The sequence below is a fragment of the Plantactinospora sp. B24E8 genome (assembly GCF_039871735.1).
In the GTDB taxonomy this organism is placed as follows: Bacteria; Actinomycetota; Actinomycetes; order Mycobacteriales; family Micromonosporaceae; genus Plantactinospora.
On the sequence record NZ_JBDPMH010000038.1, the window covers coordinates 1 to 55,009 of the forward strand.

General features: G+C 70.5%; 58 protein-coding genes, 3 tRNA genes and 2 pseudogenes (1 of these 63 cut by a window edge). 34 read left to right on the top strand and 29 right to left on the bottom strand.

Annotated features, from left to right (window positions below; all coding sequences use genetic code 11):
* Window positions 1-96, top strand: a pseudogene (locus ABGB21_RS31730) (IS982 family transposase); the annotation flags it as partial.
* 283 nt (window positions 97-379) lie between these two features.
* Here ABGB21_RS31730 and ABGB21_RS31735 read toward each other — a convergent pair.
* The 3 genes from ABGB21_RS31735 to ABGB21_RS31745 all read right to left on the bottom strand — a co-directional run bounded on the left by ABGB21_RS31735 (window position 380) and on the right by ABGB21_RS31745 (window position 1,335).
* Window positions 380-452: transfer RNA gene (locus ABGB21_RS31735), tRNA-Arg, on the bottom strand.
* A gap of 34 nt (window positions 453-486) precedes the next feature.
* Window positions 487-577, bottom strand: a tRNA-Ser gene (locus ABGB21_RS31740).
* Window positions 578-1,098: 521 nt separating this feature from the next.
* Complete coding sequence (locus tag ABGB21_RS31745; protein ID WP_347654517.1) at window positions 1,099-1,335, bottom strand: hypothetical protein; 237 nt, start codon at window positions 1,333-1,335, stop codon at window positions 1,099-1,101.
* Between the two features lie 97 nt (window positions 1,336-1,432).
* On the opposite strand from ABGB21_RS31745, the gene ABGB21_RS31750 reads away from it, so the two are divergent.
* Entirely contained in the window at window positions 1,433-2,206 is a 774-nt protein-coding gene (locus tag ABGB21_RS31750) for a hypothetical protein (RefSeq protein WP_347680918.1), read from the top strand.
* Here the strand turns inward: ABGB21_RS31750 and ABGB21_RS31755 are convergent.
* The gene (locus ABGB21_RS31755; RefSeq protein WP_347680920.1) at window positions 2,167-3,072 is read right to left on the bottom strand and encodes a CPBP family intramembrane glutamic endopeptidase; all 906 of its coding nucleotides are present in this window, start codon (window positions 3,070-3,072) and stop codon (window positions 2,167-2,169) included. The genes ABGB21_RS31750 and ABGB21_RS31755 overlap by 40 nt on opposite strands.
* Window positions 3,073-3,243: 171 nt before the next feature.
* Here ABGB21_RS31755 and ABGB21_RS31760 point away from each other — a divergent pair, with 171 nt between their 5' ends.
* On the top strand, window positions 3,244-4,359 hold the full coding sequence (locus tag ABGB21_RS31760) for a globin domain-containing protein (RefSeq protein WP_347680922.1): 1,116 nt from the start codon (window positions 3,244-3,246) through the stop codon (window positions 4,357-4,359).
* Between the two features lie 93 nt (window positions 4,360-4,452).
* On the opposite strand, the gene ABGB21_RS31765 is transcribed toward ABGB21_RS31760, so the two are convergent.
* Window positions 4,453-5,979, bottom strand: a complete 1,527-nt coding sequence (locus ABGB21_RS31765) for a peptide deformylase (protein ID WP_347654513.1) — start codon at window positions 5,977-5,979, stop codon at window positions 4,453-4,455.
* A 425-nt stretch (window positions 5,980-6,404) separates the two neighbouring features.
* Here ABGB21_RS31765 and ABGB21_RS31770 point away from each other — a divergent pair, with 425 nt between their 5' ends.
* Both ABGB21_RS31770 and ABGB21_RS31775 read left to right on the top strand, forming a co-directional pair.
* Window positions 6,405-7,184, top strand: a complete 780-nt coding sequence (locus ABGB21_RS31770) for a ferric iron reductase (RefSeq protein ID WP_347654595.1) — start codon at window positions 6,405-6,407, stop codon at window positions 7,182-7,184.
* A gap of 295 nt (window positions 7,185-7,479) precedes the next feature.
* Window positions 7,480-8,190, top strand: coding sequence for a class I SAM-dependent methyltransferase (locus ABGB21_RS31775; RefSeq protein ID WP_347654512.1), 711 nt, complete (start codon window positions 7,480-7,482; stop codon window positions 8,188-8,190).
* 69 nt (window positions 8,191-8,259) lie between these two features.
* Here the strand turns inward: ABGB21_RS31775 and ABGB21_RS31780 are convergent, their stop codons facing one another.
* The 4 genes from ABGB21_RS31780 to ABGB21_RS31795 all read right to left on the bottom strand — a co-directional run bounded on the left by ABGB21_RS31780 (window position 8,260) and on the right by ABGB21_RS31795 (window position 10,506).
* The gene (locus tag ABGB21_RS31780; RefSeq protein ID WP_347654511.1) at window positions 8,260-8,802 is read right to left on the bottom strand and encodes a YbhB/YbcL family Raf kinase inhibitor-like protein; all 543 of its coding nucleotides are present in this window, start codon (window positions 8,800-8,802) and stop codon (window positions 8,260-8,262) included.
* A 116-nt stretch (window positions 8,803-8,918) separates the two neighbouring features.
* Entirely contained in the window at window positions 8,919-9,257 is a 339-nt protein-coding gene (locus ABGB21_RS31785) for a hypothetical protein (RefSeq protein ID WP_347654601.1), read from the bottom strand.
* Window positions 9,258-9,434: 177 nt separating this feature from the next.
* Window positions 9,435-9,851 carry a hypothetical protein gene (locus ABGB21_RS31790; protein WP_347654510.1) on the bottom strand — a complete coding sequence of 139 codons (417 nt, stop codon included), beginning with the start codon at window positions 9,849-9,851 and terminating at the stop codon, window positions 9,435-9,437.
* A 394-nt stretch (window positions 9,852-10,245) separates the two neighbouring features.
* On the bottom strand, window positions 10,246-10,506 hold the full coding sequence (locus ABGB21_RS31795; RefSeq protein WP_347680924.1) for a hypothetical protein: 261 nt from the start codon (window positions 10,504-10,506) through the stop codon (window positions 10,246-10,248).
* A 177-nt stretch (window positions 10,507-10,683) separates the two neighbouring features.
* On the opposite strand from ABGB21_RS31795, the gene ABGB21_RS31800 reads away from it, so the two are divergent.
* A complete protein-coding gene (locus ABGB21_RS31800) occupies window positions 10,684-11,460 on the top strand; it encodes a GntR family transcriptional regulator (RefSeq protein WP_347654508.1) in 777 nt (258 codons plus the stop codon).
* Between the two features lie 196 nt (window positions 11,461-11,656).
* On the opposite strand, the gene ABGB21_RS31805 is transcribed toward ABGB21_RS31800, so the two are convergent.
* Window positions 11,657-11,743 (bottom strand) — tRNA-Ser (locus ABGB21_RS31805).
* 170 nt (window positions 11,744-11,913) lie between these two features.
* On the opposite strand from ABGB21_RS31805, the gene ABGB21_RS31810 reads away from it, so the two are divergent.
* Window positions 11,914-12,891, top strand: a complete 978-nt coding sequence (locus ABGB21_RS31810) for an NAD(P)H-quinone oxidoreductase (RefSeq protein WP_347680926.1) — start codon at window positions 11,914-11,916, stop codon at window positions 12,889-12,891.
* Here the strand turns inward: ABGB21_RS31810 and soxR are convergent.
* Window positions 12,858-13,355 carry a redox-sensitive transcriptional activator SoxR gene (gene soxR / locus ABGB21_RS31815; protein ID WP_347654506.1) on the bottom strand — a complete coding sequence of 166 codons (498 nt, stop codon included), beginning with the start codon at window positions 13,353-13,355 and terminating at the stop codon, window positions 12,858-12,860. The two genes, ABGB21_RS31810 and soxR, sit on opposite strands and share 34 nt — an antisense overlap.
* Before the next feature lie 79 nt (window positions 13,356-13,434).
* On the opposite strand from soxR, the gene ABGB21_RS31820 reads away from it, so the two are divergent.
* Complete coding sequence (locus tag ABGB21_RS31820) at window positions 13,435-14,133, top strand: transketolase (protein WP_347680928.1); 699 nt, start codon at window positions 13,435-13,437, stop codon at window positions 14,131-14,133.
* A gap of 1 nt (window position 14,134) precedes the next feature.
* A complete protein-coding gene (locus ABGB21_RS31825; RefSeq protein WP_347680930.1) occupies window positions 14,135-15,034 on the top strand; it encodes a transketolase in 900 nt (299 codons plus the stop codon).
* A 37-nt stretch (window positions 15,035-15,071) separates the two neighbouring features.
* Here ABGB21_RS31825 and ABGB21_RS31830 read toward each other — a convergent pair whose 3' ends face one another.
* The 3 genes and pseudogenes from ABGB21_RS31830 to ABGB21_RS31840 form a co-directional block, all read right to left on the bottom strand.
* Window positions 15,072-15,776 (bottom strand): glycosyltransferase family 2 protein, encoded by a 705-nt coding sequence (locus ABGB21_RS31830; protein WP_347654503.1) that lies wholly within the window; start codon window positions 15,774-15,776, stop codon window positions 15,072-15,074.
* A 420-nt stretch (window positions 15,777-16,196) separates the two neighbouring features.
* A pseudogene (locus ABGB21_RS31835) lies at window positions 16,197-16,637 on the bottom strand (hypothetical protein); the annotation flags it as partial.
* Window positions 16,638-16,696: 59 nt separating this feature from the next.
* Complete coding sequence (locus tag ABGB21_RS31840) at window positions 16,697-17,893, bottom strand: acetyl-CoA C-acyltransferase (protein ID WP_347680932.1); 1,197 nt, start codon at window positions 17,891-17,893, stop codon at window positions 16,697-16,699.
* A gap of 241 nt (window positions 17,894-18,134) precedes the next feature.
* On the opposite strand from ABGB21_RS31840, the gene ABGB21_RS31845 reads away from it, so the two are divergent.
* Window positions 18,135-18,548 (top strand): PH domain-containing protein, encoded by a 414-nt coding sequence (locus tag ABGB21_RS31845; RefSeq protein WP_347680995.1) that lies wholly within the window; start codon window positions 18,135-18,137, stop codon window positions 18,546-18,548.
* Window positions 18,549-18,616: 68 nt separating this feature from the next.
* On the opposite strand, the gene ABGB21_RS31850 is transcribed toward ABGB21_RS31845, so the two are convergent.
* On the bottom strand, window positions 18,617-19,531 hold the full coding sequence (locus ABGB21_RS31850) for a rhomboid family intramembrane serine protease (protein ID WP_347654500.1): 915 nt from the start codon (window positions 19,529-19,531) through the stop codon (window positions 18,617-18,619).
* Window positions 19,532-19,586: 55 nt separating this feature from the next.
* A complete protein-coding gene (locus ABGB21_RS31855; RefSeq protein ID WP_347654499.1) occupies window positions 19,587-20,117 on the bottom strand; it encodes a peptidylprolyl isomerase in 531 nt (176 codons plus the stop codon).
* A 497-nt stretch (window positions 20,118-20,614) separates the two neighbouring features.
* Here ABGB21_RS31855 and ABGB21_RS31860 point away from each other — a divergent pair, with 497 nt between their 5' ends.
* Window positions 20,615-21,013: a hypothetical protein gene (locus ABGB21_RS31860; RefSeq protein WP_347654498.1), complete on the top strand. Its 399-nt coding sequence runs from the start codon at window positions 20,615-20,617 to the stop codon at window positions 21,011-21,013.
* Between the two features lie 193 nt (window positions 21,014-21,206).
* Here the strand turns inward: ABGB21_RS31860 and corA are convergent, their stop codons facing one another.
* On the bottom strand, window positions 21,207-22,358 hold the full coding sequence (corA, locus tag ABGB21_RS31865) for a magnesium/cobalt transporter CorA (protein ID WP_347680934.1): 1,152 nt from the start codon (window positions 22,356-22,358) through the stop codon (window positions 21,207-21,209).
* Between the two features lie 408 nt (window positions 22,359-22,766).
* Window positions 22,767-23,861: a PLP-dependent aminotransferase family protein gene (locus ABGB21_RS31870; RefSeq protein ID WP_347680936.1), complete on the bottom strand. Its 1,095-nt coding sequence runs from the start codon at window positions 23,859-23,861 to the stop codon at window positions 22,767-22,769.
* 171 nt (window positions 23,862-24,032) lie between these two features.
* Between ABGB21_RS31870 and ABGB21_RS31875 the strand changes: the two genes are divergently transcribed.
* The 5 genes from ABGB21_RS31875 (at window position 24,033) to ABGB21_RS31895 (ending at window position 28,010) form a co-directional block, all read left to right on the top strand.
* Window positions 24,033-24,488, top strand: a complete 456-nt coding sequence (locus ABGB21_RS31875) for an NUDIX domain-containing protein (RefSeq protein WP_347680938.1) — start codon at window positions 24,033-24,035, stop codon at window positions 24,486-24,488.
* 56 nt (window positions 24,489-24,544) lie between these two features.
* A complete protein-coding gene (locus tag ABGB21_RS31880) occupies window positions 24,545-25,369 on the top strand; it encodes a hypothetical protein (protein WP_347680940.1) in 825 nt (274 codons plus the stop codon).
* A gap of 145 nt (window positions 25,370-25,514) precedes the next feature.
* Complete coding sequence (locus ABGB21_RS31885; protein ID WP_347654493.1) at window positions 25,515-26,246, top strand: phosphocholine cytidylyltransferase family protein; 732 nt, start codon at window positions 25,515-25,517, stop codon at window positions 26,244-26,246.
* On the top strand, window positions 26,234-27,301 hold the full coding sequence (locus tag ABGB21_RS31890; RefSeq protein ID WP_347680942.1) for an iron-containing alcohol dehydrogenase family protein: 1,068 nt from the start codon (window positions 26,234-26,236) through the stop codon (window positions 27,299-27,301). The genes ABGB21_RS31885 and ABGB21_RS31890 overlap by 13 nt, the downstream gene beginning before the upstream one ends.
* Window positions 27,285-28,010, top strand: coding sequence for a CDP-alcohol phosphatidyltransferase family protein (locus tag ABGB21_RS31895; protein ID WP_347680997.1), 726 nt, complete (start codon window positions 27,285-27,287; stop codon window positions 28,008-28,010). The genes ABGB21_RS31890 and ABGB21_RS31895 overlap by 17 nt, the downstream gene beginning before the upstream one ends.
* A 33-nt stretch (window positions 28,011-28,043) precedes the next feature.
* Here ABGB21_RS31895 and ABGB21_RS31900 read toward each other — a convergent pair whose 3' ends face one another.
* Entirely contained in the window at window positions 28,044-29,234 is a 1,191-nt protein-coding gene (locus tag ABGB21_RS31900; protein WP_347680944.1) for a glycosyltransferase, read from the bottom strand.
* An 89-nt stretch (window positions 29,235-29,323) separates the two neighbouring features.
* Here ABGB21_RS31900 and ABGB21_RS31905 point away from each other — a divergent pair, with 89 nt between their 5' ends.
* From ABGB21_RS31905 to ABGB21_RS31920, 4 genes are all read left to right on the top strand, one after another.
* On the top strand, window positions 29,324-30,196 hold the full coding sequence (locus ABGB21_RS31905; protein WP_347654490.1) for a DNA-formamidopyrimidine glycosylase family protein: 873 nt from the start codon (window positions 29,324-29,326) through the stop codon (window positions 30,194-30,196).
* 384 nt (window positions 30,197-30,580) lie between these two features.
* Window positions 30,581-32,092, top strand: coding sequence for a sugar transferase (locus ABGB21_RS31910; protein WP_347654593.1), 1,512 nt, complete (start codon window positions 30,581-30,583; stop codon window positions 32,090-32,092).
* 74 nt (window positions 32,093-32,166) lie between these two features.
* Entirely contained in the window at window positions 32,167-33,384 is a 1,218-nt protein-coding gene (locus ABGB21_RS31915) for a histidine kinase (RefSeq protein WP_347654489.1), read from the top strand.
* A 76-nt stretch (window positions 33,385-33,460) separates the two neighbouring features.
* Complete coding sequence (locus ABGB21_RS31920) at window positions 33,461-34,216, top strand: LytTR family DNA-binding domain-containing protein (protein ID WP_347654488.1); 756 nt, start codon at window positions 33,461-33,463, stop codon at window positions 34,214-34,216.
* A gap of 38 nt (window positions 34,217-34,254) precedes the next feature.
* Here the strand turns inward: ABGB21_RS31920 and ABGB21_RS31925 are convergent, their stop codons facing one another.
* Both ABGB21_RS31925 and ABGB21_RS31930 read right to left on the bottom strand, forming a co-directional pair.
* A complete protein-coding gene (locus ABGB21_RS31925; protein WP_347654487.1) occupies window positions 34,255-35,271 on the bottom strand; it encodes a hypothetical protein in 1,017 nt (338 codons plus the stop codon).
* Window positions 35,268-35,636: a GntR family transcriptional regulator gene (locus ABGB21_RS31930; protein ID WP_347680946.1), complete on the bottom strand. Its 369-nt coding sequence runs from the start codon at window positions 35,634-35,636 to the stop codon at window positions 35,268-35,270. The genes ABGB21_RS31925 and ABGB21_RS31930 overlap by 4 nt, the downstream gene beginning before the upstream one ends.
* A gap of 82 nt (window positions 35,637-35,718) precedes the next feature.
* Between ABGB21_RS31930 and ABGB21_RS31935 the strand changes: the two genes are divergently transcribed.
* From ABGB21_RS31935 to ABGB21_RS31960, 6 genes are all read left to right on the top strand, one after another.
* Entirely contained in the window at window positions 35,719-35,913 is a 195-nt protein-coding gene (locus ABGB21_RS31935; RefSeq protein ID WP_347680948.1) for a hypothetical protein, read from the top strand.
* A gap of 24 nt (window positions 35,914-35,937) precedes the next feature.
* Window positions 35,938-36,726: an AAC(3) family N-acetyltransferase gene (locus tag ABGB21_RS31940; protein ID WP_347654485.1), complete on the top strand. Its 789-nt coding sequence runs from the start codon at window positions 35,938-35,940 to the stop codon at window positions 36,724-36,726.
* Between the two features lie 269 nt (window positions 36,727-36,995).
* The gene (locus ABGB21_RS31945; protein ID WP_347654484.1) at window positions 36,996-37,688 is read left to right on the top strand and encodes a YbaB/EbfC family nucleoid-associated protein; all 693 of its coding nucleotides are present in this window, start codon (window positions 36,996-36,998) and stop codon (window positions 37,686-37,688) included.
* A 1-nt stretch (window position 37,689) separates the two neighbouring features.
* Window positions 37,690-38,028, top strand: a complete 339-nt coding sequence (locus ABGB21_RS31950) for a hypothetical protein (protein ID WP_347654483.1) — start codon at window positions 37,690-37,692, stop codon at window positions 38,026-38,028.
* 24 nt (window positions 38,029-38,052) lie between these two features.
* On the top strand, window positions 38,053-38,820 hold the full coding sequence (locus ABGB21_RS31955) for a hypothetical protein (protein ID WP_347654482.1): 768 nt from the start codon (window positions 38,053-38,055) through the stop codon (window positions 38,818-38,820).
* Between the two features lie 10 nt (window positions 38,821-38,830).
* The gene (locus tag ABGB21_RS31960) at window positions 38,831-39,955 is read left to right on the top strand and encodes a S8 family serine peptidase (protein ID WP_347654481.1); all 1,125 of its coding nucleotides are present in this window, start codon (window positions 38,831-38,833) and stop codon (window positions 39,953-39,955) included.
* A 109-nt stretch (window positions 39,956-40,064) separates the two neighbouring features.
* Here the strand turns inward: ABGB21_RS31960 and ABGB21_RS31965 are convergent, their stop codons facing one another.
* A complete protein-coding gene (locus ABGB21_RS31965) occupies window positions 40,065-40,331 on the bottom strand; it encodes a hypothetical protein (RefSeq protein WP_347654480.1) in 267 nt (88 codons plus the stop codon).
* Window positions 40,332-40,482: 151 nt separating this feature from the next.
* Here ABGB21_RS31965 and ABGB21_RS31970 point away from each other — a divergent pair, with 151 nt between their 5' ends.
* The 3 genes from ABGB21_RS31970 (at window position 40,483) to ABGB21_RS31980 (ending at window position 41,909) form a co-directional block, all read left to right on the top strand.
* Window positions 40,483-40,680, top strand: a complete 198-nt coding sequence (locus ABGB21_RS31970) for a winged helix-turn-helix domain-containing protein (protein WP_347680950.1) — start codon at window positions 40,483-40,485, stop codon at window positions 40,678-40,680.
* A 96-nt stretch (window positions 40,681-40,776) separates the two neighbouring features.
* Window positions 40,777-41,331 (top strand): GNAT family protein, encoded by a 555-nt coding sequence (locus ABGB21_RS31975; protein WP_347680952.1) that lies wholly within the window; start codon window positions 40,777-40,779, stop codon window positions 41,329-41,331.
* Between the two features lie 26 nt (window positions 41,332-41,357).
* Window positions 41,358-41,909 carry a hypothetical protein gene (locus ABGB21_RS31980; RefSeq protein WP_347654477.1) on the top strand — a complete coding sequence of 184 codons (552 nt, stop codon included), beginning with the start codon at window positions 41,358-41,360 and terminating at the stop codon, window positions 41,907-41,909.
* 31 nt (window positions 41,910-41,940) lie between these two features.
* Here the strand turns inward: ABGB21_RS31980 and ABGB21_RS31985 are convergent, their stop codons facing one another.
* Window positions 41,941-42,744 carry a DinB family protein gene (locus ABGB21_RS31985; RefSeq protein WP_347654476.1) on the bottom strand — a complete coding sequence of 268 codons (804 nt, stop codon included), beginning with the start codon at window positions 42,742-42,744 and terminating at the stop codon, window positions 41,941-41,943.
* Window positions 42,745-42,872: 128 nt separating this feature from the next.
* Window positions 42,873-43,436, bottom strand: a complete 564-nt coding sequence (locus ABGB21_RS31990; protein ID WP_347654475.1) for a DinB family protein — start codon at window positions 43,434-43,436, stop codon at window positions 42,873-42,875.
* A gap of 136 nt (window positions 43,437-43,572) precedes the next feature.
* Between ABGB21_RS31990 and ABGB21_RS31995 the strand changes: the two genes are divergently transcribed.
* A complete protein-coding gene (locus tag ABGB21_RS31995) occupies window positions 43,573-44,022 on the top strand; it encodes a maleylpyruvate isomerase N-terminal domain-containing protein (RefSeq protein ID WP_347654474.1) in 450 nt (149 codons plus the stop codon).
* Between the two features lie 51 nt (window positions 44,023-44,073).
* Here the strand turns inward: ABGB21_RS31995 and ABGB21_RS32000 are convergent, their stop codons facing one another.
* Window positions 44,074-44,877 carry a DedA family protein gene (locus ABGB21_RS32000; protein ID WP_347654473.1) on the bottom strand — a complete coding sequence of 268 codons (804 nt, stop codon included), beginning with the start codon at window positions 44,875-44,877 and terminating at the stop codon, window positions 44,074-44,076.
* Between the two features lie 156 nt (window positions 44,878-45,033).
* On the opposite strand from ABGB21_RS32000, the gene ABGB21_RS32005 reads away from it, so the two are divergent.
* Window positions 45,034-45,483 carry a protein phosphatase gene (locus ABGB21_RS32005; RefSeq protein WP_347654472.1) on the top strand — a complete coding sequence of 150 codons (450 nt, stop codon included), beginning with the start codon at window positions 45,034-45,036 and terminating at the stop codon, window positions 45,481-45,483.
* An 18-nt stretch (window positions 45,484-45,501) separates the two neighbouring features.
* Here the strand turns inward: ABGB21_RS32005 and helR are convergent, their stop codons facing one another.
* The 3 genes from helR to ABGB21_RS32020 form a co-directional block, all read right to left on the bottom strand.
* Entirely contained in the window at window positions 45,502-47,655 is a 2,154-nt protein-coding gene (gene helR / locus ABGB21_RS32010) for an RNA polymerase recycling motor ATPase HelR (protein WP_347680954.1), read from the bottom strand.
* Between the two features lie 388 nt (window positions 47,656-48,043).
* Window positions 48,044-49,036, bottom strand: a complete 993-nt coding sequence (locus ABGB21_RS32015; RefSeq protein ID WP_347680956.1) for a DUF4331 family protein — start codon at window positions 49,034-49,036, stop codon at window positions 48,044-48,046.
* Window positions 49,037-49,154: 118 nt separating this feature from the next.
* Window positions 49,155-50,147, bottom strand: coding sequence for a hypothetical protein (locus ABGB21_RS32020; RefSeq protein WP_347680958.1), 993 nt, complete (start codon window positions 50,145-50,147; stop codon window positions 49,155-49,157).
* Window positions 50,148-50,266: 119 nt separating this feature from the next.
* Here ABGB21_RS32020 and ABGB21_RS32025 point away from each other — a divergent pair, with 119 nt between their 5' ends.
* From ABGB21_RS32025 to ABGB21_RS32035, 3 genes are all read left to right on the top strand, one after another.
* A complete protein-coding gene (locus ABGB21_RS32025; RefSeq protein WP_347680960.1) occupies window positions 50,267-50,968 on the top strand; it encodes an HAD-IA family hydrolase in 702 nt (233 codons plus the stop codon).
* A gap of 107 nt (window positions 50,969-51,075) precedes the next feature.
* Complete coding sequence (locus tag ABGB21_RS32030) at window positions 51,076-51,936, top strand: GNAT family N-acetyltransferase (protein ID WP_347680962.1); 861 nt, start codon at window positions 51,076-51,078, stop codon at window positions 51,934-51,936.
* A gap of 1,774 nt (window positions 51,937-53,710) precedes the next feature.
* Window positions 53,711-53,899, top strand: coding sequence for a hypothetical protein (locus ABGB21_RS32035; RefSeq protein WP_347680964.1), 189 nt, complete (start codon window positions 53,711-53,713; stop codon window positions 53,897-53,899).
* Between the two features lie 1,004 nt (window positions 53,900-54,903).
* Here ABGB21_RS32035 and ABGB21_RS32040 read toward each other — a convergent pair.
* Window positions 54,904-55,009, bottom strand: partial view of a DNA recombination protein RecN gene (locus ABGB21_RS32040; protein ID WP_347680966.1) — the 3' end only. The gene runs 1,958 nt beyond the window's last position; only the last 106 of its 2,064 coding nucleotides appear in the window; the start codon falls outside the window, past its right edge; the stop codon is at window positions 54,904-54,906.

Below are 55,009 nucleotides of genomic sequence, written 5' to 3' on the forward strand. Positions count from 1 at the left end.
GTCGGTCAGCGCCTCCTCGCTCTGGCCGCTGTGATCTGGCACAACACCAACATCGGCGCACCCAACCCACGATCACTCATCGCGTACGACCATTGACCAGCAAAGATTTAGGACTCAATCATCTAGCCACTCATCCCCCAAGACACCGGGACAGGCTAGGCAGCACACACGTCGTGATCATCAGACGAATGAATCATCAACGCAGCACAAAAGGGCGGATCGGCGTCATCCAAACGCGATTCCGCTGCGCGCCGACCCCGAAAGCCCAGCTCAGCGCAGCCCAACCAGGCCCCTCGTGTGGGTCACAGATGTGACCCACACGTGCCCCACACGCCTCTGAATCCCAGTTAAGCTCGTGAGTATTGCCTGGTAAAACTTGTGCGCCCGAAGGGATTCGAACCCCTAACCTTCTGATCCGTAGTCAGATGCTCTATCCGTTGAGCTACGGGCGCAGGTGCCGAGTCAGTCTACACACCCATCTCAGCGCGGAGACTCCGGGATTCGAACCCGGGAGGGGCTTTAAGACCCCAACCGCATTAGCAGTGCGGCGCCATAGACCAGACTAGGCGAAGTCTCCCTGTGGTCAGCAGACCACGTTGACCGAGGATACAGGGCAGGCCGCCACCGGAGCAAAACGGCTTTCCCGAGCGGGCCCGATCCGCCGTACGACCTCGGCGGTGACCAGCCCCACCGACCCGCCGGCGATCTGCGTCGATTCCCGTCCGGTGCGGAGGCCGCACCGCGACTAGGCTCGGGTGCCATGGAGGAGCAGCCGCCCGCCGAGTCTCCACGCCGCCGTTCACAGCCACGGTCGCCAGGCCGCCCAGAGGTGATCAAGGCCACCTTCGCCCCGCCGGCGGACCCTGACGCTGACCCGGAGGCGGCCCCGTCCTCCGCTCCCGCGCCCCGGCCCCGGAGCCGGAAGACCGCGCCGGCCGTCCTCTTCAAGCCGCCGGCTGAGAGCCCGGAGCCGCCACCGAGCGCTGATCCGAGGCCGCCGGCGGCCGTGCGGACACCACCGCCGACGGCCGTACCGGTCGAGGAGCCGACCCCGGGCGCCGGAGACCGACCGGAAGCCGACGAGGCCGCTGCCGCCGGTCAGAGCGTTCCGCCGTCGGACGCGGCGACGCCCACGTCTGCCGGTGCGGTCCGGAAGGTGGCGAAGAAGGCAACCAGGAAGGCGGTCAAGAAGGCCGCACCAGAGGCGGCCGGAAAGGTGACCGAGGCCACCTCGGCGGGAAACAACCCGCCACAGCCGCCGGAGAGCACCCCGAAGCAGGCCCCCGCCAAGAAGACCACGGCCGCCAAGAAAGCCCCGGCCGCGAGGAAGACCACGGCTGCCGGGGTAGCAGGCTCGGCCGAACTGTCCGGCTCGGCCGGCGAGACTCCGACCAGTGAAGTTCCGACTGGGAAGACTCCAGCCGGGAAGGCTGTGGGCAGGCAGAACGCCACCACGGGAACAAACCTGCTGGAAGATGCAACCGTCGGCGGCGGAAACGCGGCGTCGGGACGTACGCCGGAATCTGGACCGCGACCGTCGGCGGCCCGGTGGATCCTCGACCACCCGGGATACGCCCCCGAACTGCTCGCCCTGGCCGCCGTACAGGCGCTCGGGCCGGAGGCGGCGGCCTGGGCGGCGCGACTGCGGGCGACCTACCCGGCCGCGACCCCGGCCGGGCTGGCCCGGCTCGCCACCCGGCGGTATGTCCGGTTCTCCACCGTCGGGGCGGCCCTCTCGGTCGGCACCGGCGTCCTCGCCCCGGTCGCCGAACTCGTCACACTCGTCTGGTCCCAGACCGAACTGGTGCTCCGGCTCGCCGCCGCGTACGGGCACGACCCGACCGGGCCGGACCGGGCCGCCGACCTGCTGGTGCTGACCCGGATCCATCCGGACCGGCCCAGCGCCCTCGCCGCCCTGGCCGCCGCCGAACGGGTGGGCAACCGCCACCACGTGGAGCCGACCACGAATCCGGCCGACCGGATGACCCAGGCCGCCTGGCGACTCGGCGCGCCGACGCTGGCGCGTACCACCGGGTGGTTGGCGGTGCGGCTGGTCACCCGGCGGCTGCCCGGGGCGACGGCGCTGGCCGCCGGCCTCGCCGGCGCGACCGCCACCGAGCGTCTCGCCGCCCGGGCCACGACCCTGTACCGGGCGGCGGTGCCGGGTCAGAGCCAGTCGAACCAGTCGCGGGGCAGTAGCGCATAGCCGACGAAGGCGACCACGTCGAGCAGGGTGTGTGCCACGACCAGCGGCAGCACCCGTCGGGTACGCAGGAAGAACAGCGCGAAGACCACGCCCATCACCGCGTTGCCGAGGAACGCCCCGAATCCCTGGTAGAGGTGGTACAAGCCGCGCAGCAGGGCGCTGGTCGCGATCACCGCCCCGATCCGCCAGCCCATCTGCCGTAGTCGGGTCATCAGGTAACCGACCACGACGACCTCTTCGAGGATCGCGTTCTGCGCGGCGGAGAGGATCAGCACCGGAACCGTCCACCAGAGCTGCGGCAGGCTCGCCGGCACGACGGTGGCGTTGATGCCGAGCTGGGCGGCGACCCAGAACAGGCCGAGGCCGGGCAGTCCGATCACCGCGGCGAGCGCCGCCCCCCAGGCGAGGTCGTGGCCGGGTCGCCGTCGGTCCAGGCCGAGCAGGACCCGCGCCCCGGCGGCTTCCGGCTGGCCTGCGGTCTGGCCTGCGGTCTGGCCGGCGGGTTCCGGCTGGGCCGGGGCCCGGCCGGTGAGGGCCTCGGGGAGGCCCGGGACCCGCGCCGGGTCGAGCAGCAGCCCGGCCCGGTCGCCGACCCGGTCCCGGTTCAACAGGTGTACGGCGAGCAGCACCGGCACCAGCGCGAAGAGGATGCCCAGCAGCTGGTAGCTGAGGTCCAGCCAGGGCCGGGTCGACTGGGAGGCGTTCAGCGTCGCGGTCTGCTGGGACAGTGGCCGGTCGGCGGTCAGCCGGGCGATGATCGTCACCAGCGAGTAGATCGCGGACTGGCCCAGCGACACCCCGAGGACCAGCAGCACCTCGGTACCCAGGACCCGGCGGGTGCGGGGCCGGGCGAGATCAACCGTCACCCGACAACTGTGCCCGATCGGGCCGGCGACCGGGGTCCGCCGACCGGTTCACCCACCCGGTACGCCCTGATCGCACACTCTGTGCGACCTGAATCAACGCTGAGTGGTCATCCTTGTTCGCGCAGGGCTCCTGACCGGGCTCACGCAGAGCCCCTCGACCGGGAAGGTGTCATGGACAACCTCGCGCAGCTGTTGAAGGAGAGCTGGACCCTTGTCGAGGAGCAGCGGGACAAGCTCGCCGGATACTTCTACGCCCGGATGTTCCTCTCCGACCCCACACTGCGCGCCCTGTTCCCGATCCAGATGGACGGGCAGCGGGACCGGCTGCTGGAGGCGATCGTGACCGCCGTCCAGACCATCGACGACCCGGAGAACTTCGACGAGTACCTCCGCGCCCTGGGCCGGGACCACCGGAAGTACCACGTCAAGCCAGAGCACTACGACACCATGGGCGCCGCGCTGCTGGACGCGCTGCGGCAGGCCACCGGCGACCAGTGGAGTGTCGAGTACGACCAGGCGTGGCGGGACGCGTACCGGGCGATCGCGGAGAGGATGCAGGCCGGGGCGGCCGCCGACGAGAATCCGCCGTTCTGGCACGCCGAGGTGATCGGCCACGAGCGGCGGGGCAGCGACATCGCCGTACTGACCTGTCGACCGTTGACCGGACCGCTGCCGTACCGCGCCGGCCAGTACGTCAGCGTCGAGGTGCCGCTGCACCTGCCGCGGATGTGGCGGACGTACTCGATCGCGAACGCGCCCCGCGAGGACCACACCCTGGAGTTCCACGTCCGGTCGGTCGGCGCCGGTTGGGTCTCCAGCGCGCTGGTCCGCCGGGTGCGGGTCGGTGACCTGCTGCGACTGGCCGCGCCGATGGGGTCGATGGTCCTGGACCCGCACTCGGAGCGGGACCTGCTCTGTGTCGCCGGCGGGGTCGGCCTCGCCCCGATCAAGGCGCTCGCCGAGGAACTGGCCCGGACCAACCGCACCCGGTGGATGCACGTCTTCGCCGGTGCGACCACCCGTGACGAGTTGTACGGCCTCGCCGAGCTGTACGAACTGGCGGCCAACCACCCCTGGTTGTCGATCATTCCGGCCTGCAGCGCCGACCCCGGGTTCGTCGGCGAGCAGGGGGAGATCTCCGAGGTCTTCGCCCGGTACGGCCCGTGGACCACCCACGACTGTTACGTCTCCGGTTCGGCGGCGCTGGTCCGCGCCGCGCTCCGGACCCTGGCCGCGGACGACGTACCGCCGGAGAACATCCGGTACGACGCCTTCGGCGACCTCTAGACCCCTCTAGACCTCCTCTCCCCCCAAGCCGGGTCTCGTGCCCTGCCCGCAGGGCACGAGACCCGGCTCCCCCTCTCCCGGAGGGAGAAGCCCTCAGTAGCGCCAGGGGTTGCCGGTGTCCCGGTACTCCTCGATCGGCACCAGCGGCACGTCCGGGTCCATCCGGTCGACGTAGAGCCGCCCCTCCAGGTGGTCGACCTCGTGCGCGACCAGCCGCGCCATGGCGAGTTCGAACGACGTGATCACCCGGGCGCCGTCCCAGCGGGCGTGTTCGACGTCGAGCCGCAACGGCCGGGAGACCAGGCCGCGCAGGTCGAACAGGGAGAGGCAGCCCTCGTACTGCTCGTCGGTCTCCAGCGCGGCGTCGACCACCCGTGGGTTGAGCAGCACCACCGGTTCGGCCTCCCGGTCCGGTGGCCGGACCAGGGCGGCGGCCCAGGGGAGCCCGAGCTGCGGCGCGGCGAGCCCGACGCCCTTGTTGAACGGGTGCAGTTCGTCGAGTCGGGCCAGGGCGGCGCGGAGCCGGGCGACCACGTCCCGGGCGTTCGCCTCGTCGCGGGGCAGGTCGAACTGCCGGGCCGGCTGTCGGAGCAGGTCGGCGCCGAGCTGCACGATGCCGGCGGCGCGCATCCGGTCGCTGGCCCGGGCCGGTGGTTCGGCCGGGGCGGGGGCCGGCGGCGCCGGTTGGGCGCGGTACCGCCATTCGAGCCGGTAGCGGGCGTTGAGCGGCGGTTCGTCGGTGGACCACTCGAAGAGTGCCCGGCCGTCGTCGTCGCGGCGTTGCAACGGGGTACGCAGCGGCCCTTCCTCGGCCGACAGCGAGATCTCCACTCCCCAGACCTGCGGGTCGAGCTCCAACGGCAGGTCGAGGCGGAGCGCGAGCCGCCGGGTGGGCAGCCGTACGGCCCGCTGGAACCACTGGCCCCACTTGTCCTGGCTGACCCGGTACGAGTACTCGGTGGTGACCCGTTCGCCGGGGTAGAGCGGGAACCGCCCGTCGGCGTTCTCGAAGAGCAGCCACACCTCCTTGAACGCGTCCCGGTCGTGCTTCTTGCGCCACTCCATCGACTCACGGGTGCCCTGGTCGTCGCAGTACGCCTGCAGGTCCAGCTCGGCGAAGGTGAGCGGGTTCTCCCGGTGGTGCCGGTTGGACCGGGCCGGGTCGTTGGGGTAGCGGTCGACGGCGATCCGGACCAGGTAGCGGGTCACCGGCTCGGTGCCGGCGTTGTAGAGCGCCCGCCGAATCACGCAGCGGTACGCGTCGTCGTGGAAGGCGAGGGTCGCGGTCTCCTGTTCGACGATCAGTCCGGTGCCGGGCGGCATCCACTGCTCGGGGACCGGCGGGTCCCGGTGGGCGACGGCGGTGGTGCGGGCCTGCCGGAGTTCGTCGTATTCCTGGAAGCGCTGCCAGATCGCGCCGGACGCGCCGAGCACGGCCTCGGCCCGCCGGGCGAAGTCCTCGGTCGGTCGGTGGCGGCGGCCCTCCACGTGGCTGACGTACGACGGGTCGAAACCCATTCGGGCCGCGAGCTGTTTCTTGGTCATGCCCCGCTCGACCCGTCGGCGGGACAGCTCGGCCGCGAACGAGTCGGCAGCCCGTTCGATAGGCGAGGTCGTCATCACATTCCTCTGGCCGGGAATCTCAGTCTGCCGGCCAAGCCGCCCAGTCTGACAGAACTGCCGCGTTCGCGACAATGGCTTGACATTTCGGCCAGCTTCTCTGATCCTCCCCGATCCGCTGACCAACCCCGGTCCGACCCGCCGGGAGTCGCTGTCCGGTCGGCGCCGCCGGATGTGTGTGGGCGGCCGTGGTGGAGTCGATTAGCCGACCGGCGGACGGGAACCTTGGCGGAAGCTCTACGTGATCGCCTTAACTCTGGTTAGCCTAGCCTTAGTAGGCTAGGGTGACGATGAGTTAGTCAACCGGAGGGTGGACATCCCGTGGCACTGCTGGCATCAGGGCAGACCAGGCCGCTGACGGCCGGGGCGCCGGCCGCATGGCGACACTCCACCCCGCGACGCCTTGGCGACTCCGCGTGACCGTCCTGGTCGGCGACCGGACCGCCGCACCCCTGGCTCCGGTGACCGCCACGCTGCGCGCCGCCTTCGGCACCGACGACCTGCCCGGGCTCGCGACCGGCCTGCTCGTCGCCGACGAGCCGGGCTGGTCCCCGGCCACCGAACTGGTCGACGGCACCCGGCTGCCCGAGGTGCTGGCCGCCGCCCGGCAGCGTTGGAACGCCACCCCGCACGCCGCCGCCGCGCTGACCTGGAAGGGCTACGCCTACTGGCTCTGCCTGCCGGTGGCGCTCGGTTGGGCCTCGGCCCGGCGGGTGCCACTGCTGCACCCGGAGAACGTCCTGGTCCATCTCGAGGCGCACCGGCCGCTGCTCAAGATCGGCCTGCGGCGTTGCACCACCATCGCGGTGCTTCCGTCGGACCCGCTGGCCCTGACCGACCTTCCCGAGATCCGGGTCGTGGCGGACGAGGCGGAACTCCTGGACGTCCTGCGCACCTCACTGCTCGACGCCCACCTCACCCCGCTGCTCGACGCGATGCACGGCCAGGTCCGGCTCGGTGCCCGTACGCTGCTCGGCTCGGTCGCCTCCGGGGTGGCGCACGGGGTGCTGCGGGCCGCCGACTCGCTGCCCGGCGGCTCGGCGGAGACGATCGGCACCCTGCTGGAGACCCTCGGCGTGGCGGACCTGATCGACCTGGTCCCCGGCCCGGCCGGGGAGTTGACCGTGCAGCGCAGGACCTGCTGTCTGGCCTTCACCCTGCCGCAGCCGAAGGTCTGCACCGGCTGCTGCCTGCGCTCCGCCTGACCGCCGTCGATCTCTTCCGGGCGCACCGGGTCCGCTCCGGCTGTCGGCCGGGACCCTGACGGGGAGGGCGAGATCGACGAACCGACACCGGGTCGTAATCGGGTCGGTACAACCTGCGAGGGCGGTCGAGATATCGTCGGGCTGGTCTGGTAACAAAACACCCCCGAACTGGTCACAACCGAAGTGCAAGTCATGAGTTCGGCTCGCACGAGTGCCCCAATTTCCCTACGGTCGTCGTAGATGGTTCACTCTGTCGGTCCAGTGCAAGTCGAGTCAGAGCGTGAGGAATCGACGCATGGCAGAAATAACTGGAGATCAGCGGGTTCAGGAAGAGGTGCTCGAGGGCCTCGCCACCGCCGTCAACCACCGGCGCTGGTTCGTCGAGCTGGCCCTGCCGTACCTCGGTGACAACGCGATCGAGATCGGCAGTGGCCTGGGCGACTACGCCATCGAGTGGGCCCCGTTCCTGCAGCGCTTCACCGCCACCGAGGCGGACCCGGACCGGCTGATCGCCCTGAAGGAGCGGCTCTCCGGCGAACCGAACATCGAGGTCCGGCAGATGCTGCTGCCCACCAACGAGCAGGGCGACTACAGCGCGGCCGTCTCCTACAACGTGCTGGAGCACATCGAGGACCACGTCGGCGCGCTGCGCAGCATGCGCGGCCTGGTCCGGCCCGGCGGGGCGATCGTCCTGATCGTGCCGGCCTTCGAGTTCGCGATGGGCCCGGCCGACATCGCCACCGGGCACGTGCGCCGCTACACCAAGAAGACCATGCGGGCGGCCCTGGAGGAGGCGGGACTGCAGGTCGAGACCCTGCACTACGCCAACGCGCTCGGCCTGATCGGCTACTACATGGCGACCAACGTCTTCCGGCTGATGCCGAAGGAAGGCCCGATGGTCAAGGTGTACGACACCCTCGTCCTGCCGGTGACCAAGGCCGCCGAGCAGGTGGTCCGTCCGCCGTTCGGCCAGTCGGTCTTCGCCGTCGCCCGGGTCCCCGCCTGACTGTTCGCGGGGCCACGGGCCGGCATCACCCCGATCAGTCCCGGATGGCGATGCCGGCCCGGTTCACCGTCAGCCCTTCACCTGGTACGTCGGGCGGATCACCGCCCGCGCCAGGGTGTGGAACGTCAGGTTGAAGCCGACGTACGCCGGGCTGGCGTCCGGCGTGACCTCGAGCTGCTCGACGTCGAGGGCGTGCACCGCGAAGACGTACCGGTGTGGACGGTCCCCGGCCGGCGGCGCCGAACCACCGTACGACTGCTCGCCGTAGTCGTTACGGACGCTGAACGCACCCTGCACGCCGGCCGACGAGTCGCTTCCGGCGCCCTTCGGCAGCTCGGTCACGTCGGCGGGGACGTTCACCAGGACCCAGTGCCAGAATCCGCTGCCGGTCGGCGCGTCCGGGTCGTAGCAGGTCACCGTGAAGCTGCGGGTCTGAGCGGGAAAGCCCGACCAGGCGAGCTGCGGGGAGAGGTTCTGCCCGCCCACGCTGGGGTGCCCGAACTCCGCCGGCATCTGCTCGCCGTCCTGGACGTCCGCGCTGGTCACCGTGAACTCCGGTACGGCCGGCAGCACCGCGTACGGGTCGGGCGGAATCGGTCGGTCAAGGGTCATCGAAAGAGGTCCTTTCAGCGCTTCAGGTGGCCCCACCGAATCGGCGGTGCCGGGTCCCTTTCTACCCGTTGACGCGGCCGCCACCCGCCGCACCTCACCCCCGGGTCGCCGACTTCTCAGCGCCCGGGGCATCCCCCGGTCCCGTCCCAGGACCGTCGCTCCGGCAGGTCGTCGACCCATGCCTCCGTCCCCGGCGCGGTGTCGGCGGTACGCCGCAGCTCGGCGGCGGTGACCCCGGGCGGCGGTACGGCCGCCCGACGGTGGATCTCGACCACGAGCGGTGGCTCCGGACGTTCCACCCGGGCCAGGTAGCCGAGCGCGACGGCGAGCGCCTCACAATGCAGTACGCCACAGATCGGACAGATTCCCTCACGGTCCGGGGTGTGCTCGGCGACGATCCGGCGAGCCACCAGGATCAGTCGGTTCCGCACCTGCACCGGGGACAGCAGCTCCATGCATGCCCTCGCTTCACGTCGTCCGCCCACTCGGGGGCAGGCCGGTCGGACCCCCACCAACCCAAACCGGCACCTACACAGGATCACCAGGCGATTACTTTGGGTAGGTTAGTAGATCGCACCGCATCCCCGTCAACCAGCCGTCCGACACTTCCCACGTGACGGATCGAGCCACCCTCATCCCGGGCCGGACCCGGACTCGCCGATGCCGGTGATCCGGCGTAACTCCTCGTCCGACGGCACCCGACTGGGCAGCACCGCCCGGAGCTGCGGCGGAGCCCAGCCCGGATCGTGTGTCTCCAGCCAGGACCCGGCGACGATGATCCGGCCGCAGTCCGGTTGGCCGCACGGCCGGCAGCCGTCGATGCCGCGCGGCCAGTGGGCGGTCATGACAAGCCGAGCCACCACCGTCACCATCGGCCGCAGCTGGGCTGGAAGCTGCCGGCCGGCCGTCACCACGACCCAGAGCGCCCACTCCTGGGTCGGACACCAGCCCGGACGACACTCCTGGCAACCTCGACCCTCCGCGTGGGCGGTGATGATCCGGTACGCGTCTTCGATGGCGAAGCGCGGGCGCCCCTCGGGCATCATCATCGCCGGGCCGCCTTAGTGAGAGCGTCGACCCGCACCATCAGGTGTAGCCACGACCCGTGTGCGGGCGTCGTGGTGTGGGAACACCGCGGCTGTTCATGACCGACGACCCAGACCCAGAGACCCGCCTCGTCAAGCCTGGTCACATTCCGATGGATCCGGGAGACGGACATGTCGACGTACGAGCCGATCGGGAGACTGGCGCAGTGGGACCGCTCGTCGGGGCGGAGCTTGAGAATGGTGCCGGATTCGACATCAGGGACCGTCAGGGTCGGCGTCACGATCGGCGGTGGGGTGGCTGCGGGGTCGCGATGGCGACGGGCAGTCTCGCTGGTCAGCGCCCTGACGACGGCGGCGGTGGCGGACGCGGGTGGCAGCTCCGGCTGCGGGTCGACGTTCATCGACCCACCCGGTATTGGCGGCTCTGACCGTAGGTAAGCAGCGGCAGGCCGTTAATCATGGTCGGTCCCACCCAGCTCATCGTGAGCCGCCGGTCGCGCTCGTCGCGCTGCCGCCGAGCCAGGTCGATGACCCGCTGCCGGGCCAGCGCCGCCTCAGCCGCGTCGCGTTCGACGGCGACCCGCAGAACCTCGACGGCATGTCGTTTGAACGGCGCCGCCGCCCGACGCCGCCTCCACCATGTCCGGATACCCACCATCGCCTCCTCAGCCGCTGGATCGTGGGCGACCGGCCCGGAAGCGCCTACCCCTAGATCACCTACCGTGCCGGCCGCTTGGACGTTAAGCTACTCCCGTACAGACAGCCTGTCTAGACGGGTAAGCCGGGGCGAGGACAACCCATTGCGACGACGTTGATCGGGGGTACGGTGACCGACGTGCCTACCCCGCACGACCGGCCCCGCTACCGCCAGGTCGCAGACGAACTTCGCCGCAGGATCATGTCCGGCGCGATTCCGCCCGGCAGCATCCTGCCGTCCGAGTCAGCCCTCATCGAGGAGTTCGGCGTGGCACGCGGCACGGTGCGCGAGGCGATTGCGCTGCTCCGAACCGAAGGGCTGGCGGTCACCGAGATGGGGCGGGGCACCTACGCCCGGCCTGTGCTACCGGTACGCCGACTCGGCTCCGACCGGTATCGACGCGAGCTGGAGCAGGTCCGCAGCGGCGAGCTGGGCACCTCGTTCACGTCGGACCAGCAGATCGACTGGTCGGATTACCGGCTGGACAAGGAATTCCGCGAGGTCCCTGCCGATACGACAACCGCCGAGCTGTTCGGCATCGGACCGGGAACGCCGCTGCTGGAGCGGCGCTTCGTGTTCCGCGCCCAGGGCGTGCCGCAGCAGATGTCCACGTCGTCCTTGCTACTGGACATGGTTCGCGGCACGCCGGTGGCCGACCCGGACCGCGAGCCCTGGCCCGGTGGCAACACCGGTCAACTCCACAGCCTCGGCGTGGTCATCACCGGCATCCGGGAACGGGTTCGCGCACGGATGCCACTGAAAGACGAGATCGAGACCCTGAAGATCCCTGGTGGGGTGCCGGTCGTGACGATCACCCGCCAGACGTACGCCGGTGAGCGCGTTGTCGAGGTTGCCACCGACATCGTCATACCCGCTGACCGGGTCGAGCTGGACTACTGGATCGACGTAACCTGATGCGACACGTGTCGCAGGCGCGTCGAGAACTGGGGATCCGGTCGAGGAGGAGCCCGGGACCGCCGACAGGTGAACGACACGATTGGTGAGCCACACCAACCCCTGGCGAGACGAAGTGAGACCGACTCACTAGCCAAAGGCACGCCCTCTGACCGGCGTTCGCGCTGGTCAGGGGGCGTTTTTGCTGTCCAGGAAGCGGAGGGCGTGGGATTCGAACCCACGAGGACGTTGCCGCCCTACCGGTTTTCAAGACCAGCGCCATCGGCCACTAGGCGAGCCCTCCTGGGCCACGGTCGCCGGCGATACGGCGGTCGCGGCCGTGCCTAGTCTGCCACGAGCGTCCACCTGACGCGCGTACCCGGTCTCCCGAAGTCCCGCCGGGCGGCTGCGAGCGCACCATCGTGATCGGCCCGGGGGCGCGCGCCGAAACATGGATCGGGTAAGACTGTACGAATGAAGGCGATCACCATCCCCGAGCCCGGTGGACCCGACGCGCTCGTCTGGGCCGAGGTCCCCGATCCGACCCCGGGGCCGGGCGAGGTGGTGATCGACATCCGGGCCAGTGCGGTCAACCGGGCTGACCTGCTGCAACGGCAGGGGTTCTATCCGCCGCCGGCCGGCGCGTCGCCGTACCCGGGTCTGGAGTGCGCCGGGGTGGTCAGCGCGCTCGGGCCCGAGGTGACCGGCTGGGAGCTGGGCCAGCCGGTCTGTGCGCTGCTCAGCGGCGGCGGCTACGCGGAGCGGGTCGCGGTCCCCGCCGGGCAGCTGCTGCCGGTGCCCGACGGTGTCGACCTGGCCGACTCGGCGGCCTTGCCGGAGGTCGCCTGCACGGTCTGGTCGAACGTCGTGCAGCTCGCCCGGCTCGGCATCGGCGAGACACTGCTGGTGCACGGCGGCGGCAGCGGCATCGGGACCTTCGCGATCCAGCTCGGCACCGCACTCGGCGCGACCGTGCTGGTCACCGCCCGGGCCAACAAGCACGAACGGCTGCGGGAGCTCGGCGCCGCGCTCGCGATCGACTACACGACCGAGGACTTCGTCGAGGCGGCGAAGCGGGCCACCGACGGCCGGGGCGCCGACGTGATCCTGGACATCATGGGCGGGTCGTACCTGGGACGGAACGTCACGGCGCTGGCCACCGGCGGCCGGATCGTGGTGATCGGGCTGCAGGGTGGCCGCAAGGGTGAGCTGAACCTCGCCGAACTGCTGGCCAAGCGGGGGTCGGTGGCTGCGACCGCACTGCGGTCCCGGCCGGCGGCGGAGAAGGCGGCGATCGTCCGGGGGGTGCGCGAGGAGGTCTGGCCGCTGATCGAGTCGGGTGCGATCCGGCCGATCGTCCACCACCGGCTGCCGATGAGCGAGGCCGCCGAGGCGCACCGGCTCGTCGACGCCAGCGATCACTTCGGCAAGGTGCTGCTCACCGTCGGCTGATCCGTCGACTGCTCCGCGACCGGCTGCCGGGGCAGCAGGCGGTGCGGGCCGGGACCGTTCGCCGCCAGCTGGTCGTCCGGGTTGTAGAGGGCGCAGCTACGCAGTGACAGGCAGCCGCAGCCGATGCAGCCACTCAGCCGGTCGCGGAGCCCGGTGAGCAGCGCGATCTGCGCGTCCAGCCGACTTCGCCAGAGCGTGGAGAGCCGCGCCCAGTCGGCCTTGGTCGGGGTACGTGACTCGGGCAGCGTCGCCAACGCCGTCCGGATCTCGTCCAGCGACACCCCGACCTGCTGGGCGATCCGGATGAACGACACCCGGCGGATCTCGGCCCGGTCGAACCGGCGCTGATTGCCGCTGGTCCGGCCGGCCCGGATCAGCCCCAGCCGCTCGTAGTAACGCAACGCCGACGTCGCCACCCCGGACCGCGCCGCCAGCTCTCCGATGGTCAGCGTCTCGTGCCGCACCCTCCGCCCCTCCCACATATCGAAATCCCTCGTCACAAGGTCTTGAGTTGAAGCGCACTTCAACTTGCAGGGTAGTGACATGACAACGCCGAGTTCCACCCCGACCCGGCCCGTGCTCGGGCCGCTGCTGCGCCGGCTCACCGGCGACGAGAAACACGCGCCGAGCGCGCACTCCACCCTCGACGTGCTGTGGGTGCTCTACGACCGGGTGCTCCGGATCAGCCCGGAAACGGTCGACGCCCCCGACCGGGACCGCTTCCTGCTCTCCAAGGGACACGGACCGGCCGCCTACTACGCCGTACTCGCCGCCAAGGGGTTCATCCCGGAACACTGGCTCGACGACCTGGCCGGCCCGGAGAGCCGGCTCGGCCACCACCCCGACCGGCTGCTGGTCCCCGGCGTCGAGATCGGCAGCGGTTCACTCGGCCACGGACTCGGACTGGCCGTCGGCACCGTACTCGGGCTGCGGGCCCAGGGCCTGACCGAACCCCGGGTGTACGTCCTGCTCGGCGACGCCGAACTCGACGAGGGAGCCAACCACGAGGCGATCGCCTACGCCGGCGCGACCGGACTCGACGCGCTGACCGCGATCGTGGTCGACAACCGCTCCGCCAGCCACGGCTGGCCCGGCGGGATCGCCAGCCGGTTCACCGTCAACGGCTGGACCGCCTCGACCGTCGACGGGCACGACCACGACGAGTTGGCGGAAGCCCTGACCACCCGACACCCCGGTCGGCCACACGTCGTCGTGGCCGCCGTCGCCCCCAAGGAGTACTGAGATGCGGGACGCGTTCGTACAGACCACCACCGACCTGCTGGAGAACGATCCGCGTACCGCCCTGGTGCTCGCCGACATCTCCGCCGACCGGTTCGTCGACGCCGCCCGGCGGCACCCGGACCGGGTGCTCAACGTCGGGATCCGCGAACAGTTGATGGTCGGGGTCGCCGGCGGGCTGGCGCTGACCGGGATGCGCCCGATCGTGCACTCGTACGCCACGTTCGCGATCGACCGGACGTACGAGCAGCTCAAGCTCGACCTCGACCACCAGGGGGTGGGGGCGGTCGTGGTCAGCGTCGGCGCCTCCTACGACGGAGCGGAGATGGGGCGCACCCACCTGTCCCCCGCCGACGTGGCGCTGGTCGACACGCTCACCGGCTGGACGGTGCACGTACCCGGGCATCCGGCCGAGGTACCCGCGCTGCTCCGCGCCGCGGCCCGGCATGACGAGCCGGTCTACCTGCGGCTCTCCACCCAGGTCAACGACCTGCCCCGACCGGGTGCCGGACGGTTGACCGTGGTGCACCGGGGCAGCCCGGTGGCACCGGTCGTGGTGGCGGTCGGCCCGATGCTGCATCCGCTGCTGGCGGCGATCGCCGGACTGGACGTCACCGTGGCGTACACCCACACCCCGCGTCCGTTCGACATCGCCGGCCTGCGGGAACTGCTGCCGACGCCGGACGCCTCGGTCGCCCCGGCGGTGGTCCTGGTCGAGCCGTACCTGGCCGGTACGTCGAGCGCGGTGCTCGGCGAGGGGCTGGCGGACGTACCGCACCGGCTGCTCGCCCTCGGCGTGGGCCGCACCGACCTGCGCCGGTACGGCACTGCGGCGGACCACGCCCGGTGGCACGGCCTGGACGCGGCCGGGCTGCGCCGTTCGATCAGCGCCTTTCTCGGCTGACCGGCTGGCCAACCACCCACGCGGCAGTTCGGGGCGCTCAGCGCCGTTCGGCCTGCTCCCGGCGGCGGGTACGTTCCCGGCCCAGGATCCAGAGCGCCTCGACGCCGTCCTTCCAGGTGATCTTCTTGCCCTCCTCGCGGCCCCGGGCCCGGTAGCTGATCGGCACCTCGTACGGCCGGATCCGGCGGCGGAGCAGCTTGCCGGTCACCTCGGCCTCCATCCCGAAGCCCCGGGAGCGGACGTCCAGCGAGCGGTAGAGCGCGATCGGCAGCAGTTTGAAGCAGGTCTCCAGGTCGCCGATGTAGGAGTTGAACAGCACGTTGGCGGCGGTGGTGACCGCCTTGTTGCCCATCACGTACCAGAAGCTGTAGGCGCTGTGGCTGCCGAACGTCCGATTTCCGTAGACCACCGTGGCCCGGCCGTCCAGCACCGGGGCGAGCAGCTTCGGGATGTCCTGCGGGTCGTACTCCAGGTCGGCGTCGAGGATGACCATGTACTCACCCTCGGCGTTGTCGACCGCGGTCTTGATCGCCGCGCCCTTGCCCGCGTTGCGCGGATGGGTGATCACCCGGAGCCGGGAGTCGTCTGCCCGGCCGAGAATCTCTCCGGTACCATCGCGGCTACCGTCGTCGACGACAACAAGTTCGATCTCGCACGGGTAGTCGACCGCGAGAGCCTGCTTGAGGGCGTCCGCGATGCGTTCTTCCTCGTTGTAGACCGGCATGAGGATCGAGAGCTTCACGGGGATCTCCACGGTGCGGACGACGAATCGGGCCCTAGCCTAGCCTGATCGGCAGCCTTCACAATGCCTGGTGCCGCGCACGAGCGCAGGTGAGGGTCCTTCCGACGATCGTCGCCGGCCACTGGCCGCCCCGCAATGCCCCTCCCACGACCTGGCAGTTCCGGCCCGATCCGGGCTGATCCGCCGACGGGTCGGCGGGTCGACGAACCGGTCTGTCAACGGGCGAGCGGGTCAACGGGCGAGCGCGGGACGGAACTTCGGTGCCCGGCCCGAGCCGGTCGACGGGCCACCCGTCGCGGGCCGCCGGGGCGGTACGGCCCGGACGCCCCGCCCAGCCGGCACGGCTGCCGGGGCCGCCGGCGTCGGAACCGGCAGCCCGGCTCCGGCGACCGGAACAGTGGCCGGAGCGGCGGAGGCAACCGGCCGTGCTACCCGAGTTGTCATCTTCGCTCGGAAGACGTGATTGAACAGGGCGTCGAGTTGCCACAGCTGGCTGGGCCGGTCGGCCCGGATCAGAAACCGTTCCCGTACGCCGTCCACCGCGGTCGCGGCCAGTTCGAGCACCGACGTACGCGGGTCCGGGGTCCAGGCGGCGTTGCTGAGGTGCCGCAACTCGGTGTTGAGGTGCAGCCGCAGCCGCTGCAGCACCCGGCTCTGCTCGGTCACCACCAGCCGGCGGGCGGTCAGCAGCAGCAGATAGCTACAGGTCGGCTGCTCGGGGCGGATACATCGGGCCACCAGGACGGCGGCGTCCCCGGCCTGCACACAGCTGCGCAGGACCGGCAGGTGCCGACTCACGGTCGGGCTGGTCACCCCGGTCTCGGCGGCGGCCGGCAGGAACGTACGGACGAACACATCCATGCCCGTTCCAACGACACGCCGCCGGGGATGACGCGGCCAGGACATGGACGAGAATGATTTTATAGAAGTTCCACGATGGTGGTGTTCGCCATCCCGCCGCCCTCGCACATGGTCTGCAGGCCGTACCGGATGCCGTTGTCCCGCATGTGTTGCAGCATCGTGGTCATGATCCGGGCACCGGATCCGCCGAGCGGATGACCGAGGGCGATCGCGCCACCCCGGGGGTTGAGCCGGGCCGGATCCGCCTCCGTCTCGGCCAGCCAGGCCAGCGGCACCGGGGCGAACGCCTCGTTGACCTCGTACACCCCGATCTCCTCGATGCCGAGCCCGGCGCGGCGCAACGCCTTCGCGGTGGCCGGGATCGGTGCGGTGAGCATCAGCACCGGGTCGGCGGCGGCGACCACGGCGGTGTGGATCCGGGCCAGCGGCCGGAGGCCGTGCCGCCGGGCCCAGTCGGAGCTGGTCACCGCGAGCGCGGCGGCGCCGTCGGAGATCTGCGAGGCGGAGCCGGCGGTGACCACACCGTCGGCCCGGAACGGGGTGGGCAGCTCGGCGAGCCGTTCCAGGGTGGTGTCCCGGCGGATGCCCTCGTCCGCGACGACCTTGGCCCCGTCCGGCACCTCGACCGGGACGATCTCCGGCTCGAACGCACCGGCGTCCTGGGCGGTGGCCGCCTTTTCGTGGCTGGCCAGCGCGAACTCGTCGAGCTGACGCCGGTTCAGTCCCCACTGGCGGGCGATCAGCTCGGCGCCGACCCCCTGGTTGAACGGCACCGGCTCATCGGCGGCGAAGCCCTCCCGGTCCCGGTAGCGGTTGCGCACCTGGTCGCCGTAGGGCAGCCCGGTCGGCGTCGGGCCGGCGGCCGGGGACGCCACGCTGCTGCCCATCGGCACCCGGGTCATCGACTCCACCCCGCCGGCGACCACCAGGTCCGCCTGGCCGGCCAGCACCGCCGCGGCGGCGAAGTGCAGCGCCTGCTGACTGGAACCGCACTGCCGGTCGAGCGTGGTGCCGGGCACCGACTCCGGCCAACCCGCCGCGAGTACGGCGTTACGCCCGACGTTCCAGGCCTGCTCGCCGACCTGGGAGACGCAGCCCCAGATCACGTCGTCCACGTCGCCCGGGTCGAGCCCGGTCCGTTCGGCGAGGGCGCGCAGCACCTGCGCCGACAGGTCGACCGGATGTGCTCCGGCCAGCGCTCCCCGGCGCCGCCCGACCGGGGTCCGTACCGCACCGACGATGACCGCGTCCGCCATGTCTACTCCCCAGTAACTTGTCTGCTCCGATCGTACCGTCAACAGCGGCCGATCCCACCGGCCATGTTCCTGGCATCCTGGATCCGTGCCTGCCGACCGCTACGACGAGCCGATCGACCGCACCGGGCAGCCGGACCCGGATCACCCCGGGCAGCCGCGCCCATCGGCCGGCCCATCGGCCGGCCCATCGTCCGGTTCGGAGGGTGCGGCCCCGGGTTGGCGGGTCCAGCCGGTGCTGCCGATGGTCAAGATCGGCGCTGCGGTGCTGCTCGTCGCGCTCGGCGCGCTGCTCGCCGCCAACGACAACGACCCGGTACAACTCGGCATCGCGGTGGTGGCCGCCGCCGGCCTGCTGGTCTGGGGAGTACGGGACCTGGTCGCGCCGGTCCGGCTCACCGCCCACCCCGCCGGCATCACGGTGATCAGCGGGTACGCCGGTCAACGGCACCTGCCGTGGACGGCGGTCGAACGGATCCGGGTCGACACCCGGCCCCGGCTCGGACTGCGTACCGAGACGCTGGAGGTCGACGCCGGCGAGTCGCTGCACCTGTTCAGCCGGTACGACCTCGGCACCGCGCCGACCGAGGTCGCCGAGACGCTCCGCCGACTCCAGGCGACCCACTCGACCGGTGTCACCGGCGAGCCGCCCCGCTGACCAGCCGGCGGAGCCTGCCCTTCCCGCCGCGTCGCCGGCGCCGGCGGCCCTGGCAGACCGGGCGCTGGTCAGCCGACCAGCGCGGCGGTCTGGATCAGGGTCAGTCCGGCCAGCACCAACCCGATCAGCACCCCACCACCGGCCTGGAACAGGGTGCGACGGCCCCGTGGGGCGTAGGCCAGCACCAGAGCCATCGCCGCCCCGGTCACCAGACCACCCAGGTGCCCGGCGATCGAGATGCCCGGTACGGCGAACGTGATGACCAGGTTGACCACCAGGACCGGAATCACCGACGAGGTGTCCCGACCCAGCCGGCGCATGATCACGAAGAGCGCGGCGAAGAGACCGAAGATCGCCGTCGAGGCGCCGGCGGTCTCCCTCATCGGATTGGTGAACAGGTACGCCGCCACGTTGCCACCGAACCCGGCGACCAGATAGAGCGCCAGGAACCGCAGCGGGCCGAGGGTGGCCTCCAGCGTCCGACCGAGCATCCAGAGCGCCCACATGTTCAGCGCCAGGTGCACGATGCCGTAGTGCAGGAACATCGCCGTAATGAGCCGGTAGTAGTCCCCGGCCGCGATCCCGTCCTGCGGCCCGAACGGGCCGAACGGGGCCCACAGGCCGAGCACCGCCCCCCAGTTGGTGAGCGGGGTCGACCCGCCGAGCAGACCCCCGAGCCCGCCCCCGGCGATCGACTCGCCGGATCGGGCCGACAGGATCGAGAGCAGCATGACCGCGACGTTGATCCCGATCAGCACCTTGGTGACGTAGCCCTGGCGACCGGCGGCACCGCCCCCGAAGGCGGTACGCACCGGCCGCTGGCTACGACGGCCCTCGGCCACACACTCCGGGCACTGGTGCCCGACCGAGGCCTCCCGCATGCAGTCCGGGCAGATCGGCCGCTCACACCGGGTACACCGGACGTACGTCTCCCGACCCGGATGGCGGTAGCAGACCGGCGTGGTCGGCGGCGACTCGCTCATGCCGTCACTGAGCTTGCTGATTCGGCCATGGACGCAAAGGTACCCGGGATCGACGTCAGGCGCCCTGACGCTGGATCTCGACGCGCTCGATGACCACGTCCTGGACCGGACGGTCCATCGCGCCGGTCGGCACCTTCGAGATCGCCTCGACGACCTTCGCGGACTCCTCGTCGGCGACCTGGCCGAAGATGGTGTGCCGGTTGTTCAGGTGCGGGGTCGGCGCGACGGTGATGAAGAACTGCGAGCCGTTGGTGCCGGGTCCGGCGTTCGCCATCGCCAGCAGGTACGGGCGGTCGAACCGCAGGTCCGGGTGGAACTCGTCGGCGAAGTTGTAACCCGGGCCACCCGTACCGGTGCCGGTCGGGTCACCCATCTGGATCATGAACCCGCTGATGATCCGGTGCGAGATGGTGCCGTCGTAGTACGGCCCGCTGCCCGGCTGCCGGGTACGCGGGTCGGTGTACGGCCGGGTGCCCTCAGCCAGTTCGACGAAGTTGCTGACGGTCTTCGGCGCGTGGTTCGGGAAGAGTTCCAGCCGGATCGCGCCGGCGTTGGTGTGCAGGGTCGCGTAGACGGCCTCGGCCACGAATACTCCTTGTTCGATGTGTTCGCCGGTCCGACCGGGCCGGCCGGACCGGACCTCCCCGCCGGCGCCCAGGTCCGCCGCCGACGTACGGGTGGTGGTTCCATGCGGATCCTCCCATGTGCCCGTTCTGCAGGTGCGGGCGCATCCGAGGGTGCAGGATGACGGAGGAACAACACCCAAGGAGGTGGGGACCGGTGTTCGGATTCGGGGGGCGCACTTCCCACAGGCAGCTCGTCAGGGACGAGCTGGGCGAGAGTCTTGATCATCTGGCGCGGGCGGCCAACCACGCCGCGTCAGGGGTCGGGGCGGCGGTAGGGCCGCGGGCGTACGCCGCCCGGGACTACCTCTCGCCGACGGCGACCAGGGTACGGCGGACCGCGTCGGACGGTTGGGAATCGGCGATGACCAGGGTGGCGCCGTTGGCCGTGGCCGCCGCCGCAGGCGCCCGTCAGGCCGGCTCGGTCGCCCTCGAGGCGAGGTCGAAGAGAGTGAAAGCGATGCGGAAGAAGAATTCGATGCTGCGCCGACGCTGGCCGATGCTGACCGGTTTGCTGGTCGCGGGGGCGGTCGCCGGGGCGATGGGCGCGGTGGCGATGCGCCGGCGGGAGCAGCAGCAACCCTGGGACGAGTACGACCCGGCGGCGGCGTTGGACACCGTACGCGGGGACGCCGCGACGATCATGGGCAGTTCGGCGGGCGGCGCGGTCCGTGAACCGGGCTCGCCGAAGTCGTCGCCAATGGAGAAGATGACGGACCGCGTCGGTGCGGTCACGGAGAAGATCAGCGCTGGTGCGGCGGTGACCGACGGCGCCAAGAAGGCCGGGGCCAGGGGCGAGCAGAAGTCGGACGACCTGCTCGGCACCGGCGGCGCGGCGTCCCGCAACCGCAGCAGTTGAGCGCGGGACCCGCGGCCCGGCCGGCGCCGGGCGGACGAGACGACCACGGCGTGGGGTGACGGCTCCGTTCCCCACGCCGTGGCGTTCCGGCACCGAAGCCAGCCGCAGAACCGACACCCACGGCGCCAGGTTGAGAGAGCCGGAGCCAGCGGCAGCGCCGGCGGCTACGGTGCCCGGCCGGCAGAGCCGGTGGTCAGAGCCAGCGGTTGCGCCGGAACCAGCGGTAGAGGCCGATCGAGATCGCCAGCATCAGGGTGAACACGACCGGATAGCCGTACTTCCACTTGGTCTCCGGCATGAACTCGAAGTTCATCCCGTAGATCCCGGCGATGGCGGTCCAGACCGCGGCGATGGCGGCCCAGGCGGCGATCTTGCGCATGTCGTTGTTCTGGTCGACCGTCACCTGGGCCAGCCGCGCCTGCAGGATCGAGTTCAGCAGGTCGTCGTAGGAGGCGACCTGCTCGACGGTTCGGGTCAGATGGTCCTGCACGTCCCGGAAGTACTTCCGGATCTCCTTCGGCACCTCGCGGTTCAACTGTCCGGTCAGCGTCATCAGCGGACGCTGCAACGGCACGACGGCACGCTTGAACTCGACCAGTTCCCGCTTCATCTGGTAGATCCGCTGGATCCGGCCGTGGGCCTGCCGGGCGAAGACCTCGCTCTCCAGCACGTCCAGGTCGTCACCGACCCGGTCGGTCACCTCGAGGTAGATGTCCACCACCCGGTCCATCACCGCGTACGCCACCGCCCACGGGCCCTGCCGGAGGATCTCCTGCCGGGATTCGAGGTCGGAGCGGACCGCGGCGAGCCGGCAGGCGTCACCGTGCCGGACGCTGATCACGAAATCCGGCCCGATGAAGAGCATCACCTGACCGGTCTCGATCACGTCGGTGTTCTCGGTCAGCTCACCGTGCCGGACATACCGGACGGTACGCAGCACCAGGAAGCTGACCTCACCGAACTGTTCGAGTTTGGGGCGCTGCTCGGCCTTGACCGCGTCCTCGACCGCCAGTTCGTGCAGCCTGTACGTCTCGGCGATGCCGGCCATCTCGGTCAGGCTCGGCTCGTGCAGCCCCACCCAGACGAAGGCGTCGGACTGCTGTCGGGCGGCTTCCAGCGCCTCGGCGTGGTGCCACTGCCCGGCCTGGCGTACCCCGTCGACGTAGAGGGCGCAGTCGACCACGCCGCCGTGTCCGCTCCGGGTCTGGGCCACCGGGGTCCGCTGCTGGGCCACCTCGGTGTTGAGCATCCGACTGACCGCCCGGACCGGGGCGGTCCAGGCACGGGATCTCGACCGGCCACGTCCGTTGGTTGGCGCCTGATCGTGATCAATCCGATCCGACATGATCAACACCCCCCTCCGCCGCAGTTCAGTGCGCGTTGCAGCGTACGCCGCCGAAGCGACCGGACCGAAACCTCGCGGGGTCGGCGCCGGGTGGACCGTCCACGTCGGGGGGTGAGGTGCGGACGGCCCACCCGGCGCCTCTGGGGGGCGGGGGTATTGTCTCCGACGCCACTCCCGCCCGGTCGATCCGCTGACCGCCGATCCGGGGCACACCCGTCGACGCCAGCTCTCGACCTTGACGCGAGTAGCGCTCGCAGCATTGTGGGCCGCTTACCCGTCCGTAGGGAACCCCGGAACGTCAGCTGGGCACTTTTGTCGACTATCCGACAGAAGTGCCCAGCTGTGTCATTCATCCGCTATGAGCTGGTCGCCAGCCAGTGGCCGGGAGCCGCCTACCCGCGACCCGCCCTAGCCACGTACCGCCCGGACCGCGTCGGCGAGCCGGCGCACACCCTCGTCGATCTGCTCCGGCGTCACCGCCGAGTACGCCAACCGCAGCGAGTGCTCCCCACCCTCGGGCAGGAAGTCACCACCCTTCACCACGGTCACGCCCCGCTCGGTCGCCGCCGGCACCAGCTCGTCCGCGTGCACGTCCTCCGGCAGCTCGATCCAGAGGAAGTAGCCGCCGTTCGGTTCGGTGAACCGGACATCCGGAATCTCCCGTCGCAGCGCGCCGGCCAACGCCGTCGCCCGCTCGCCGAGCGCCGCGCTGACCTTGCGGATCGACCGGTCGACGTCCCCGGAGACGCAGAACTGGTACACGATCGCCTGCGCCACCATCCCCGGCGAGATGTAGAGGTTCGTCGCCTGCTTCGCGATGTCGGCGATCAGGCCCGCCGGCCCGACCAGGTAGCCGACCCGTACCCCGGGGCAGATCGTCTTGGTGAAGCTGGAGGCGTGCACCACGTTGTCCCCGTCGTCCAGGGTCAACATCGACGGCAGCGGCTCACCCCGGAACCGGACGTCGGCGTACGGGTCGTCCTCGAAGATCGTGAAGTTGTACTCGGCGGCCAGCTCGATCAGCGCCCGCCGCTTCTCCAGCGACAGGGTCACCCCGGCCGGGTTCTGGAAGTTCGGGATGATGTGCGCCAACTTCGGCCGCAGCCCCGAACCCAGCAGGTTCGCCAGCTCCCCGGTGTCGATGCCGTCCGGCTCGATGGTGACCGCGTGCACCTTGCTCCCCATCCGCTGCAGGTTCAGCAGCGTCCGGTCGTACGTCGGCCGCTCCACCACCACCGCGTCACCCGGCGAGACGAGGTGCTGGAAGAGAAACGCGTCGGCCTGCAGCGAGCCGTTGGTGACCAGCACCTGGTCGACGTCAACCCCGTGCTTCTCCGCGATCCACTTGCGCAACGGTGGGTATCCGACGGAGGTGCCGTACCCGGTGATGCCGGCCGGGTCGGCGTCGAAGGCCCGTCCGGCGGCCGCCTTCAGCCCGTCGATGTCGACAATGTCCAGCGACGGCGCACCACGGGCGAACGAGATCAGCTGCTCGACAGTCATGACTACCCAGCGTACGGGCGCCTTCCGCGTCAGGGGCGCAGGCATGGCAATGTCCGAATCCTGAGCAGCCGACCCCCGGCGACACCGGCGGACCGGACCGGCCGACCGGCGGCGACCGGCCGGTAACCGCCGACCCGGCGCGCCCCCGGAGACGGGAACTAATCTCGACGGGTGCCCACCGAGTCCGAACCCCTGCGCTGCGCCGGAGCACTCGTCGTCGACGACGACGGCCGGATCTTCTTCCAGCGGCGGTCCCCCCACCGGAAACTCTTCCCCAACACCTGGGACATCGTCGGCGGCCACCTCGAAGCGGGCGAGACCGTCGAGGAGGCGCTGTTCCGCGAGGTGACCGAGGAGACCGGCTGGCACGTCTCCCTGGTGCTCGGCCTGGTCGGCGAATACACCTACACCGGCACCGACGGTATCGACCGGATCGAGACCGACTTCCTGGTCCGGGTCGACGGTGATCTGTCCCGGCCCCGACTCGAACCCGGCAAGCACACCGAGTTCCGGTGGCTCACCGAGGCCGAGATTGAGATTCTCGACGAGCACCGGCAGCCCGGCGACGGGGTGATCCGGCAGATCGCCGAGGACGGCTTCCGCGCCCTACGGCTCATCGGCCTGTGAACCCGTACCCCGTGCCCGAATGGGCGGTGGGTCCGCACACCGCGACGGACCTCCCGGTGCCGGCACCGGAGCGCGTGCCGCTCGCCCCGCACCAGGCGGCCGGGCTGGTCTGGCCGGCCGTCGACCGGGTCTTCCGGGCCGCGATGGCCGCCACCGGCAGCCGCGGCGGCCCCGAACTGCGGCAGCGCTACGGCGGCCCGTCCGCGATCGGTTTCCTGGTCGACTTCCGGACCCGGCTGGCCGCCCCCGGCGGAACCGTCAGCGGCCGACAACTGGCCGCCCTGACCCGCTACGCCGACCCCGCCGAATGCCAGCGCCAGCTGGACAAACAGGTCGCCCACGGGATGATCCACCGACAGGACGACGGCGGGATCTGCGCCACCGAACGCGGCCGCGCGTTCCTGACCGAGCTGTACCAGCTGCACGCCCGGGTCACCGAGGAGATCTGGTCCGGGCACACCGAACGGGTGCAGCGGCTGGCCGGGATCGTCGGTCGACTGCTCACCGCCGCCCTCAACGGACCGGACCACGGAGACGCCGCCCTCGACAGACCGGACCACGGAGACGCCGCCCTCGACGGACCGGACCGCGAAAACGGCGCCTTCGGGGCGATGGCACCGCCGTACGAGCCGGACGGCACCCCGCCCGGGGTGCTGCTGCTCAACCGGCTCGGCACGCTGCGCTACCACCGGGCCGACGCGCACGCCGCCGCCTGGCAGGCGGCCGGACACACCGCCCGGAGCATCGTGGCGCTCGCCCCGGGGGCGGAACGGCTCGCCATCGAGTGGGAAACCGACCGGCGGGCGGCCGGCCCGTACGCCGTACTCACCCCGCCGGAGCGGCTGCGACTCCTCGCCGACCTGGCCACACTGCCCGGCTGAGCACATCCCGCCCGACCGGGACATCCGGCACCGGCATCGACATTCGTACCAACCCGGGTTGTCCTCGCGTTTGCCGGGAATTCGCTCTCCCGTCACACGGCGCTATCCTCCCTGCGGTGGCGGCTGTCGTGAGGAGGATCGACGAATGATCGGTTTGGTGCTCGCCGCGGGCGCCGGGCGGAGACTGCGCCCGTACACGGACAGCCTTCCGAAGGCACTCGTCCCGGTCGACGGCGAGACGACGATCCTCGACATCGCGCTGCGCAACCTCGCCGAGGTCGGGTTGACCGACGTCACCGTGGTGGTCGGGTACGCCGCCGAGGCGGTCCGGGCCCGGCAGACCGCGCTGCAGGACCGGTACGGGGTCAAACTCACCCTGGTGCACAACGACCGGGCCGAGGAGTGGAACAACGCGTACTCGCTCTGGCTGGCCCGGGACCACTTCGCCCAGGGCGCCCTGCTGGTCAACGGGGACACCGTGCACCCGGTCAGCGTGGAACGGACCCTGCTCGCCCAGCGTGGCCCCGGCATCCTGCTCGCGGTCGACACGCTGAAGAAGCTGGCCGACGAGGAGATGAAGACCGTCTTCGACTCCGCCGGCCAGCTCACCCGGATCACCAAGGAGATGGACCCGGCGCAGGCGTACGGGGAGTACATCGGCGCCACCCTGATCGAACCGCAGGTCGCCGCCGACCTCGCCGACGCGCTGGAGACGACCTGGCGGCGCGACCCGAACCTCTACTACGAGGACGGCTACCAGGAGTACGCCGACTCCGGTGGCGAGGTGCGGGCGGCGCCGATCGGCGACGTCTCCTGGGTCGAGGTCGACAACCACGACGACCTCGCCCGGGCCCGGGAGATCGCATGCCGCTACTAGCCCGTACCGTCAACACCCCGCTGGCCATCGACGTACGCCGGGGGGCGGTCGCCGACCTCGGGCCACTGCTGGCCGACCGGCGGATCTCCGCCGGTGGCGAGGTGGCCGTGGTGGTCGGCCCCGGGCAGGGCGAACGGATCGCCGAGCTGTGCCGGCCGGGGTTGGGCCGGGCCGACGTCTTCACCGTGACCGGCGGCACCCTCGACGCGGCGCTGGAACTCGGGGAGCGGCTGCGCCGCCGCAACTACGACGCGGTGGTCGGGATCGGCGGCGGCAAGACCATCGACACCGCCAAGTACGCCGCCTCCCGGTACGCCCTGCCGATGGTGAGCGTGGCGACCAGCCTGGCCAACGACGGGATCGCCTCCCCGGTCGCCTCCCTGGACCACGAGGGCGGCAAGGGCTCGTACGGGGTGCAGATCCCGATCGCCGTCGTGGTCGACCTCGACTTCGTGGAGAACGGCCCGGACCGGCAGACCCAGGCCGGGATCGGGGACGCGATCAGCAACCTGAACGCGGTCGCGGACTGGGAACTCGCCCACCGGGTACGCGCCGAGCCGATCGACGGCCTGGCCGTCACGCTGGCCCGGACCGGGGCGGAGGCACTGGTCAACCACCCCGGCAAAATCACCGACGACGGTTTCCTGACCGCGCTCGCCGAGGCGCTGATCCTGGGCGGACTGGCGATGTCGGTGAGCGGGTCGAGCCGGCCGGCCAGCGGCGGCTGCCACGAGATCTCGCACGCCATCGACGAGCTGTACCCGGGCACCGGCTCGCACGGCGAGCAGGTCGGGCTCGGCGCGCTCTTCTGCACGTACCTCCGGGGTGACCTCGAACGGTTCGCCCAGCTGGCCTCCTGCCTGCACCGGCACGGGCTGGCCACCACCCCCGCCGACCTGGGGCTGACCGACGACAACTTCGTCGCGGCGGTGCACCACGCACCCTGTACCCGCCCCGGTCGGTACACGATCCTTGAACACCTCGACCTCCCCCAGGACGTGATTGGTGAACGGCTGGCAAACTACGTCGATGCAATCCGTGAACAGCTCGGCTGAGCCCGCGTTGACCCCCGCGCCGACCGCCGCCGACTTCTACCGGGTCAACCGGGGCGGTGGGCTGTTCAGCGAGGCGCTCAGCCAGCGGATCGGCGCCGGCCTGTCGGTGGCCGCGCACCGGCTGGGGCTGCCGCCGACCGCGCTCACCATCGCCAACCTGCTGCTCGGGCTGGCCGTCTCGGCGACCGTGGTGGCCCTGGCCGACCGGGTCGCCGCCGGGTCCGTACCGGCCTGGGTGGTCGGGCTGGTCGCGCTGGTCGGCTGGCAGTTGGCGTACGCCCTGGACTGCGCGGACGGGCAACTGGCCCGGGTCACCGGCAAGGGCAGCGCGGCGGGCGCCCGGGTCGACGTGCTCTGCGACGTGGCGGCGCAGATCGCCCTGGTCACCGCCCTGTCGGCGACCGCGCTGGCGCAGCGCCCGTCGACCCCGATCTGGTTGATCGCGGCCTTCGCCGGCACCTGGATGGTCAACCTGGTGACCTCGGTGATGCAGGCCGGTCCGAACGCGGCCAGCATGGTCACCTCGACCTCGCTGCCGGTCCGGCTGGCCAAGCTGGTCCGGGACTACGGGGCGGTGATCTTCGTGGCCGGGCTGGTGCTGACCCTCGTACCGTCCTGGACGATCTGGCTGATCGCCGTCTTCACCCTCGTCAACGGCGGCTTCCTGCTGGCCAGCATCACCTTCTCCGCCCGCGCCTCGCTGCGCTGAGCCGGGCTCGCCTCACACACTGGTGTATGCGCCTCACATCTTGGCGTAGATGTCGAGGAGCTGGCCGGTGACCACGTCCGGGTGGAAGGTGCGCTGGTAGCGGGCCCGGGCGTGCGGGGCGACGGTGGCGGCGGCGGCCCGGACGGTGGGCAGTGCGGCGGCGAGCGCGGCCGGGTCCGGTGGCACGAGCCAGCCGGCCTCACCGGTGGTCAGTCCGGCCCCGGTCGTGGCGGCGGGCTCGTCGGCGCCGACCAGGTACGGGATGCCGCCGAGCGCGGTGCCGAGCACCGGGCGACCGGCGGCCAGCGCCTCGATCACCACCGTCGGCAGGACGTCGTGCCAGGTCGGCACGGTCAGCACCACGGCGGCGGACCGCAGCGCGGCGGCCACCCCGGCCCGGTCCAGCGGGCCGAGGAACTCGACGTCGGCGCGCTGCGCGGCGGCCTCCTCGACCAGCGGGCGCAGTTCACCGTCGCCAGCGATACGCAGCGGCCCGAGCGCGCCGTCCGGGTGCCGGCGCCAGGCGTCCAGCAGCAGCCCGACGCCCTTCTCCGGGGAGAGCCGGCCGAAGAAGAGGAAACCGTCGCCGAGCGGTGATGGTGCCCCGGGGTCCGGGATGCCGTTCGGCTTGACCACGATCCGGTCCTCCGGGATGCCGTAGTCCCGGAGGTGGTTGGCGATGCCGGAGGTCAGCGCGATGTAGCGGTCCACCGAGCGCCAGGTCGGCCGGTGTATGGCGAGGGTGGTCGCCATCAGTGCGCTCTGGGCCCGGGACCCCCGGTAGCAGCGGTGCACGATCGCCGGCACGCCCAGCGCCCGGCCCCGGCAGTCCTGGCAGATCCGGCCGTCCCGGAAGTAGAGCCCGGAGGAGCAGACCTGCCGGTAGTTGTGCACGGTCTGCACCACCGGAACCCGGTGTTTGTGCGCGGTCCGGACCACCCAGGGCGAGAGCAGCGGGTACGGGTTGTGCAGGTGCAGCACGTCCGGGCGGTGCTCGGTGATCAGCCGGCTCAGGTCCTGCTGGGCCCGGGGCGAGTAGATCGGCGAGAGCGGCAGCAGCGCCTTGTCGGCGGTGGAGAACCGGGCGATCTCGTCGGAGGAGCGCAGGAAGGGGAACACCTCCACCCCGGCCGCGCGGAGCTGGCCGATCTCCTGGTCGACGATGGTGTTCTCGCCGGACGGCTGTGCCTCCCGGTACCGGTTGTGCGCAACGATCACCCGCACGCCGATTCGCCCCTTATCCGCGGTCTGGCCGCACCTGTTGCGGGCGCGTGAGGGTCGCGTCCGCGGGATTGAACGCTACCTTTTATCTCGTGCCTGAGTTACCGGAGGTGGAGGCCCTCGCCGGCTACCTGCGCGAGCGGGCGGTCGGGCGTCGGGTCGACCGGATCGAGGTCGCCGCGATCAGCGCCCTGAAGACGTACGACCCGTCGCCGTCGGCCGTGGCGGGGCGGACCGTCGTGGACGCCGGCCGGCACGGCAAGTTCCTCGACGTACGACTCGACGACGATGCGGGGGACGAGTTGCACCTGGTGGTGCACCTGTCCCGGGCGGGCTGGCTGCACTACCGGGAGTCGTTCAACTCCGGGGTGCCGCTGAAGCCGGGCAAGGGCCCGATCGCGCTGCGGGTACGCCTCGACGACGGGTCCGGTTTCGACCTGACCGAGGCCGGTACGCAGAAACGGCTGGCCGCGTACCTGGTGACCGATCCGCAGGCGGTGCCCGGGGTGGGGCGGCTCGGCCCGGACGTGCTCGCGGTCGACCTGCCGACCTTCGCCGCGCGGCTGCGGGGTCGCCGGGGGCAGCTGAAGGGGGTGCTGACCGACCAGGAGGTGCTGGCCGGGGTCGGCAACGCGTACTCGGACGAGATCCTGCACGCGGCGAAGCTGTCGCCGTTCGCGCTGACCAACCGGCTCACCGACGACCAGTTGGCGGTGTTGTACGGCGCGACCCGGGAGGTGCTCACCGACGCGGTGACCCGGTCGCTGGGACAGCGGGCGGCGGAACTGAAGGGCGAGAAGCGGGCCGGGCTGCGGGTGCACAACCGGACCGGGCTGCCCTGTCCGGTCTGTGGCGACACCATCCGTGAGGTGTCGTTCGCCGACTCCAGCCTGCAGTACTGCCCGACCTGCCAGACCGGCGGCAAGCCGCTGGCCGACCGACGGCTGTCCCGACTCGTCCGCTGACCGTCGCGTCGCCACCGGAGGGCGGCACCTGGCCGCTGCGCGATTCTGCTTGTACGTTGAGTAGTCCCGGGCCGCAACCGGGGTCAAAAACGCCCAGCTGGCAATGAACCGGCCACCTCCGGGCTCTACCGTCACGCCTGTCCATCGGTATAGTGGCCCGGTCTGCGACTCCGCTTTCGAGGCGGTCGGCTCTCGTTGCTGGCGGAGCGGGCGGCGTACTGTCCCTCGGGTCGGCGTCCCCGTGGGGCCTGCATGGGAGAGACTGTGACGGTGGGCGACCCGAGCCCTTATGGCGAATGGGCGGCACGTGTCATGCGGGAGGACGTGGCTGAGGTGACGACAAGCCTCCAGCGCCCGATAGGCGGCACGGGCCAGCCCGGCGCGCTGCGGCATGTCGACAGCTTCGAGATCCAGCCGCCGACCGCGCCGCAGCCCAACGGTGTGCCACGCTCCGCGTGGGCCCGGGCCCGACGCCGGGTGTCCCGCTGGCACCGCCCCTACGTCGCGGTGCTGCTGCTGCTCGACTTCGGGGCGGCGGTGCTGGCCAGCTGGATCGCGATCCAGTGGTTCGACCAGGCGGCGTCCGGCTTCCGCGACGCGGACAAGGACCCCACCTGGTTCCACACCGTCTCCTACCTGCTGCTTCCGCTGGGCTGGCTGGTCATCCTCTGGGCCAACGGCGCGTACGACCGGCGTTATCTCGGGCTCGGCACCGACGAGTTCAAACGGGTGACCCGGGCTGCGGTGGCGGTCGCGGCGAGTGTCTCCTTCCTCGCCTTCGCCACCAAGACCGACCTGTCCCGGTACACGGTCGGCACCGCGCTGCTCGGCACGCTGCTGCTGATCCTGCTCGCCCGCTACCTGGCCCGGATCGTGCTGCACACGGTCCGCCGGCACGGCGGCACCGCCACCCAGCGGATGGTGCTGATCGGCACCCTGCCGGAGGCGTTGGAGGTCTACACCGCGGTCAGCCGCAGCCCGTCCGCCGGGCTCGTCCCGGTGGCGATCCACCTGACCGACGGCTACGCGGCGGCCCGGGGCATCCAGACCCCGATCCCGGTGTACGCCGGCCGGGACATCCTGTCGCTGGTCCGCGAGGTCGGCGCCGACACGATCGCGGTCTGCGGTTCGGCCAGCACCGAGCCGGGTGAGCTGCGCCGGATCGCCTGGCAGCTGGAGGGTTCCGGCGTCGACCTGATCGTGGCGCCGCAGTTGACCGACATCGCCGGTCCCCGGGTGCACATCCGGCCGATCGAGGGTCTGCCGCTGCTGCACGTCGAGGAGCCGACGCTCTCCGGTCCGGCGCTGCTGGCCAAGAACCTGCTGGACCGGTGCGCGGCCGGGTTCGGGCTGCTGCTGCTCCTGCCGCTGTTCGTCGCGATCGCGCTGGCGATCCGGATCTCCGACCCCGGACCGGTCTTCTTCCGGCAGCCCCGGGTCGGGCACGAGGGCCGGACGTTCCGGGTCTGGAAGTTCCGGACCATGTACGTCGACGCGGAGCAGCGGCTCGCCAGTCTGGTCGACCAGAACGAGACCGACGGCATGCTGTTCAAGATCAAGAATGATCCCCGGGTCTTCCCGGCCGGCCGCTTTCTCCGGGCCAGTTCACTGGACGAGCTGCCGCAGTTGATCAACGTGCTCTGGGGCGAGATGTCCCTGGTCGGCCCCAGGCCGCTGCCCGCCGACGACGGTGACTTCCTCGGCGACGTACGACGCCGACTGCTGGTCCGTCCCGGGATCACCGGCCTCTGGCAGGTCTCCGGACGCTCCGACCTCTCCTGGGACGAGGCGGTCCGGCTCGACCTCTACTACGTCGACAACTGGTCGCTGGCGTACGACCTCAGCATCCTCTGGCGCACCATCGGGGTCGTACTGGCCCGCAAGGGCGCGTACTGATCCGACCGGCCGCCCGTGGGCGGTCGGCGGATCCGGGGGTTGGCGAACCGGGTCGGAACGGTCAGGATCTCTGCGTGGGGCCGAACCTGTCCACGGCGGTCGCCGTGGTCGCGATGATCAGCGCGCTGGGCGCCGCGCTCTTCGCCGTCGTCCGACTGCTCGCCCGGCGGGGCATCGCCACCGCCACCCAGCGCGCCACCTACGAGGTCCTGCACACCGCCGGTTTGGCCGCCGAGCCGCTGCGGACCGGGCTGACTCCGGCCAGCGCCGCGAAGGCGGTACGCCACCTGCGTACCCTGGTCGGCTCCGCCGGGTTGGCGCTGGCCGACCACGACCGGATCCTGGCGCTCGACGGCCGGGGTGGACACCACGGCGACCAGCTGCGGGCCGCCGCGGCACAGACGATCAACACCGGCCGTTCGTCGGTACTCGGTGAGGCCGAGCTGCGCTGCGACCGGGTCGACTGCCCGGTCCGGGGCGCGGTGCTGGCGCCGCTGGCCGGCCCCGACGGCCGGGCCGCCGGGGCGATGGTCGCGATCGTCGACGACCAGCCGGCACCCGGCCTGGTCCAGGCCGCGCTGGAGACCGCACACTGGGCCGGCACCCAGCTCGCCCTCGCCGAACTGGACTCGTCCCGGGAACGGCTGGCCCGGGCCGAGGTACGCGCACTGCGCGCCCAGATCAGCCCGCACTTCATCTACAACGCGCTGACCGCGATCGGCTCGTTCGTCCGGACCGACCCGGAACGGGCGCGGGAGCTGATCCTGGAGTTCGCCGAGTTCACCCGCTACTCGTTCCGGGCGCACGGCGAGTTCACCACGCTCGCCGAGGAGTTGCGGTCGATCGACCGCTACCTGACCATCGAACGGGCCCGGTTCGGCGACCGGCTGCAGGTACGGCTGCAGATCGCTCCCGAGGTGCTGCCGGTCAGCCTGCCGTTCCTCTGTCTGCAGCCGCTTGTCGAGAACGCCGTCCGGCACGGGCTGTCCCGCAAGCCGGGGGTGGGGATGCTCAGCATCGAGGCGCGGGACGCCGGGGCGGAGTGCCACATCATGGTCGAGGACGACGGGGTCGGGATGGATCCGGCGGTGCTCGCCGCCGGGGTCGCCGAGGCCGCCGCCGACACCGGCGACGACTCCGGCCAGCACGTCGGGCTCTCCAACGTGGACGAACGGCTCCGGTCGGTCTTCGGTGACCAGTTCGGGCTGGTCGTGGAGACCGGCCTCGGCTCCGGGACCAAGGTGAGCATGCGGGTGCCGAAGTTCCACCGCCACGTCCGGGCGAGCGCGTGACCGAGGAGGGCGCAGGCACCCTGAGCGCGAGGAGTGAGCGAAGCGAGCCCCGCAGTCGCGAACGAGAGGTTCATACATGACCGGTTTCCTGCGGGTGCTGGCGGTGGACGACGAACCGCCGGCCCTCGACGAGTTGGCGTACCACCTGCGGGCCGATCCACGTGTCTCCCGGCTGCACACCGCCTCCGACGCCACCGAGGCGTTGCGCCTGCTCCGGGACGCCGACGTCGACGTGGTCTTCCTCGACATCCGGATGCCCGGACTCGACGGCATGGAACTGGCCCGGGTACTGCGCCGGTTCGCCCGGCCGCCGGCGATCGTCTTCGTCACCGCGTACGACGACGGGGCGGTCGACGCCTTCGACCTGGGCGCCACCGACTACGTACGCAAACCGGTGCGGGCCGAACGGTTGGCCGAGTCGCTGCGTCGGGTGGTCGGTGCCCGGGTGGTGCCGACCCATCCGGCGGCGTTGGCCCGCTCCGAGCCGGATCCCACGATCCCGGTGGAGCTGGCCGGCACCACCCGGATGCTGCCCCGCTCGGCGGTGCGCTGGGTGGAGGCGCAGGGTGACTACGCCCGCCTGCACACCGCCGACGGCTCCCACCTGGTCCGGGTGCCGCTGGCCACCCTCGCCGAACGGTGGGCGGACGCCGGGTTCGTCCGGATCCACCGGTCGTACCTGGTCCAGCTCCGGCTCATCGCCGAACTGCGGCTGACCAACTCCGGCTACGTCGTGGTGATCGACGAGACCGAACTGCCGGTCAGCCGACGGCACACCCGGGAGCTGAAGGACAAGCTGGTCCGAGCCGCCAAGCAGGACTGGAACCGCTGAGCGGGCCCCCGACGCGTTGTCCCCGGGACGGTGGTGCCTCAGCCAGCGGTGAGCTGGGCGCGCAGGGTGTTGACGGTGCTGACCGCCGTGGGGACGTCGCGGCAGGTGACGAAGCGACGGCTGCCGTCGGTGAGCTGTAGGGCCAGCACCTGGCCGGGCAGCAGCGGCAGCGTCCGGTCGGTCGCGCCGCGCAGCATTCCCCTGGTAAGCCAGGTCGCCGCATCCAGCTGAGCCTCCTCCGCTGTGGTGATGGCGGTCAGCGGCAGTCGCCACCGGTACAGACCGAAGGTGAGCCGGACCCCTCGGGCGTCGATGGCGAGACGGTAGCGGGTGAACGGGAGCAGGACGGGAGCGGTCACTGTCGGCGCCAGTCCCGCCCAGCCGGGCAGGCCCACGAAGGGCACCAGCACGGCAGCAAGGAGGACACCGGAGAGGGCGAGTCCGACCGTCGCCCATACGACCGGGCGTAGCGAGCGCGACTCCCACCAGAGCAGCCGCTCGCCGTTGCCCGCGGCGGCTCGCTGGGCGGGATCGGCCGGCTGTGTCGCCTCGACGATCGTCGCAGCGGGGTCTGCCGGCTGCGCCGGCAGGCGGCCGGCCAGCAGGATCGCCACGACAGCTGACAGGACGGCGACCGCGGCCGGCACCGCCATGGTGGCCACGAAGTAGCTCCAGGACATACGTACGTCGGCGGCGGTAGCCGCATCGAGCGCTGCCGCCAGCACCATCAGCAGGATCGTCACCGCCGCACCGACGACGGCGGCGACCGCGGCCTGGACACCGGCACGTAGCCAGTGCCGGGGGATCCGGGGCAGCCTGCCGGCGGCCAGGAAGGCGACGATGCCGGTGATCCAGGCGGCGAGGGCCACTCCGATCAGAATCCCGATCAGTGTGTTGACCGGGATCGTCGTTTCCATCGGCCGGTCGCCGACTCCGCCCTGATTGGGCAGATGCTCCGGCAGGCGCCCCCGCCACGCCGTTGTCAGGGTTGTCGTTCCGGCGAGCAGGGCCCCCGGCAGGAGCCCCATGCCGGCAATCCACCGTGCTGTCCTCATCCGCCTGCCTCCTTCGCATACTGCTGGCGCACCAGGGCGACCACCTCGTCCAGGCCGACACCGGCCCGCCGCGCGTCGCTGACCAGGTGCCGTGCCCACTCGATCACCTGCGCCCGCTCCCGGGGCACCGCACCGGTCACCACCGCACCACGACCGCGTCGCAGCTCGATCAGCCCGTCGTCACGCAGTGCCGCGTACGCCCGCAGAACCGTGTGCATGTTCACGCCCAACGTGTCGGCAAGCTCCCGGGCCGCCGGCAGGCGATCACCGTGCCGCAATGCGCCCTCGGCCAATGCGCGGCGCACGTTGGCCGCGATCTGCTCGGCCAACGGAATCCCGCTCTCCGGCACCACACTGAACAACATGTTCGCATACTACTAGAACAACAGGAGCAATCGTCAACCGTCCGGCGGCACGGCAACGGGCGGTATGCTGCGCGAGTCCGGCATGCCGCTGCCGGAAATCCGCCGCTACACCGGACTGGTCCGCCTGGGCGTCGGTACGGAGGCCGAACGACTCGCCCTGATGCGGGTGCACCGTGAGCGGGCGCTCCCGCAGATCGCCCAGCTCACCCGCTGCCTCGACCTGGTCAACTACAAGGTCGGGGTGCACGAGGACGCGATCGGGGCAGCCGCTCCCTGAGGTGCCACGCCTACACTCCGTCGGATGGACCAGGCCGCCCCGCACACCGTCCGATCCCTGGCCTCCGAGCTGGGCGCGCTCGGCGTCGCCCGGGGTGACGTACTGCTGCTGCACTCGTCGTACCGGAGTCTCGGGTTCGTGGCCGGCGGCGTCCAGGCGGTGGTGCAGGCGTTCCTGGAGGTGCTCGGGCCGGCGGGGACGCTTGTCGTACCGACCCACACCCCCGACAACACGGACCCGGCCGGCTGGCAACGCCCGCCGGTCCCCGAGTCGTGGTGGCCGGTGATCCGCGCGCAGACCCCCGGCTTCGACCCGGCACAAACGCCGAGCCGGTGGATGGGCATCATCGCCGAGGTGGTCCGCACCTGGCCGGGTGCGCTGCGCAGCTCGCACCCGCAGGTCTCGTTCGCCGCGCTGGGCGCGCAGGCGGCGGAGATCCTGGCCGATCACCGGCTCGACGACGGGTTGGGCGAGACCTCACCCCTCGGCGCGGTCCACCGGCTCGACGGCCGGGTGCTGCTGCTCGGCTGCGGCCACGACTCGAACACGTCGCTGCACCTGGCCGAGTACCGGCAGGAGTCGCCGCCCCGGGCGACCACCGGCGCGTCGATCCTGGAGCCGGACGGCACCAGCCGGTGGACGGAGTGGGTCGACGTGGACACCCACGAGGAGGTCTTCGAACGGCTCGGCGCGGATTTCGAGGCATCCGGCCGGGTCACGGTCGGCCCGGTCGGCAACGCGGACGCCCGGCTGATGTCGCAGCGAACGCTGGTCGGCTTCGCCACCACCTGGATGGTCACCAACCGCCGATAAGTGGCGCACCCCCTGACCTGCGGCTTGTCGACGCCGTCCACAACGGAAGGTCGATGCCCCGGAACAACCGGGCAGACCGGGGTGGTGGCCGAGGGATATTGTCTCTGACTGTCCAGACAGACGGTCGTCAGTCGACTATGAACGAACACGGACAGGCAGACCACGGGAGGCTTGATGCTGCTGAGCGAAACCGGAAGAGTGGCAACCACACTCCGGCGACCGGAGTCCAGCGGGACCACCACGGCCCGCGCCGAACACCTGACGGCCCGATGATGATGTTCGGCCGGGACACCGACTCCGACCCGATCGAGGAGCTGACCCGACTCTCCGGCGAGCTGCGGGCCTTCCGACGCACCCTGGCGTCCGCCACCCGTACGGACACCCGCCACCAGGGTCGGGACGGGACCGGGTTGGTCACGCTGGTCGCCAACGGAGCCGGGCAGGTGCGATCCGTCGAGATCAACCCGGACTGGTTCGCGGGACGCGGGACGGTCGACCTGGGCCCGGCGTTGCTCGAGGCGTACCAGGCGGCGATGACCGAGGCCATGACCGCCAGCGTCGAGCGGATCGACCGTGCCGAGGAAGAGGAAGCGCTGCGGCAGCTCTCCTCCCGGGGCGAGCCGTCGACCTACAGCCCGCCACCGTACGTCCGCAGTAACCCGAGGCCGACCTTCAAGGACGTGTGGGCGGCGCTGCGCGAACTCGAGGAACGGCAGTACGAGCGGGAGTACCAGCGCAGCCGGCGGCTGACCGGACGCTCCACCGACGAGCGGGTGGTGACCGGCCCGTCCCGCCTCGCCGACATCACCGTACGCGGAACGGACGTCACCGGAATCACGGTGAGTAGTTCGGTGGGCCGCAGCCGGGCCCGCGACCTCGCGCAGGACATCGTACTGGCCCTCCGGCCGCTCTACTCCGACTCCGCCGCAGCCGGCGGGCTGGACGACGGAAAGGTGGTGTGACGTGCCGGAAGACAAGTCGGAGATCCGGGTTGTCCGAGATGCCTTCGACATCGAGTCGGAGAAGTGGACGGGGCTCGCGAAGGACATGGCGGGGCTCAAGACGACGGCGAGCGGGCTCGACCTCTCGGCGCTCGCGTTCTTCTGCGGTAACCCGCTGACCGCGAAGCAACTGGGCGACGCCTACACCGACATCCACGAACTCATCAAGACCCTGATGGCCGCGGGGGAGGAGGAGTTCCACGAGCTCTCCCGAGCCCTGATCATCGCTCGCGACCTGTACGACGGTAGCGACCGGACCTCCGCGTCCGACTTCGTCAAGATCTACGGAGAACACCAGTGATCTGTCGACCCATGGGAGTGGTGAATGGCCCCCGGCGCTGAAGGCACCCCCGAGGGCGCGCTCGAGGCAGCCCGGACGAAGCTCGACAGTGAGCTGAACCGGGTCACCACCGAGCACGCAAACCTCGTGAACAAAATCAACTCGGTCCTCACCACCGCCACCTTCGTCTCCCCGCTGGCCGGCTGGCTGTTCAGCCGGAAGGTCCAGGGTCGGATGGACGAGCTGAGCGAGAACATCGCGGAGGTGCTGAAGCAGGTCCGCAAGTTCCTGGAGTCCTCGACACCGGTCTTCTCGCTGATCTACGTGGGTACCAGCTGGAATCAGCAGATCCTGCCGGAGCTGAGCGGCATGCCCGGCATCGCCAGGGACGCCAAGGCGAACGCGCTGCACGCCTGGAGCGGCAACGCGAGCGAGGCCTACCAGGAGAAGCGCTGGGGTCAGCGGGACGCGCTCGAAGGCCTCAGCGGCGTCGTCAAGGACACCTCCCAGTGGCTGGTCGACGTCGCGGCACTCAACACCCACTTTCTCGTCGACATCACCACGCCGGTGATCGACATTGTCGAGGCCATCGTCGAGGCGATCATCGAGATCGCCACGGTGTTCGGCGTCCTGGAGGCCATCGACACGATCGCGGCGGCGATCGCCGACGCCCTCGGGGCGATCCTCGAACTCGCCCAGAAGGCCACCCAGCACGCGGTCGACAGCGTCAGCAAGCTGAACGAGGCCCGGATCATCCTGAACGACAACACGAAGTTCCCCGGCGGTAACTGGCCGCAGGCGGTCAACCGGTAGGGACGAGCTGATGAGCATCCAACGTGGGGTCCGCATCCGTATCGCGGCGGCGCTGCTCACCGCGGCCACGCTGCCGTTCGTGGCGGCCGGACCGGCAGCGGCGGCGCCACCGCGTGACCAGCAGTGGTACCTCGACCGAATCGGCGTACCCGAGGCGCAGACCGTCGCGCGGGGCGACGGGGTGCTGGTCGGCATGTTCCTGGCCTCCGTCGACACCAGTCGCCCCGAACTCGCCGGCCGGATTCGCCCCAACAAGTACGTCCGGGCGAACGGTACGGTCGACGACCGCCCGGAGAGCGCCGTCAGCACCGCCGGCCGGGAGCGCGACACCGGACTGGCGGGGCTGGTCGCCGCAGCCGGAGGCGACGGTCCGCTCGGCGTGGCGCCGCGTGCCGAGATTCAGCCGATCAACGGGCCGATCGGTGAGGGCAGTGTCTCGGTCGCGCTGCGCTGGCTGGTCGACCAGGGCGCGAAGGTCATCGACATGTCCGGCGGGTTCACCGTCGACGACAACGTACGCGCCATCGACGGGATCCGGTACGCGGTGGCCAACGACGTCGTGGTCATCATGGACGCCGAGCACGCCGACCGGCTCGCCGAGCCGGCGACCACCGGCGTACTCGTCGTCGGCGGGGTGAACGAGGCGGGTGAACGGAACGGCCGGACGTCGTTCGGCAGCCGCATCGACCTCGCCGCGCCCGGCGCCACACTCGGGCTGGTCGGGCTGACCGACCCGGGCGCGAACGGTGGCTACGGTCCGATCACGGCCGCCGGCGACCAGCAGGCGTCGGCGATCGTGGCGGGTGTGGCGGCGCTCATCCGGTCCCGGTCTCCGGAGCTCAACGCCGCCTCGGTCGTCGACCGGCTGCTCCACACGGCCCGGGACGCCGGACCTGCCGGGCCGGACAGCAGCTTCGGGGCCGGAATCGTAGACGCCGGCGCCGCGGTCACCAGCGACCGGCCCGCCGTGACGGAGAATCCGCTCGGTGATCCCGGGCCGCCGGAGGGTGAGAGCCTGCTCGACCGAATCGGCGGCACCCTGACCGTTGTCGTCGCCAGCCTCTGCTGTCTCCTTGTGGTCGTCGTGGTGGTCGGACTGCTGATCCTGCTGCGGGTCAGGCGCCGCCGACGCTGAGCTGCCGTCAGGAGGAGGGCCCTTGCTGTCGCCTCCGGTAGCGGAAGGGCCCTCCCGACGCCCCTCGACGTTCCGTGAATGCTGCGCCGCCGACCACTCACCCCACCCCTCACGGCGCGACGGATGGGCGGGCCCAGCCGAGGAAGCGGGCGAAGAGGGCAGCCGGGTCGGGTCCGGGTTGCGGATTGAGCCGGTACAGGTCGGCGCTGGCGGCGAAGAGCGCCGAGCCGAGATAGATGTGCAGGGCGACCCGGTTGTCACGGTAGTCGTGCAGCAGGGTCAGCCGGGCGGTGGCACACGGCCACGGGTGCCCGCACCGGCGGCAGCACCAGAGCGGGCGCAGCGGCAGGTGGGGTGCGGTTCCGCCGAGGTTCATCGGGGTGGCCGGTTGGCCCGGGCAGCCTGGCCGAGCGTGCTAGTCCTACTCGTCCAGAACGTCTAGGACGTACCTGATGACCAGGGCGGCGTCTAGGTCGTCCTTACCGTAAACCCCATGATCAACCCCATGTCACCCACACCGTTTGTACGTGCAGCTCGCCGATCTACTCGAAAAGAAGATCGAGAAGGGTGAACTGGCGCCGGGACAACTCCTCCCGAGCGAAACCCAACTCCGCCAGGAGTACGGCGTCGCCCGTGGCACGGTTCGTTCGGCGGTGGCGCTGCTCCGCGACCGCGGACTGGTCGTGACGTTGCCGCAGCGCGGCACGTACGTCCGGCAGTCCTGATTCGGCAGGCATCCGTCGCCGCTCGTCTGGCCCGCTCCGACCTCGACTGGAAAGATCATCCGGAGTTGGTGCCGGTCGAGGATAACGGGGAGCCCGATGTACGCGATACCGCTCGGCGACGACCACGCCGAACTGCGCCCGCTCGAGCCGTGGCAGGCCGAGGAGTTCCTGGCCCACATCGACCGGGGACGCGACCACATCGGACAGTACGTCCCACTGCCCGACCGGGTCTCGGACCTGGCGTCGGCCCGGTCGTTCCTCCAGGCGTACGCGGACAAGGCGGCCGCCGACACCGGCCGGCTCTGCGGCATCTGGGCGGACGGCACGCTGGTCGGCGGGGTGCTCTTCCGGAGGTTCGACGTGGCGACCGGTTACGCCGAGGCGGGCTGCTGGCTGGAACCGTCGGCGGTCGGGCGCGGACTGGTCACCCGGGCGGTACGCGTCCTGATCGACTGGGCGGTCGAGACCCGTGGCATCCACCGGATCGAGTGGCAGGTGGCGTCGGAGAACACACCGAGCATCGCGGTCGCCCGACGCCTCGGGATGACCCGGGACGGCGTACTCCGGGAAGCTGTCGCATACCGCGGGGTGCGGCAGGACATCGAGGTCTGGTCGGTGCTCGCGCCGGAGTGGCGGGCGGCCCGGCCGTAACACTGAGCAGCGGTGAGGATCCCACGATGACCGAAGAGGCTCTCAAGCCCGCCGAGCTGGTACCGGTCGAGGGCGGGACGTGGGGCGGGCTGCTGTTCGACAACCCGGGCATCGGGTTGGCGCCGGCTCTGACCTGGAGCTTCCGGTTTCCGTTCCAGGAGGTCTCCAGGGAGTACGGGAAGAGCCGGATCTTCGTGGACGTCGACTGGTTACCGCTGCCCGGAGCGGATTGGCGTGCCATGGCCGGGCAGGTTGTCCGCGGGGTCGGCGAACCCGCCGAGGCGAGTGTCTACTTCTTCGAACACCACCAGTACGACCTGATCGACCTGGAGATCGTCGAACAGCACGGGCCCCGGCTCCACGTCCGGACCACGCTCTCCGGTGACCTCGACGACCTGGGCATCGACCCGGTCACCGCCGACGCCTGGCTGGACTTTCGCAGCATCACCGTCTCGCTCGGCGACACGGCGTCGGTCGGGGCGGCACTCGCCCGACTCCGGTCCTTCACCCCGACCGACGGGTTGCTGCCCTCGCCGGTGTGGAACGGACCTTCGTACCGCTTCGTACCAGGAGACTGAGGCGCTCGGGACCCCATCACCGGCGACGGGACTACTCGCGCGCCTCCAGCGCGGCAAGATCACGCTCGGCGAACATGCGGTGCTCCCACTCCTCGTTGAGGACGACCGACAGGCACTTGCGTACCGGATAGCTGTCCGGCTTCGGCCAGCCGGGCGCCTCGACCGGCGTGGTGTGGCCGGCCAACGCCTCGTCGGTCAGGTCGTCGAGCAGCCGGCGCACCGTCGCCCTCCGGTCCCGGCGAAGCTCCAGCACCTCGTCGAGCGAGGGGCGGGCCTCCCGGTCCTGCGGCACCCCTGGCGTCTCGGGCATCTCGTCCCACGGCAGGCCCAGCGGGTGCCACGGTGCCGGATCACCGAGAATCGCCCGGTTCACCCAGCAGTCGGTGGCGAACACCAGGTGCCGCAGCGTCTCGATGAACGACCACTCCCCGTCGACCGACTCGTGCAGCAGCTCGGGACGGAGCCGGCGGGCCCGGTCGACGGTCCCGTCCCAGAGCCGTTCCAGGACGTCCCACGCCTCGCGGAAGCCGGCCGGGTCGGTCGGACGCATCTTGGCCCGGTCCGGATAGCGCCGGTTCAACTCGGCGTCGACAAGCGGGCCGATGTCGACGCCGTTGACCGTCACGTTCTCGATATCACCGTCGATCTCCACGTCGACCAGCTCGACGCCACGCATCACCACCTGACGCAGGAACGCGTCGCGAATCTGCACACCGGCCAGGTCGACGGAGCGGAACCGCGTGTTGTTGAGGTCGACGCGCTCGAACCGTGAGTCACGGAGGTCGACGTGCTCGAACCGGGAACCGCTGAGGTCGGCGCGGACATATTCGGCCATGGGGCGAACGCTACCGCCGGGGACCGACAATCCACGTCGGCCCCGGGCTGGACGACGACGGACCGCAGCCACGGGGAGTCACGGAAGCCACGTGCGTTTCCGCAGCTCGATCGTCGGTCACCGAAGAGTCATGGTCGGCGCGGTACGACTCCGTCCTGCCAGCGGTAGAGGTCGCGCAGCAGGGAAATCTCGGCGCCGTGATGGATCAACTCCCTGTTGACGTGCAGGACGATGACCTCCATGGGACGCCGCTCGGGACCCACCGTGGGTGGATTCTCCAGGTCGGCGTCCGAGAGTTCGCGGACCCCCGCGTTCCATCTCCCATACATCTCATCGAGCTGTTTCAGCGCCTCGTCAGCGGTTCCCGCGTAGGCGAACGTCTGGGAGTCGACGTCCTGGCCGCCGAAGTGCCATCCGACCCGATAGCCCAGGCACGAGACGATGATGTGCGCCAGCCGCCAGGCGATCGTGGTCACCGGCGCCGGCACCGGGTCAGGGGACGCGGAGTCCATCGTCCACGCTCCCGAACCTGCCGGCATCGGTGCGGCCGACGTGCCGCGTGGGCGGATGCTCCAACAGCCGCGCACCGGCTCCCAGAAGTACTCCTCGTCGGTAAGCCCGTCCAGCCGCGCCCGCAGGTTCTTGTGCCAGTACCAGTCCAGCTGGTCCGCGAGCCGCTCGCTTCTTGTCATTTCCGCACCCTACTCAGAGATGGCAGGCATCCTCATCTTCCGCCCCCGCGACGTACTCGGTCTGCCCGGCGAGATCGTGATCCCGGCGTCTCCCGGCTCGCCGGGACGGTGACGAACGTCGGCGAATACCATGGCGATGTCGTACGCGGCCCAGCTGGTCGCCCGCCCGACCAGCCGCTACGTCCGCTTCCTGGCCAACGCCGACGCCGATGCCGGCCCGGCGGAGATGCTGGAGTTCGTCCGCGCCGGCGGCGGCCTGCTCGCCGCCGCCGTCCGCACCACCCCGGCCCAGGTACGCGCCTACCACCCGTCCGGGATGGCCGACCCCGGAGGCTTCGCGGCGATGGGCTGTGTCGAGGTGCTCACCCACGGGCAGGACATCGCCGACGGGCTCGGCGTACGGCTCGACCCGCCCCGGGACATCTGCGCCCGGGTCCTCACGCGGTTGTTCCCGGACACCCCGGCCGAACTCCTCGACCTCGACCCGTGGACCGTGCTCCAGTGGTCCGTCGGACGTCTCGACCTGCCCGGACATCCCCGGCTGGAGAAGTGGCGCTGGCACGGCGCCCCGGTCGAAGAACGCTGACGGTCGCCGCCCCGGCACACTCCGCCACGCCGTACTCCGCGACGCCCGGTGTCACCGGTCGGTCCCGGTACGCCGAGGCGTGCCATACAGCGTGCCCCGTACGGCCGGGCGGGAGTGGGAGTCCGCCCGTGACCAGCTCGGTTCGGGCGCGTGGTCCGGGGCGGGCCCGTGCTCGGCCACCGACCGGTTCCGGCGTGCCCTGACCAGCCGGGAGCCGACGAAGTATCCGACCGCGAGGACACAGACCACGATGACCAGGTTCTGCAGCGTGCCCACGTACGACTCGACGGTGTGCCAGTTCTCGCCGAGCAGATAGCCGGCCAGCACGAACACGGTGTTCCAGATCGCGCTGCCGAGCGTGGTGTAGAGCAGGAACCGGGCGACAGGCATCCGTTCCACGCCGGCCGGAATCGAGATCAGGCTGCGGAAGATCGGAATCATCCGTCCGAAGAAGACCGCTTTCCCGCCGTGCCGGTGGAACCACGCCTCGGTCCGGTCCACGTCCTCCAGTTTCACCAGCGGCAGCCGCGCCACGATCGCCCGGATCCGGTCGCGACCGACGGCGACACCCACGTAGTACAGCAGCATGGCACCCACCACCGAGCCGAGCGTGGTCCAGGCGATGGCTCCGTACAGGTTCATCTTGCCCTGACTGGCGGTGAACCCGGCCAGCGGCAGGATCACCTCACTCGGGATCGGTGGGAACAGGTTCTCCAACGCCACCGCCAGGCCGGCGCCCGGGCCGCCGAGTCGCTCCACCAGATCGGTGACGTATCCGACCAGACCGCCGTCCGGCGACTCGGACTGCCCTGCCAACAATTCCACCTGGGTCGCGACAAGCGATGAACGGATCATGTTGGGAAGGCTAGGGAATCGCCGACCCGGCGACCATGAGGGCGACCGCCGGAATCATCCGCACCTCCGCAGTCCACCGGGTGCGGAAAACCGCACCCCCCACCGGTTCCTACGATCACGCCATCCTCCGACACCACTGACCGGGAGACTACGATCATGAATTCGTCCACCACCTGGGAACCCACCGCAGCCGGCGTCCTCCGTCTGCCCTCCGGCCGCCTGGTACGCGGTCGCGGCCTGCGTCGGCCCCTGCCCAGCGGTCCGTCGCCCACCTTCGGCGTGTACCTGCTGGGCCGCACGCCGCCGCCGGTCGAGTGGGAGAGCCGGTGGCTGCGCTGGCCCGACTTCTGGCTGCCCAGCGATCGCCCACAGGCCCGGGAGACGTTGCGGGAGACGTGGGAGGCCGCCGCCACCGGACGCGTCGAGATCGCCTGCGGTGGCGGCCGGGGTCGTACCGGCACCGCGCTGGCCTGCCTCGCCGTCCTCGACGGGGTGCCGCCGACCGAGGCGGTCTCGTACGTCCGGCAGCACTACGACAGGCATGCCGTCGAAACCCCCTGGCAGCGGCGGTACGTCCAAGGCTTCGCCGTCCCGGCCGCGCCGTGATCGCCTCCAGCACTCCGGTCAGGGTCGCCGGAGGATGACGAGTTGCCGGGTCGCCCGGGTCATCGCCACGTAGCGGTCGACCGCTCCCTCGACGCCCGCACCGAACGCCTCCGGGTCGACGAGCACCACCAGGTCGAACTCGAGCCCCTTCGACAGCTCCGGCGTCAACGACCGGACCCGGGCCGTCGCCGGGAAGGTGGGATCGCCGATGACGCAGGCGATCCCGTCGGCGTGCGCGGCCAGCCAGCTGTCGAGGATCCGATCCAGCTCAGACCTCGACCCGCGTACGACGGGAATCCCGCTCTCCCGGATGGAGGTCGGCACGTTGGCGTCCGGGAGCACGGCCCGGATCACCGGCTCGGCCTCCGCCATGACCTCCTTCGGGGTCCGGTAGTTGATGGTCAGCGAGGCCAGGTTGACCTGGTCGAGCCCGATCCGGGCCAGCCGTTCCGGCCAGGACTCGGTGAACCCGTGCCGGGCCTGGGCGCGGTCCCCGACGATGGTGAAACTCCGGGACGGGCAGCGCGCCAGCAGCATCTGCCACTGCGCGTCGGTGAGTTCCTGGGCCTCGTCCACGACGATGTGTGCGAACGGCCCGGCCAACCGGTCCGGGCTGGTGGCGGGCAGCGCGGAGTCGTCGACCAGGGCATCCTGGAAGTCCTCGCCGCGGAGCATCGTCACCAGGCCCATCCCGTACTCGTCGTCGACGGACGCGATCAGGTCGTCGACGACCCGGGTCATCCGCTCGCGTTCGGCGGCGACCGAGGCGGCGTGCCGGCGTTGCTGTCGGGACACCTCCGGGTCACCGAGCCGCTGCCGGGCCGCGTCCAGGAACGGCAGGTCGGAGACGGTCCAGGCGCGCGGGTCGTCGCGTCGCAACCGCCGGATCTCGTCGGGGCCGAGCCAGGGGGCGCACCTGCGCAGGTAGGCGGGGACCGACCAGAGGTCGCCGACCAGATCGGCCGCGTCGAGCAGCGGCCACGCGCGGTGGAACGCGGTACGCAGTTCCCGGTTCCGCAGCAGCGACCGGCGTACCAGGTCGTCCGGCTCGTCACCGTCGTACTTCTCCAACAGAATGGTGAGCAGTTCCTCCCAGACCTGGTCCCGGGCCTCGTTGTGCGGGGTGCCCGGTCCCGCCGCCCGGAACGCGTCGGCCCAGTCGTCGGCGCCGAGCCGGATGTCGGAGTCGTCGACGCTGACGGTCATCCCGCTGGTCGGCGGCTCCTCGTAGAACCGGACGGCCGCCTCGACCGCCTTCACCAGGTCGGCCGACGACTTCAGCCGGGCCACCTCCGGGTCGGCCTCGACGGTCGCCGAGGACCCCTCGGCGACGAGGTCCCGCAGGGTGCAGGTCTGCACGTCCTCCTCGCCGAGGCTGGGCAGCACGTCGGCGACGTACGCCAGATAGGGCTGGTGCGGGCCGACGAAGAGCACGCCACCCCGACGGTGACCGAGGCGGGGGTCGGAGTAGAGCAGGTACGCGGTGCGGTGCAGCGCGACGACGGTCTTGCCGGTACCCGGTCCGCCGTCGACGACCAGCGCGCCCCGGGAACTCGCCCGGATGATGGCGTCCTGGTCGGCCTGGATGGTGCCGAGCACGTCCCGCATCCGGGCCGACCGGTTGCCGCCCAGGCTGGCGATGAACGCGGACTGGTCGTCGAGGGCGGCGTGCCCGGCCAGCCCGTCCGGGTTGAAGACCTCGTCCCAGTAGTCGGTGATCCGGCCACGGGTCCAGCGGTACCTGCGCCGGCTCACCAGTCCGGCGGGGTGGGCGTGGGTCGCCGCGAAGAACGGCTCGGCCGCCGGGGTTCGCCAGTCGACCAGGAGCCGACGCCCGGCACTGTCGGTGAGGCCGAGTCGTCCGACGTACACGGGTTCGGGGTCGTCGGCGAAAACCATGTGTCCGAAACACAGGTCCAGCCCGAAGCGACGCAGGGCCCGCAGTCGGGCGGTCAGCCGGTGGACCTCCTGGTCGCGGTCCAGTGCCGCCTGGCCGATGCCGCCCGCCGCCCTACGCGTGGCGTCGAGACGGTCGGTCAGGTCGGAGATCGTCTGTTCGAGACTCTCCGCGATGGCCGCGAAGTGCCGTTCGTCGCGGGCGATCAGCGTCGGGTCGGCCTTGGGCGCGAGGTGGTCGGGCAGCGCGAAGGCACTTGTCGTCGGGAAGGTCAATTCATCGTTCCGATCCGGGTCGCTGTCGGTGATCGCGTACGGCGAAGCAAATCCACCCTGTCCGCGATCGCATTCAGCGCATCCCATTTCCGCAGGTGCTGGCCTCGGCCGGCAATTCTGCGGCATTACCCGGGCCTTGCCGCAAGCCCCCGGGTCGGCTATATTCTGAAAATGGAAAGAGGTAGTTGAACCCTTTCTCATCGATCCGATCGACGGATACCTCTCCTCGTGACGCCTCTCCTCGCAGCATCGCGAGTCGACACCGGGTGTCCGGCGAAACCACAGGAGCCCGTCGGACGACGTACCCGATCAGGCGAAACCCCGGCGGCGGCCCGGACCACCGGTGTGCACGCGGGCACCGGCGGGGCCGCATCCGGCCGCCCAGGGATCACGGCATCGGGTTGGGCGGTCCGAGGTAGGGGAAGTGCAGCAACAGGTCGTCGTGCGGACGCAGCCCGCTCGGCGGCACCTTGCCGTTGGTCAGCCAGGCAAAGCGGTAGCTGAAGACGTCGTCGACGAGCGCCCGACCGTTGGGATAGGCGGCCGGTTGGGTCCGGTCGTAGCGGAGGATGTCGGGAAGGCACTGCAGCGCGGTCCGCCTGGCCTCCTCCGGCGAATAGCCGGCCTTCTCCAACATCTGTGACCACGGGCCCAGGTAGTTGGCCACGTCGTCGGCCGGCTGCCGGGAGTTGTACCGGTTCTTCTCCCCGTCCGGATTGACGAACGGGTTGATGGTCGGGTTTCCACCCCGGTCCATCTGCTCCAGCGTGCCGTCGTCGCGGCGCCGGCTGATCGACGCCCACACCCCGATCTCCGGGCCGCCGAGCAGGTCGAAGGGTACGTCCAGCACGATCGAGTCGACGTTGTTGCCGGCGAAGTCGTCGTGGCCCGTCCACTTCATCCCGTGCAGGGCGCCCTCGACGTCGGCGAAGAACGGGTCGCTGCGCAGCCCGACAAAGAGCCGGATCGGCGCCGGTTCGTCGATGATGACCGGCTGTACGGTGCCGTCGAAGCTGACCGGGAACGACTCGGCGACCACCCGGCCGGCGGGTTCGGGCTGCCGGGCGTCGGCTCCGGTGGCGTACCAGGCGGTCCCGGTCTGGCTACCGTTGTCGTATTCGGAGAACGTGAAGGTGAACGCGATGTCGGCGTGGGCGTCCCCGTCGGTGTCGATGTTGATCCGGTAGACCGCGCTGGGACAGAACTCCGGTCCGGTGGTGGCCGGGGGTATCGGAGGCGGCGCCACCGTCGGGTTGGCGTCGATGATCAGGATCGTCCGGTCGGGGTCCTCCATCGAGGCGAAGGCGTACACGTCGGTCAGCTCGAGGCGGCGGTCGTCGCCGGGAAACCCCAGGTTGTCGGCGCTGAAGTGGTTGGACACGATGCTCCTCGACGGTCACGGGCGGGGTTCCGGCCAGCCGCTGCGTACGCCGCCTGCTCGGCCTGTTCACGACCGGACGCTAGTGAGGTCGGGGGCCGCCCACCGGCGATTCGTGGAGTCATGCCCGACCGGGTGAAGCCTCCGCCTCAAGCAGATCCCACTGCCCGCCGAACCATCGCCGCAGTGACGCCGCCAGGTGGCGGTGGTTTCCGGCCCACACGTCGTCGAAGACGAACACTTGCTGGTAGCCATGGTTGTCGTGAACATGGAACACCGCCTGGGCAAGATGCTCGGCCACGGCGATCCGCCCGAGGCTCGGTCGCCGCGTGCCGAACGGGCCGGGCAGTTCGTCGAGCCCGGCGACGTCGGCCAGGACCGCGCGGGTGATCCGGTACGCCTCGGGCTGGTCCCCGTCGAGCCCGGCGACGTCGAGATACTGGTCGTTCCACGCCGCCCACCGGTTCATCGTCCGCAGCGCCTGCTCCAAGTCGTCGTCCGGGCCGATCGCGGCCCTCAGCAGGACAAGCTCGTCCAGCCACTCTCCAGTCACCTCGGTCGTACGGAGATGCCGGGCGAAGTCGGGCAGCCGGACGCCGGGAAACCGGACCACCTCGGCCTGTGTCTCCCAGTCCCCGTCCCCCAGCAGCGAGATGACGACGGTCGTCACCGGTTCGACACCGCCCGGCCCGGCCGCCTCGTCGGGCAGCGGCCAGTTCTCGTGGGCGGCGTAGGCCAGTCGGTCCGGGTACGTGGCGAGCAGTCGACGGTCGAGGAAGAAGTACGCCAGCGAGACCTCGTCGTCGTCCGTGCACGCCCGTACACCGAGGTCGTCGACAACAACCTCGCCCTCCACGTACAGATGCTGTTCCAGCAGCTCCCGGAGATGTTCGGTGGACGTCGGCTCCGGTAGGTCGTGCTCGGTCGCCGCCCTGAAAATGCTGTCCAGACCGTAGACGTCGACGCCCAGCTCGTTGCGCAGCCAGGTGTCGGGGTCGGCGGCGGCCTCTTTCCAGGCACGGCGGAACCAGTCGAGCACCGTGGCGTCCGGGAGCCAGCGCACGTGCTTGCCGAGCACACCCTCGTACGGGGAGCGGTACACGAAGCAGATCACGGCCACCATGATGCAGCAGAGCCGAATCGTCCGAAGATCCGAGTTGGTGGACGGCCGCAGGGAAACAGGATCGATTCTCCAGCGCTGACCTCGGGGAACGTGTTTGGGATACTGCCGCCGTGACGGTCAAGGCGCTCATCTTCGACTTCGACGGCCTGCTGATGGACACCGAGACCACCCTGCTGGAGAGCTGGCGCTGGGAATGGCGGCGGCACGGCCTGGAACTGGACCCGCAGGGCTTCTTCGCCGACCACGGCGGCGACGCGAACGGGCCGAGGTACGCCGCGCTCGCCGCAGCGGTCGGCCCCGCGTACGAACGCGAGTCCAGTCACGCGCTGCGGATGGCGTACCGGGCGGAACTGAACGCGGCACTGGAGCCGGCACCGGGCATCGTCGAGTGGCTGGACCGGGCCGCGGAGTTGGGACTGCGCTTGGCGGTGGCGAGCAGTTCGCCGGTGGGCCACGTGGGCACGATGCTGGATCGGGCCGGATTGCGTACCCGGTTCGAGGTACTGGCGACCGGCGAGGAAGTGGTGGCGCACAAGCCGGATCCGGCCGTGTACCTGGTGGCGCTGGAGCGACTCGGACTGCCGGCGGAGGAGGCAATCGCGTTCGAGGACACCGCGCACGGCGTGGCGGCGGCGCACGCGGCCGGGCTGCGCTGCGTGGCGGTACCGAACCCGTACGCGGACAGGGCACGCTTCACCGCCGCGGACCTGCTGCTCGCCAGCGCCGCCGACCTGACCCTGGACGCGGTCCTGGCGAAGCTGACCCGCCGCGCGGCCGTCAGCCTGATGCGCCGCGTCACCGATCACGGTTGACAGCTCGGGGCCGCTGCGGCAGCCTTGCAGCCGACCACGTGTCCGGCGTGGGCACTCTGCATGAGGGAATGACGCCTGTGATCCAGGTTGGCCGAGCGGCCGCCTGAGTGTTGACCACGCAACGAGCGATCGGTGCGTGGCTTCGTCACGGTGAGCGGCCCAACGTTTCTTCCGCCCACCGCAGCTTCCCTCATGTATCGAGGTCTAGGTTGATCATGGATGCCCGCATCCAGCAGTCCGTCGTCGCCAACCTGTGCAACCGACCCGCCCCCGTAGAGGTGGGGCCGTTCGTGTTCGGTTTGGATCCGACAACAACCAGTCCCCACATCAACTACGCCACGCCGCGTCCCGGTACCGCCATCACCGAGGCCGACGTCGCCGCCCTGGTCGCAGCCTTCCGCGCCGCTGGTCGCAAACCCCGCCTGGAGTACGTCACCAGTTGCGCCCCCGGCCTGGAGACACTGCTGACCGCCGCCGGCTTCACCGTGGAAGCCCGACACACCTACCTGCTCTGCACACCCGACACGTTGACGACACCACCCACGCCCGATCGGCTCGATCTGCACGAACCGGCCACCGACCCCCAGCGTGCGGCGCTGATCAGCGCGCAGAACGAAGCCTTCGGCGGCGACCCGGTGGCCACCGAGGCCGACGTGGCTCGGCTTCGGCGCATGCAGGGCAACGGAGGCGTGGCCGTGATGGCCCTCACCGACGACGGCACCTGCGCGGGCGGTGGCGGGGCGGTTCCGCCCGCCGACGCGGTGAGCGAGGTCGCCGGCATCGCCGTCCGTACGCCGTACCGTGGTCGCGGGGTGGCGGGCGCGATCACCGCCGAGGTAACCAGACGGCTGTTCACGGCAGGCGCGGAGGCCGCCTGGCTGGAGGCCTCCGGCAAGGATTCGTGGCGGGTGTATCAGCGCGTCGGTTACCAACCCGCTGGTGAACGGCTCTACATCGCCCTGCCCTGAGGTCCGACACAGGACCCGGGCTGAGATCCGCTGACCAGGCTGCGGCCGGTCACGGACGCCCGCTCACCGCCATGTGAGCGGGGGACACGGCGAAGGCGAGAAAGCGCACGACGGAACGACGGAGCTCGACGAGGGCGAAGGCCCAGGCTCGGAGAAATTCCTCTCTGACCTGGGCCTCAGCCCGTGAGGGGGCGCCCGCACCGTCACTCTGGGGACGGTTCGAGCTACAAGATCAGCAACCAGGCCGGCGAACCGAACGCGCAGATCGCACCATCCGCGCGCTCATCGGAACCGGTGCTCACCCTTGGATCGGGCATGGTTCGGGCACGGTGAGCGATCACGCGCCCTGGTCCGATGGGGGGACGGCGCCGGAGTCGTCCCCAGGTGCTTCGGCCCCAGGTGCTGAGCTCACGGGTCGCACGTACCAGTCAGAGGAATAGTCCACCCGGATGACCAACTCATCCGACCAGAGGTGTTCGCCATCGTCGACGATGGCGTCGGTGACGACGAACTGGTCATTGCCCCACGGGTCAGGATGATCAGAGCTGGGGCCGTAAGCGACCTCTGCCCTCAGCACCATGTCATCTGGGAGACCGTCGAGCGCGGCACGTAGCTGTCCGACAGTCCAGCTGTCCACGTCGTGTCGGTACCGCTCGATGGGCCCGTCCCACCTTGGTTCCGACGACGGAAGGTCCCTGCTCGACACGAAACGAAGCTACCTGAGGCATCTCCTGGACAACACCGTCAAGCACACCTCGACGACAGACGAACTGGTCCTCATCGGCACGGCGGCCCGCACGGCGTGGCCCTGGAAGTTATCGCCGTCGAACTGCTGGACGGCACACTAAGAGTGATCCACTCCATGAACATGCGACCCCAGTACAACCGGCCTTACAGGGAGGCGAAGCCATGGCGGATATGACTACGAAAGCGACAAAGAGCAGCGCGACCCGCACCAAGCCCGAGAGGACAGGGGTGCAGGGCCGAGCAGTTCGGGGTAAGCAAACCACCCAACCCGAGACGGATTCTCCGACGCCCCGAGACGCGCGCAAGGTCACCCGGACCGCCAGTCGGCAGACCAAGAGCGGGGTCACCCTTACCCCGCAGGTAGAGGCCGACCTCACGGCCGAAGCGGAGGCAGGGTACGACGTCAGCAAGCTCACTCCTCGACGGGTCGGCCGACCGTCCCTGTCAAAAGAAGGCGGGACCTCGCACAGACTCAGTGTGCGAGTCGATGACCAGACTTTCCAGATGATCCAGAAGGTGGCAGAGCTGACAAACCGCCGCCCGAGTGATCTCGTTCGAGAGGTGCTGCAGGCCGCGTACCCCCGCAAGTAGATTTGCCGTACTCGCCAAGCGGACCAGGGGCAAGGCCATATCCGATGGCGGCAAGATGGGTCTGACGCGAAGCGCCGACGATCCGAAGGGCGGCCGGCATCCTGGTCGGCCGCCGTACGTTGCACGCAGCATCTTCGCCGCCCTTGAAGAACGAAGGCCCTGACGGGGACTGACGTCCTGACCAGGGCCTTCGTGGTGGAGCGGGTGACGGGAATCGAACCCGCACTGTCAGCTTGGGAACTCGCTGGGGCTTCGGTTCGACTCAAGGTCAACGAGCCACGCTCCTGGTCACGGTGCCCGTGGTTGACCGCCGTTCTCCCTGGCTTCCCGGCGCTACGGGCACGTAGGGGGCACGGGCGGCAAGCACCCAGGAGATGGCAAATCGGCGCCATTCAGTGCCTGTCTCGTTGCTTAGCGTTCGCCTAGGGTCGACGCCATGGAGTACGAGAAGGGTCAGAAGGTCGTGCTGACACGGCAGGTCGACGGCTACAAGCCAGGCGAGCGCGGCGTGGTCATCCGCGTAGACGACGCATGGTTTGCCAGGACCAGGTACAGCGTCCTAATCGACGAGACTGGCGAGGTCGTTGAGCAGCTGGTCGACGATGACCTCTACAGCCCCGAGTAGGACCTGACCCGGCTCAAACTCATCGAGCCCGACAGAGGGTCGGTGAGCACAGCGGACCGCATCTCGGGCGGCTCGGTGGCAAGCCAGTCTGGGGTTCGGACTGGCGCGGCAGCCGGAAGCCCCAGGCTCGGCGGCGACCAGCCCCGACGGCTTCCGTACCGCCTCATGTGACTCTTGCCCCCGACCGGGCGCCTCTGCGAGCTACGCGCCGTGCGGTTGGTCCCGCGCGGCGCGGGGGCGGCTGCCCGGCGGTTGTCGGCGGGTCTCCGCCCCGGCCGCGTAGCGGTCCGGGGCGGCTTGCCGCCGGGCGGCCTACCGCTCACGCGCCGCGCGCCGCGCGGCGCTCTTGATCCAATACAGAGTTATTCGGCAAAGTCTTGCAAGCCGCTCTATCCCGAGTTGGCACGCCTCGATCGCTTCGGCGTGAAGGAAGCGGCAGCCGTCGATGAGCTGCGCTAGCAGCAAGGCTGAGCTGCCCGAGCGGTCCACCGCAGTCCATAAACATCCAGCGATGCTCGTGACCATCGTCACCCAGTTGGTCACCCAGCTCGGATGTCAGACGTTGAAGCGGAACATGAAGCTGCTGTCCGGCCACCAGCGTGAACGGCCAGCGACACCTGCTCACACGGCGTATCGGGCTGTCACCATTGGTGGCTGGTTGACGAAGTTTGACAGTGTCTTGTGCCCCCTGTGTGCCCCACACTGCCAGAAGCGAGCGAGGCCGGGTTAGCGTCGCCTGACACTGCTCAACGGGTCCGCGAAGGTACAGGCTAGTCCGTTGGTACGCACCGCGTGGCTACTCGCATGGCTACCTCTACCCGGCCTCACCCGACTGGATAGCGGGACTGTGCGGGGCGGCATTGCCTCTCCCGTTACCCCGCCGAGGTCACGTCCGCGCCGGCGCTGTAACAGAGCAACAGGCACCCCGGCGCGCCGACTCCGCCAGCTCCTCGCAGGCGATGCCAGAAACGTCTCAGTCTGTAGCGAAGGCTCTCAAAGGCCGGTCAGTCGACCGCGTTGTCGATGAGCCCGTAGGGCGGGGTCTCCGCGCTACGTGTGTAGCGGACAACAACATCATCCTTCACAATGGCCGGCGGGCTGTTATCCACC

Excerpts from the sequence above, each read along its gene's own strand:
- ABGB21_RS31990 (WP_347654475.1), bottom strand. The coding sequence starts at position 43,436 with ATGACAAGAAGCGAGCGGCTCGCGGACCAGCTGGACTGGTACTGGCAC.
- ABGB21_RS31775 (WP_347654512.1), top strand. The coding sequence starts at position 7,480 with ATGGCAGAAATAACTGGAGATCAGCGGGTTCAGGAAGAGGTGCTCGAG.
- ABGB21_RS31790 (WP_347654510.1), bottom strand. The coding sequence starts at position 9,851 with ATGATGATGCCCGAGGGGCGCCCGCGCTTCGCCATCGAAGACGCGTAC.
- ABGB21_RS31935 (WP_347680948.1), top strand. The coding sequence starts at position 35,719 with ATGCCGCTGCCGGAAATCCGCCGCTACACCGGACTGGTCCGCCTGGGC.
- ABGB21_RS32000 (WP_347654473.1), bottom strand. The coding sequence starts at position 44,877 with ATGATCCGTTCATCGCTTGTCGCGACCCAGGTGGAATTGTTGGCAGGG.
- ABGB21_RS31945 (WP_347654484.1), top strand. The coding sequence starts at position 36,996 with ATGATGATGTTCGGCCGGGACACCGACTCCGACCCGATCGAGGAGCTG.
- ABGB21_RS31965 (WP_347654480.1), bottom strand. The coding sequence starts at position 40,331 with ATGAACCTCGGCGGAACCGCACCCCACCTGCCGCTGCGCCCGCTCTGG.
- ABGB21_RS32005 (WP_347654472.1), top strand. The coding sequence starts at position 45,034 with ATGAATTCGTCCACCACCTGGGAACCCACCGCAGCCGGCGTCCTCCGT.
- ABGB21_RS31840 (WP_347680932.1), bottom strand. The coding sequence starts at position 17,893 with ATGGCGGACGCGGTCATCGTCGGTGCGGTACGGACCCCGGTCGGGCGG.
- ABGB21_RS31955 (WP_347654482.1), top strand. The coding sequence starts at position 38,053 with ATGGCCCCCGGCGCTGAAGGCACCCCCGAGGGCGCGCTCGAGGCAGCC.
- ABGB21_RS31975 (WP_347680952.1), top strand. The coding sequence starts at position 40,777 with ATGTACGCGATACCGCTCGGCGACGACCACGCCGAACTGCGCCCGCTC.
- ABGB21_RS31860 (WP_347654498.1), top strand. The coding sequence starts at position 20,615 with ATGCGGAAGAAGAATTCGATGCTGCGCCGACGCTGGCCGATGCTGACC.
- ABGB21_RS31995 (WP_347654474.1), top strand. The coding sequence starts at position 43,573 with ATGTCGTACGCGGCCCAGCTGGTCGCCCGCCCGACCAGCCGCTACGTC.
- ABGB21_RS31850 (WP_347654500.1), bottom strand. The coding sequence starts at position 19,531 with ATGAGCGAGTCGCCGCCGACCACGCCGGTCTGCTACCGCCATCCGGGT.
- ABGB21_RS32035 (WP_347680964.1), top strand. The coding sequence starts at position 53,711 with ATGGAGTACGAGAAGGGTCAGAAGGTCGTGCTGACACGGCAGGTCGAC.
- ABGB21_RS31795 (WP_347680924.1), bottom strand. The coding sequence starts at position 10,506 with ATGGTGGGTATCCGGACATGGTGGAGGCGGCGTCGGGCGGCGGCGCCG.
- ABGB21_RS31825 (WP_347680930.1), top strand. The coding sequence starts at position 14,135 with ATGCGGGACGCGTTCGTACAGACCACCACCGACCTGCTGGAGAACGAT.
- ABGB21_RS31930 (WP_347680946.1), bottom strand. The coding sequence starts at position 35,636 with ATGTTGTTCAGTGTGGTGCCGGAGAGCGGGATTCCGTTGGCCGAGCAG.
- ABGB21_RS31785 (WP_347654601.1), bottom strand. The coding sequence starts at position 9,257 with ATGGAGCTGCTGTCCCCGGTGCAGGTGCGGAACCGACTGATCCTGGTG.
- ABGB21_RS31960 (WP_347654481.1), top strand. The coding sequence starts at position 38,831 with ATGAGCATCCAACGTGGGGTCCGCATCCGTATCGCGGCGGCGCTGCTC.
- ABGB21_RS31845 (WP_347680995.1), top strand. The coding sequence starts at position 18,135 with ATGGTCAAGATCGGCGCTGCGGTGCTGCTCGTCGCGCTCGGCGCGCTG.
- ABGB21_RS31780 (WP_347654511.1), bottom strand. The coding sequence starts at position 8,802 with ATGACCCTTGACCGACCGATTCCGCCCGACCCGTACGCGGTGCTGCCG.
- ABGB21_RS31760 (WP_347680922.1), top strand. The coding sequence starts at position 3,244 with ATGGACAACCTCGCGCAGCTGTTGAAGGAGAGCTGGACCCTTGTCGAG.
- ABGB21_RS31940 (WP_347654485.1), top strand. The coding sequence starts at position 35,938 with ATGGACCAGGCCGCCCCGCACACCGTCCGATCCCTGGCCTCCGAGCTG.
- ABGB21_RS31890 (WP_347680942.1), top strand. The coding sequence starts at position 26,234 with ATGCCGCTACTAGCCCGTACCGTCAACACCCCGCTGGCCATCGACGTA.
- ABGB21_RS31925 (WP_347654487.1), bottom strand. The coding sequence starts at position 35,271 with ATGAGGACAGCACGGTGGATTGCCGGCATGGGGCTCCTGCCGGGGGCC.
- ABGB21_RS31820 (WP_347680928.1), top strand. The coding sequence starts at position 13,435 with ATGACAACGCCGAGTTCCACCCCGACCCGGCCCGTGCTCGGGCCGCTG.
- ABGB21_RS31885 (WP_347654493.1), top strand. The coding sequence starts at position 25,515 with ATGATCGGTTTGGTGCTCGCCGCGGGCGCCGGGCGGAGACTGCGCCCG.
- ABGB21_RS31810 (WP_347680926.1), top strand. The coding sequence starts at position 11,914 with ATGAAGGCGATCACCATCCCCGAGCCCGGTGGACCCGACGCGCTCGTC.
- ABGB21_RS31985 (WP_347654476.1), bottom strand. The coding sequence starts at position 42,744 with ATGGCCGAATATGTCCGCGCCGACCTCAGCGGTTCCCGGTTCGAGCAC.
- ABGB21_RS31870 (WP_347680936.1), bottom strand. The coding sequence starts at position 23,861 with ATGACTGTCGAGCAGCTGATCTCGTTCGCCCGTGGTGCGCCGTCGCTG.
- ABGB21_RS31980 (WP_347654477.1), top strand. The coding sequence starts at position 41,358 with ATGACCGAAGAGGCTCTCAAGCCCGCCGAGCTGGTACCGGTCGAGGGC.
- ABGB21_RS31920 (WP_347654488.1), top strand. The coding sequence starts at position 33,461 with ATGACCGGTTTCCTGCGGGTGCTGGCGGTGGACGACGAACCGCCGGCC.
- ABGB21_RS31765 (WP_347654513.1), bottom strand. The coding sequence starts at position 5,979 with ATGACGACCTCGCCTATCGAACGGGCTGCCGACTCGTTCGCGGCCGAG.
- corA (WP_347680934.1), bottom strand. The coding sequence starts at position 22,358 with ATGTCGGATCGGATTGATCACGATCAGGCGCCAACCAACGGACGTGGC.